Genomic DNA, 57671 nt, shown 5'->3' with positions numbered 1-57671 from the left:
AATGGCAGCCTCGGCATCGAAAAGGACGCCGGCAAGATGCGCTATGCGTTGACCGGCGCGGTGACGCACGACTTCTATGGCGACGCCAAGCTTTCGGACGGCACCTCGCTGTCGCAGAAGGATCGCGACTCCACGCTCTACACAGCGACCTTGCGCACCGGCTACGAAATCTCGCCGGCCATCACCCCTTTCACTGAAATCGAGGTCGGTCGCCGGGCCTATGATCAACGCGTCGACGACGAGGGTTTCGAGCGCTCCTCGACGCGGCTCGGTGCCCGCGCAGGCCTTGAACTCGACATGGGCGAGAAGCTCTCCGGCGAGTTCTCCGCCGGCTGGCTAAGGGAGGCGATCGACGACAGCAGTCTGGAGGCGATTTCAGGCGCCACCGTCAACGCCGATCTCAAATGGTCGCCCGAACGCGGCACCACGATCGGCCTGACCGGCCAGACCACCGTCGAGCCCACGACCACCGCCGATGAAAGCGGCGATATCCTCTACTCAGGCCGCTTGACGGGCGAACGGCAGATTCGCGCCAACCTCACCGGAAATGCTGCTCTGGGCCTCGACTGGCGCGACTACATCGGCGTCGACGGCCACGACATGACTCTAAGCGCCGAGGCTGGCCTGACGTGGTGGCTGAACCGCTATGCCGGCTTGACCACCCGGGTCAGGACCGAGAAACTGACCAGCAATCTGCCGGGCCGCGACTACACAGCCAACAGCATCTTCCTGGGCGTGAAGGTGCAGCGCTGATCCACGCCTATCCTAGAAGGCGGCGCCGCGACGCTCCGACGGCTTCAGTTCGTCGAGAAGCGTGCGGATGACGCCGGCCATGTTCTCGTTCATGTCGCTGCGCCACAGCGCGAAGGCGACATTGGCCTCGACAAAGCCTTCCGGCGATCCGCAATCGAAAGTGCGGCCCTGATAGTGGTAGCCAAAGAAGGGCTGCAGCTTTTCCAGCTTCAGCATCGCGTCGGTGAGCTGGATCTCGTTGCCGGCGCCCTTTTCCTGGCCTTCGAGGATCTTGAAGATCTCAGGCTGCAGGATGTAGCGGCCGTTGATGTAAAGATTGGACGGTGCGGTGCCGGTCTTCGGCTTTTCCACCATCTCGGTGATGCGGAAACCATGATGCGTGTCCTCGCCACGGCCGACGATGCCATACTTGTGGGCTTCAGCCGGGTCGCATTCCTGCACCGCGATGATGTTGTTGCCGGTTTCCTGGTAAAGCTCGACCATCTCCCTCATGCAGCTCTTTTCCGACTGCATGATCATGTCGGGCAACAAAAGGGCGAAGGGTTCGTCGCCGACCAGTTCGCGCGCGCACCAGACGGCATGGCCGAGCCCCATCGGCACCTGCTGGCGGGTGAAACTGGTCTGCCCCGGCGCCGGCTGCAGCCGTTGCAGGCGTGCAAGCTGGTCGTCCTTGCCGCGCTGGGCCAGCGTGTCATAGAGCTCGAACTGGACGTCGAAATGGTCCTCGATGACGGCCTTGTTGCGGCCGGTGACGAAGATGAAATGCTCGATGCCGGCCTCGCGCGCTTCATCCACCACATACTGGATCACTGGCCGGTCGACGACGGTCAGCATTTCCTTGGGGATGGCCTTGGTGGCCGGGAGAAACCGCGTGCCAAGACCGGCGACCGGGAAGACTGCCTTGCGAACTCTCTTCATACTGTCAATTATCCGTTTGATGGCCTGCTCCGCAATCCCCGTTTCAAGACATTTTCACGCCGAAATTGAGGATTACTGGACGACTGAAGGGGGGAACGTTCACCGGTAAAGCTTTGAGGCGTCTTTTCGTTCCCGGCGGCACCTATGGTAAACTAATTCCTAACCTGGTTCGGCGATGAATGGTCTTTCCTGACACAGAGAAGGAGGAAAAGATGTCCGTTCGCAATGCCGCAAAACGTTTTACCAGCGTCATCGCGGCAGCCAGCCTCTCGCTCGCTCTGCTGATGCCTTCCGGCCCGGCGTTCGCAGATGCCGGTTTCCGGCAATGGGTCGCCGGCTTCCGCGCCACCGCCGTGCAGAGCGGCGTTTCCGGAGCGCTCTACGATCAGGCCTTCAGAGATATCAAGGATATTGACCCGGTGGTGCTGGAAAAGGCACGCACGCAGCCTGAATTCACCGCGCCTGCATGGGACTATTTCGACAACCGCGTCCATGACCAGTCTGTCGCCGTCGGCCAGCAAATGGCCAAGAAATGGAAGCCATGGCTGGACAGGATCGAAGCCAGGTTCGGCGTCGACCGCTACATTCTGCTCGCCATCTGGTCGATGGAATCGAACTATGGCGAAATCCTCAAACGCGACGACATAATGCGCAATGTCGTGCGCTCGCTGGCGACCTTGGCCTATGCCGATCCGAAGCGGGCGAAATTCGCCCGCACCCAGCTGATCGCCGCGCTGAAGATCCTGCAGACGGGTGATATCGACGAAAGCCATCTGAGCGGATCCTGGGCCGGCGCCATGGGCCACACCCAGTTCATCCCGACCAGCTATCTGCACTATGCCGTCGACATGGACGGCAACGGCAAGCGCGACATCTGGAATTCGATCCCCGACGCGCTGGGAACGGCCGCCAATTTGCTGAAGAAGAATGGCTGGCAGGCAGGCAAGACCTGGGGCTATGAGGTCACCTTGCCTGCCGGCAAACTTCCCGGCGGCTCCAAGACGCTGTCGCAATGGCAGGCGCTCGGCGTCGTCAGGGCCAACGGCAAGCCGTTCAAGAACGGTGGCGACAAGGCGACGCTGAAGGTGCCGGACGGCCGCAGCGGGCCAGCCTTCCTGATGATCAAGAATTTCTCGGTCATCAAAGCCTACAACAATGCCGACAAATATGCCCTTGCCGTCGGCCTTCTCGCTGACGAAATCGCCGGCTCCAGCGGACTCGTGCAGGACTGGAAGCGGCCTTTCACCAAGCTCACTTTCGAGGAAAGGCAGGAACTGCAGAAACGGCTTTCGCAGCACGGCCTTTACGACGGCAAGTTCGACGGCAAGATCGGCGACGGCTCGAAAACCGCCATCATGGCCTTCCAGGCCCAGGCCGGCTTGACCCAGGACGGCTATCCGAGCATGGAAGTGCTGAAGTGGCTCCGGCAGAAATAGAGCCACCTGCGGTGCCGCGCGGCCTTTCGGACGCGCATCGGACACTGTAGCAATCTGGTTTGGTGCAATGTCCTTTCGAAAAGTCGATGCGACTTTTCGAAAGAAGCGCCAAGGGATGGAGGAAAAGATTGGCTTCGGCTGCGCGCATCGCAGGGCTTGTTCGTCGCATGCCGGTGCTCGTTCTGGCTGTCGTCGTGCTCGCAGTCGGTTTGGCCGGCGCCTTTCATGCCCCCGCCATGGCGCAGGAACAGCAAAACCGCGGCTGGTCGTTGCGCGACCTTTTGTTCCCGCGCCGCAGCGAGCGGATCGAGCCGCCGATGAACATCCAGAAGGCGAAGCCAAAGCCGCGCAAACCCCGCGTCCCGCGTGCGCCGGCCGAACCGCAAACACCGATCGCCGAGAAAGTCCCGGATGCCCGCACCGTCCTGGTGGTCGGCGACTTCATGGCGTCCGGGCTTGCCGAAGGCCTCGACACCGCCTTTGCGGAAAACCCAGGCATCAGGATCGTGGTTCGCAGCAATGGTTCATCCGGCTTCGTGCGCGACGACTTCTACAACTGGCCCGAGCAGATCAAGACGCTGATCGAGACCGAGAAACCCGCCGCCGTGGTCGTCATGTTGGGGTCCAACGACCGTCAGCAGATGAGGGTGGGGGATGTGCGCGAGCAGCCTCGGTCCGAGAACTGGACCAAGGAATATGAGCGCCGCACCGATGCACTCGGCAAGGCCATCGCCGACGCCAAGGTGCCCTTCGTGTGGGTTGGCATGCCGGCGTTCCGGGTACCGAAGATGACCTCCGACATGCTGGCCTTCAACGACATCTACCATCAGACGGCGGAAAGCCATGGCGGCGAATTCGTCGACGTCTGGGATGGCTTCGTCGACGAGAACGGCGCCTTCGTCACCAGCGGCCCCGACATGAACGGCCAGCCGGTTCGGCTGCGTGCCGACGACGGCATCAACGTCTCGAAGGCAGGCAAGCGCAAGCTCGCCTTCTATACCGAAAAGCCGCTGATGAAGATCCTCGGCCTCGCCGCGCCCGGAGGCGTGGTCCCGGCGACCGCACCGGCAGGCGCGCCCGTCGAAGCGCCCGGGCCGGCCGCGGCTCCGATTGTGATCGACCGCACCGTGCCGATGCTGCTCAGCGATCCGGCACTCGATGGCGGCTCCGAACTTCTGGGCGCGGCACCGCCGCCGGCAAAGGCCAACCCGAACCTGCCCGGCGAAAGGCTGGTGGTCGAGGGCAAGGCACCGCAGGCTTCGCCCGGCCGCGCCGACGATTTCTCCTGGCCACCCCGGGCGCAGCCTGCTGCGGCGGCAGCCACGACCGACACGACGACGGCGATCAACCCTTAACGCGGCAGGACGCTCGAGCCCATCAACGCCTCATCGATCGAACGCGCTGCCTGGCGGCCCTCGCGGATCGCCCAGACGACCAGCGACTGGCCGCGGCGCACGTCGCCCGCCGCGTAGAGCCTGTCGACGCTGGTCCTGTAGTCGCGGTCATTGGCCTCGACATTCCTGGAACGGCGGCTGTCGGTGACGATTTTCATCTGGCCGTCCAGTTCAGAGACCAGGCCGGCGGTGGTCGGACCGGCAAAGCCGATGGCGATGAAGGCAAGATCGGCGCGGATGACGAATTCGGTGCCGGCGATCGGCTTGCGCTTGTCGTCGACCTCGCAGCACTTGACGCCGGTCAGCTGGCCTTCCTCGCCGATAAATTCGAGCGTCGCCACCTGGAATTCGCGCTCCGCCCCTTCGGCCTGCGAGGACGAGGTACGCATCTTGGTCGCCCAGTAGGGCCAGACCGAAAGCTTGTCTTCCTTCTCCGGCGGCTGTGGGCGGATGTCGAGCTGGGTGACGCGCACCGCACCCTGGCGGAAAGCAGTGCCGACGCAGTCGGAGGCGGTGTCGCCGCCGCCGACAACGACGACATGCTGGCCGCCCGCGATGATCGGATGCGACGGCCACGCCACCGACTGGATCGGCTCGCCACCGACCCGCCGGTTCTGCTGCACCAGATAGGGCATCGCGTCATGCACGCCGCCGAGATCGTCACCCGGAATACCGGCCGCGCGGGGTGTTTCCGACCCGCCGCAATAGAGCACCGCATCGTACTCGGCCAGCAGCTCGTTCACCGTCTTGTCGACGCCGACATTGACGCCGCAATAAAAAGTCACGCCCTCGCCCTGCATCTGCTCGATGCGCCGGTCGATATAGTGCTTCTCGATCTTGAAGTCGGGAATGCCGTAGCGCATCAGCCCGCCCGGCCGGCTTTCGCGCTCATAGACATGGACGTCGTGGCCGGCGCGGCCAAGCTGCTGGGCAGCCGCCATGCCGGCCGGGCCGGAGCCGATGACGGCGACGCGCTTGCCTGTCTTCTTCTCCGGCGGATAGGGCCTGATATGGCCGGTCTCATAGGCCTTGTCGGCAATCGCCTGCTCGACCGTCTTGATGGCGACAGGAATGTCCTCGAGGTTCAGCGTGCAGGCTTCCTCGCAGGGCGCCGGGCAGATGCGGCCGGTGAACTCCGGGAAGTTGTTGGTCGAATGCAGGTTGCGGATCGCGTTGTCCCAGTCGCCATTGTAGACGAGGTCGTTCCAGTCGGGGATCTGGTTGTGGATCGGGCAGCCCGTCGGTCCATGGCAGAACGGAATGCCGCAATCCATGCAGCGCGCGGCCTGTTTCTCGACCTCCTTGTCCGACATCGGCAGCGTGAATTCGCGGAAATGCCGGATGCGGTCGGAGGCCGGCTGGTACTTGTGCACCTGCCGGTCGATTTCAAGAAAGCCTGTTACCTTGCCCATAGTCCAGTTCCTGCTGTCCAGATGGTGCGGTTTTCGCCGCACCCGTTAACCTCTTGAGGCAGCCATGGCAACCTTGCCCTCGAGGTCAAACTGTCGATGAAAGTGGGCCGGGAAGCCAGCGCCTCCCGGCAACGCATAAGTCTATTCCGCCGCCACGCCCATGCGCATGCGTTCCATCTCGATCAGGGCGCGGCGGTATTCGACCGGCATGATCTTGCGGAATTTCGGCCGGAAAGTCGTCCAGTCGTCGAGGATCTCGCGGCCGCGCACCGAACCGGTGTAGTGCACATGGTTCGAGATCAGCTGGTAAAGCCGCTCCTCGTCATGGCTGGTCATGTCGCCGGACACGTCGACGCGACCCTTGTGGTCAAGGTCGCCGCCATGATGCAACAGCCTTTCCATCAGGTCGTCCTCTTCGGGAACCGGCTCCAGCTCGACCATCGCCATGTTGCAGCGCTCGGCGAAATCACCCGCCTCGTCCAGCACATAGGCGACGCCGCCTGACATGCCGGCGGCGAAGTTGCGGCCAGTCTTGCCGATGACGACGACAATGCCGCCGGTCATGTACTCGCAGCCATGGTCGCCGACGCCTTCGACGACGGCCGCAACACCCGAGTTGCGCACCGCGAAGCGCTCGCCGGCGACGCCGGCGAAGTAAGCCTCGCCCTCGGTCGCGCCATAAAGCACGGTATTGCCGACGATGATGGACTCGGCCGCGACAATCTTGGCCTCTTCAGGCGGCCGGATGACGATGCGGCCGCCCGACAGGCCCTTGCCGACATAGTCGTTGCCTGCGCCGACAAGCTCGAACGAGATGCCGCGCGCCAGGAAGGCGCCGAAGGACTGGCCGGCGGTGCCGGTCAGCTTCACCGAGATCGTGTCCTCGCGCAGGCCCTTGTGCTTGAAGCGCTTGGCCACTTCGCCCGACAGCATGGCGCCCGCCGAGCGGTCGACATTGCGGATGTCGACCTCGATCTTGACCGGCTGCTTGCTCTCGAGCGCCGGCTTGGCCAGTTCGATCAGCTTGCGGTCGAGCACGTCGTCGATCGGGTGCTTCTGCCGCTCGGTCCAGTGCACCGCTTCATGCGGCGCGTCCGGCTTGAAGAACATCTTCGAGAAATCGAGCCCCCGCGCCTTCCAGTGCACGATCAAGTCGCGCTTTTCCAGGAGGTCGGTGTCGCCGATGATCTGGTCGATATGGGTGTAGCCCATCTCGGCGAGCAGCTCGCGCACTTCTTCCGCCACGTAGAAGAAGAAGTTGATGACATGTTCGGGCGTGCCCTTGAAGCGCTTGCGCAGCACCGGATCCTGCGTCGCCACGCCGACCGGGCAGGTGTTGAGATGGCACTTGCGCATCATGATGCAGCCGGCCGCGATCAGCGGCGCGGTCGAGAAGCCGAACTCGTCGGCGCCGAGCAGCGCGCCGATGATGACGTCGCGGCCGGTGCGCAAGCCGCCATCGACCTGCAGCGCCACGCGCGAGCGCAAGCCGTTAAGCACCAGCGTCTGGTGCGTCTCGGCAAGGCCCATTTCCCACGGGCTGCCGGCATGCTTGAGCGATGTCAGCGGCGACGCACCGGTGCCGCCATCATAGCCCGAGATGGTGATGTGGTCGGCACGCGCCTTGGCGACGCCCGCCGCAACCGTGCCGACGCCGACTTCCGACACCAGCTTGACCGACACGTCGGCCGCCGGATTGACGTTCTTCAGATCGTAGATCAGCTGCGCCAGATCCTCGATCGAATAGATGTCGTGATGCGGCGGCGGCGAGATCAGGCCGACGCCCGGCGTCGAATGCCGGACCTTGGCGATGGTCGCGTCGACCTTGTGGCCGGGCAACTGGCCGCCCTCGCCGGGCTTGGCGCCCTGCGCCACCTTGATCTGCATCATGTCGGAGTTGACGAGATATTCGGCCGTCACGCCGAAACGGCCCGAGGCGATCTGCTTGATCGCCGAGCGTTCGGGGTTCTTGCCGCCGCCGGGCAGCGGCAGGTAGCGGTCGGCCTCTTCGCCACCCTCTCCGGTGTTCGACTTGCCACCGATAGCGTTCATCGCACGCGCCAGCGTGGTGTGCGCTTCGCGCGATATCGAGCCGAAGGACATCGCCCCGGTCGAGAACCGCTTGACGATGTCGGCCGCCGACATGACGTCGTCGAGCGCGACCTTCTTGCGGCCGCTCTCCTCGGCCAGCTTGATCCTGAACAGGCCGCGAATGGTCTGGGCGCGAGCCGTCTCGCTGTCGATCTGCGCGGAATAGTCCTTGAACGTCTCCCACGAGCCCTGGCGCACGGCGTGCTGCAAGGTGGCGACCGCGTCGGGCGACCACATATGCGCCTCGCCGCGCATGCGGAACATGTATTCGCCGCCCACTTCGAGGCTGTTGCGCAGCACCGGATCGTTGCCGAATCCGTCATTGTGGCGGCTGAGCGTCTCGCTTGCGATCTCGTCCAGCCCGACGCCTTCAATCAGCGTCGCGGTGCCGGTGAAATACTGCTGCACGAAATCGGTTTTCAATCCGATGGCGTCGAAGATCTGCGCGCCGCAATAGGACTGGTAGGTCGAGATGCCCATCTTGGACATCACCTTGAGGATGCCCTTGCCGATCGACTTGATGTAGCGCGTGACGACTTCGTAGGCGTCGACCTCTTTCGGCAGTTCGCCGCGCTTGTGCATGTCGAGCAGCGTATCGAAGGCAAGGTACGGGTTGATCGCCTCGGCGCCATAGCCGGCAAGGCAGCAGAAATGATGCACTTCGCGCGGCTCGCCGGATTCGACGACAAGGCCGACCGAGGTGCGCAGCCCCTTGCGGATCAGGTGATGATGCACCGCGGCCGTCGCCAGAAGCGCCGGGATGGCGATGCGGTCCGGCCCCACCTGGCGGTCGGACAGGATGATGATGTTGTAGCCGCCGGCGACCGCCGCCTCCGCCCGCTCGCACAAGCGGTCGATGGCGCCCTGCATGCCCGCGGCCCCTTCATTGGAGCCGTAGGTGATGTCGATCGTCTTGGTGTCGAAGCGGTCCTCGGTGTGGCCGATGGAGCGGATCTTTTCCAGATCGCCATTGGTCAGGATCGGCTGGCGCACCTCGAGCCGCTTGCGGCGCGAATTGCCGACCAGGTCGAAGATGTTCGGCCGCGGCCCGATGAAGGACACCAGGCTCATCACCAGCTCCTCGCGGATCGGATCGATCGGCGGGTTGGTGACCTGGGCGAAGTTCTGCTTGAAATAGGTGTAGAGCAGCTTCGACTTGTCCGACATCGCCGAGATCGGCGTGTCGGTGCCCATCGAACCCACCGCTTCCTGGCCAGTCGTCGCCATCGGCGACATCAACAGCTTTGTGTCTTCCTGCGTGTAGCCGAACGCCTGCTGGCGATCGAGCAGGCTGACATCCTTGCGCAGCGCGCGCGGTTCGACCGGCTTCAGGTCTTCGAGGATGAGCTGCGTGTTGGCGAGCCAGGTCTTGTAAGGATGCTTGGTCGCGATCTCCGACTTGAGCTCCTCGTCGGAAACGATGCGCCCTTTCTCCAGGTCGATCAGCAGCATGCGGCCGGGCTGCAGACGCCACTTCTTGACGATCTTCTCTTCCGGCACCGGCAGCACGCCGGCTTCCGAGGCCATGATGACGCGGTCGTCGTCGGTGACGATGTAGCGCGCCGGGCGCAGTCCGTTGCGGTCCAGCGTGGCGCCAATCTGGCGGCCATCGGTGAAGACGACTGCCGCCGGTCCGTCCCACGGCTCCATCAGCGCTGCATGGTACTCGTAGAAAGCCTTGCGGTCGGCATCCATGAGCTTGTTGCCGGCCCAGGCTTCCGGGATCAGCATCATCATCGCATGGCTGAGGCTGTAGCCGCCTTGGAACAGGAACTCGAGCGCATTGTCGAAGCAGGCGGTGTCGGACTGGCCTTCGTAGGAAATCGGCCAAAGCTTCGAGATGTTGTTGCCGAACAGTTCGGAATCGACGGACGCCTGTCGCGCCGCCATCCAGTTGTTGTTGCCGCGCACGGTGTTGATCTCGCCATTGTGGGCGACCATGCGGTACGGATGCGCCAGCTTCCATGACGGGAAAGTGTTGGTCGAGAACCGCTGGTGGACGAGGATCAGCGCGGTTTCGAAGCGCGGGTCGGTCAGGTCCTTGTAGTAGGCACCGACCTGATAGGCCAGGAACATACCCTTGTAGACAATGGTCCGTGCCGACAGCGACACGCAGTAGGAGCCGATGTCCTTGTTGTCGTTCTCGGCGTAGATGCGGCCCGATATGACCTTGCGCAGCAGATAGAGCCTGGCCTCGTACTCCTCGTCGTCGGGGATGTCTGATGTGCGGCCGATGAAGACCTGCCGATGGAACGGCTCGGACGCCACGATGTCAGGCGCCTTCGACAGGGACGAATTGTCGACGGGCACGTCACGGAACCCGATGAGCGGAAGCCCCTCGGACTGCGCCGATTCGGCGATGATGTCCTCGATATGGGCGCGCAAGGCAGCGTCCTGCGGCATGAACCAGTGTCCGACGCCGTACTGACCCGCCGGCGGCAGGTCGATGCCCTGGGCTGCCATCTCCTCGCGGAAGAAACGATCCGGGAGCTGCACCAGCACGCCGGCGCCATCGCCGACCAGCGGATCGGCGCCGACGGCGCCGCGATGCGTCAGGTTTTCGAGCACGGCAAGGCCGTCCTTGACGATCTGATGCGACTTCACGCCCTTCATGTTGACGATGAAGCCGACGCCGCACGCATCATGCTCGTTGCGCGGATCGTAGAGGCCGTGGGCGGAAAAGCCCGTGCTGGTTCGGAACGTATTTTTGACGGTTGCCGCTTTCGTCTGCGCGGCCTGGCCGTTCGTCGCAGAGTGCGTCATGTCCGTCATCTCCTGTCCTCCATTCCCAGCCCTTCGGGCGCCGGTTTGCCTCGGCAAGCGCCTGGCTCACCCTGATCCTTGCGGCACGTCTTGCGAAATCCTTGCCGAACCAGGCGGCGTTCCGCATGGTTCCTATTCGTACAGGCCAAAGTCTGGCTGTCCAACCTGTCGCTCGCAGCAACAGCCGGAGAGGCCCAAATGATACGCCAATCCAGCTCGTTTTGTGCGACAAAATAAGACAGCACTACTGTCCTAAATTTTTATGACAGAAATCCTGAACGCGCACAAGACCGATTCACAAAAAACTTGGGCCGCTGGCGACAGAAAATTACGTGAAGTTGAGGAGAAACGTAAGCTTCGGTCGCCAGCTGCTGCCCTGCCCGGTTGACTGGCTTTAATGGTTTTCCGGCGTCTGGCCCTTGCGGTCAGCACGCGAAACCGGTCAACGTCCGACCGATTTCCCCAAAACACTGATTTCCACAACACACGGGCAGATGCATGTTCTTCGCTTCCGACAATTGGGCAGGCGCCCATCCCAATATCGTGGCCGGCCTGTCGGCCAATGCCGGTGGTTTTTCCCCCGCCTATGGCGACGGTGCGCTTGACCAGGCCGTCTACCGGCACTTCAGCGAGATTTTCGAGCGCGAAGTCGCGGTGTTCTTCGTGGCGACCGGCACAGCCGCCAACTCGCTGTCGCTGACCGCCTATAACAAGCCTGGCGGCATTTCCTTCGCCCACCGCGAATCGCATGTGATCGAAGATGAATGCGGTGCGCCGGAATATTTTTGCGGCTCGCGACTGCATGCGATTGATGGCGCGCTCGGCAAGATAGATCCGCACAATCTGGAGAGGACCATCGGCCGCTTCGCGCCCGAAATCGTCCATTGGGGAAGGCCGATGGCTGTTTCGATCACCCAGTCGACCGAGGTTGGCACCATCTACGGGCTGAACGACATCGCCGCGATCTCGGCCATCGCCAAGAAACATTCCGTGCCGTTGCACATGGACGGCGCCCGCTTTGCCAACGCGCTGGTCGCGCTGGACACGACGCCGGCCGAAATGACCTGGAAACGCGGCGTCGATATCCTCTCTTTCGGCGGCACCAAGAACGGCTGCTGGTGCGCCGAGGCGATCGTCCTGTTCGATCTCGACCGTGCCAGGGAATTGGCCTTCCTGCGCAAGCGCGCTGCCCAGCTGTTTTCGAAATCGCGCTTCGTCGCGGCGCAGTTCGCGGCCTATTTCAAGGATGGATTGTGGCTGGACACCGCCCGCCACGCCAACGCCATGGCCGCGCGTCTCGCGGCGGCGATCGAGGATTCGGCCACGGCGAAGTTGGCCTGGCTGCCGCAGGCCAACGAGGTGTTCGCGGTGATCAAGAAAGCCGAGGCCGAAAAGCTGCAGGCAGCGGGTGCTGCCTTCTACGACTGGCACAAGCCGCATGGCTTTGACGGCCATATAGGCGAGGACGAGTTGCTCTATCGCTTCGTCACCAGCTTTGCGACGACGGCCGATGAAGTCGACCGCTTTGGCCAGCTGATCGCTGGCTAGAGCATGATCCCGAAAAGTGGATACCGGTTTTCGAAAAAGATCATGCCTCGTACAAGCAGATAGAGCCCCATCCCGTTCAATCGGCATGGAACAAACAGGCTCTGGCGGTATCACGGACAACAAAAAAGGCGGCACCTTTCGGCGCCGCCTTGCCTTGGGAGGCTATTGGTTCAGTTGGCGGTCTTGGCCTCGATCTGCTTGGCCTTGGCCGAAGACGCCGTAATGGCAATCTTGCGCGGCTTCAATTCCTCGGGAATGTTGCGCTTGAGGTCGACGAACAGCAGGCCGTTCTTCAGCGAAGCACCGACGACTTCGACGTGATCGGCAAGCTGGAAGCGGCGCTCGAAAGCCCTCGAGGCAATGCCGCGATAAAGCAGTTCGGAACCTTCGCCAGTGCCCTCTTCCTTGCGCTCGCCCTTCACGGTGAGCACATTGCGGTGGGCTTCGATCGAGATCTCCTCGTCCGAGAAACCGGCAACCGCCATCGAGATCCGGTAGGAATCCTCGCCGGTGCGCTCGATGTTGTAGGGCGGATAGGTCTGCGCGCCATCCGGCTGCGCAAGCGAATCGAGCATGGTGAAGAGACGGTCGAAGCCGACCGTCGAGCGATAAAGCGGGGAAAAATCAACGTGACGCATGAGGTGTTCTCCTGTTGAGCAACATGGTTTGCGTATGGCCGTTGCGAAACCCTTGAGCGGCGTTTCGGCTGGACCAGCGGCCCCAGTATTGGCGACCGCATCCGACATTTGGGGAGCGCTCGAATGCATTTCAAGATTTCGCCTGCTGGCAAAAAGCCCGTGCGGCTGGTCGTTGATGAACGGCAGATGAACCAGCGCTTCGGCGCGCGTTCAGACAGCCCGCGTTAGAGTGAGCCTAAGATCAAGGATTGGCGGCGCTGGATTGAGCAATTCCAGGAAAAGTGTGAAGCGGTTTTCCCGGGAAAAGCGCGTAGCGCTTTTCCTCAGGAATTGCGTCAAAACAAAGAGATAGAGCGGGTCTGCGTTTCTGTGAAACGATGAACCGCTCTCAAGGCGCCGCAACGAGGCCGAACCGGGTGTAACGTCCCTTCCTCCCGGATCGACAGAGGCCGGAAGCACGCATTCAAGCGGCTTCCGGCCTTTCCATTTGCAGCTTCTCATCACCGGGAATTCCTTTGCTTTTGGCGCATGGGCGTCTATCACCTTAGCGGAGCCAGCCAGCATGGACGGGCACGCCAGACGCCGAGCACGAAGCGCCGAATGACGGATCTCTTCCCCGACACCCCCCTTTTTCACGAAATCGAGGGCAATCCACGACCGGAAAACGCCACCGGCGGCTTCTTCACCACCCGCGATCGCAAGAAGATCCGCTACGGTCTGTTCGGCGCGGCCGCTCGCCCGCTGAAGGGCACCGTGGTCGTGCTCACCGGCCGCAACGAGTGCATCGAGAAATATTTCGAAACCATCCGCAACCTCGCCGACCGCGGCTTTGGCGTCGCCACCCTCGACTGGCGCGGCCAGGGCGATTCCTCCCGCCTGATCCGCGATCGCCAGCGCGGCTATGTCCGCAGCTTCCGCGACTATACCGCCGACCTGGAACAATTCTTCGAGGAGATCGTGCTGCCCGACTGCCGCGGTCCGTATTACATCCTTGCCCATTCGGCGGGTGCGGTGATCACGCTGCTTGCCACGCCATCGATGGTCAACCGCGTGCGGCGCATGGTGCTGATCGCGCCGTTCCTCACCGTGCCCGATCTGCCGGTCTCGATAAGGACGGTTCGCCGCGTCTGTTCGCTGTTCTGCGCTCTCGGCCTTGGCCGGCTCTATGCCGCCTGGGGTCCGCGGCCGAAGGTGCCGGCGCCTTTCGAGACCAACAAGCTGACGAGTGACCCGGAGCGCTATCGGCGCAACACGCGGATCTATGAAGAGTATCCGCAACTGGCGCTTGGCGGCCCGACGATCCGCTGGCTGCAGGCGGCCGCGAAGGCATCCGAAGCCGTCAGCGACCCCGACTTCATGGCCCGCATTCAGGTGCCTATGCTGATAATTGCCGCCGGCGCCGACCAGGTCGTCTCGACCAAGGCCGTGGAAGCCTATGCCAGGCGGCTGCGGCTTGGTTCGTTGCTGATGATCGACGGCTCCCGTCACGAAATCCTGCAGGAAGCCGACATCTACCGCGAGCAACTCCTAGCCGCCTTCGACGCCTTCATTCCTGGTAGCGACGACCCCACGGCCTGACAGACGCCGATCACCGGCTCATGCCTGGCGGGGCGAACTCCATGACCCAGTTAGTCTCCCAGCTCGTACCGCCGTCCGCAGAGAAGGCCTGCTCCCAGCGTGCCGAATTCTCCATGATCGCTGACCAGAGGAAACGAACCTGGATCGGCCGGCCGTCGAAGACATCGTCGCACAGGAACGTGCCGACACCGTCGGTGAACGCGCCGCGCACCGGCACATCGATGGTCAGCGGGTTGCGGCCATCGCGCCGCGTTCAGGCAGGTTTACGGCCGCACGCCGGCGGAATTCCAGCGCTCGATCAAGCCGCGCTGAAGCAATTCCCGGAAAAGTGTGAAGCGCTTTCCCCTCAGGGATTTGCGTCAAAACAAAGAAAGCATGAAGATATCAGCCGCGCAGCGCGGCCATCGCGGCCGCATGCAGTTCCGGCGTCGCCGCCGCCAGCACATCACCACCCTTTTCCGCCGGCCCGCCGTCGAATGTGGTGACGATGCCACCGGCCTTTTCGATGATCGGGATCAGCGCCACGATGTCGTAAGGCTTCAGCCCGGGATCGGTAACAATGTCGACGCTTCCCGACGCGATCATGGCGAAGGCATAGCAATCGGCGCCATAACGAGCGAGCTGGACCTGCGTCTCTAGCTGGTCGTAACGCTCGCGCGCCGCGCCCTTGAACAGCGCCGGCGTGGTGGTGAACAGGGTCGCCTCGGAGAGCTTCGTCGTTTTGCGGGTTGTCAGCTTGCGCGGCCCGCCCGGCCCCTCATAGTGGGAGCCCGAGGCATTGGCGTAGTAAAGCTCACCGGTGAAGGGTTGCGACATCATGCCCGCGACAGCGTCGCCGTCGACCGTCAGCCCGACAAGCGTCCCCCACACCGGCAGGCCGGAGATGAAGGCGCGCGTGCCGTCGATGGGGTCAATCACCCAGACATGCCGGCTAGAAATGTTTTCGCTGCCATGCTCCTCGCCGAGAATGCCATGGTCGGGATACTCAGCCGATATCAGCGTCCGGATGGCGCGTTCGGCCTCGCGATCGGCTTCGGTGACAGGGTCGAAACTGCCCTTTTCCTTGTTGGCGACCGCGCCCTGGCTGCGAAAGCGCGGCAAGGTTTCCGCCGCCGCCGCCTGCGCGATGCGGCGCATGAAATCGATGCTGATATCCAACTGATTCTCCCGCACTGCAGCATGCCCGAGCCGGGCTCTGCCGCCAATTTCCCACCAAAACAAGAGTGTCCGACGAATTTTCCGCAACGACACCTGTTGCCTGGATGTCACACAAGCATCATCGAAACGCAATTTCCACATCAGAGTGAATTAAAAAAGCCTGAAGGTCGCTTGACATTTGTGCAGCGCACCATACCCTCGACCTCGGACAGGTTTTCCTGTCCATGCCCTCCTTGGGCGTTTCCTCCCTAGACTTCGACCGTATCGTGCAAACGATGCGGTCTTTTTTTACGCCGATTATCCCGGACTAGAGTTTCACTCCGCAGCCAGCGGCAGGTCGATGAAATGATGGTCGGGCATTGCCATCAGATCCGCCGAAAATCGTGTCAAATCGTCGGCCAGCGCGTCGAAGCCGGCGACTTTCTCGAATGTCCGCTCGTTCATGTAGAGCCCGCGATTGACCTCGATCTGCAGCGCGTGCAGGTGGCGCGCCGGTCGGCCATAATGCTCGGTGATGAAGCCGCCGGCATAGGGCTTGTTGTGGGCGACGGTATAGCCCATGGCGGTGAGCAGGCCGATCGCCGTCTCGGTCAAGGCAGCGGTGGCCGAGATGCCGAACCGGTCACCGATGATGAAATCGGGTCGCAGGCCGTTGTCTCCGACACGGATGCTCGCCGGCATCGAATGACAGTCGATCAGCACGGCAAAGCCGAACCGCGCATGGGTTCTGGTCAAAAGCCGTTTCAGCGTTTCGTGATAGGGCTTGTAGACGGCCTCGATGCGGGCGACCGCTTCGGCCAGCGGCAGGCGGCCGGAATAGATGTCGAGCCCCTCGCCGACCAGCTTCGGCACCGTTCCAAGCCCACCGGCCACCCGCGCCGAGCGGATGTTGCAGAAGGACGGCACCGGCTCGGCGAACATGCGCGGATCGAGTTCCCACGGCTCACGATTGACGTCGAGATAGGCGCGCGGGAAATTCGCCGCCAGCATCGGCGCACCGAGCGCGACGGCACCGCCGAACAGCTCGTCGACGTAACAGTCTTCCGACCGGCGGATGGCGTTGCGGTCCAGCCTTGCCATGGCAAGGAAGCGCTCCGGATAGTAGCGGCCGCTATGCGGTGAGTTGAAGAGGAAGGGAACGCGCTGCTCGGCGCCCGACCGGATTTCGAAGGGTGGAAAGACCGAAAAATCCTCGGCTGCCGTCTTCAATTTGAACGAACCCGAAAACACCAGTGCATCATGATGTGAAAGTGCCACCTTGCTGGCCGCGTGTCCAGCATTTCAGCGGCAGCACACGCCGGGCAAATATGGGTCATCCCCGCTCTCGTTCACTTGATGTTTACCCTCACCTCCTCATATACAGGATGGTTAACGGGCTTGCCCAACGGCAATCTCGGGCGGGTGATTCGGACGGGACAAGATGGCACGCATTCTTCTGGCAGAAGACGACGACGATATGCGTCGGTTCCTCGTCAAGGCGCTGGAGCGCGCCGGCTACCAGGTCAGCGATTTCGACAATGGCGCCAGTGCCTATGAACGGCTGCGCGAGGAACCGTTCTCGCTGCTGTTGACCGACATCGTCATGCCGGAGATGGACGGCATCGAGCTTGCGCGCCGCGCCACCGAGATCGATCCCGACCTCAAGGTCATGTTCATCACCGGTTTCGCCGCCGTTGCGCTGAACCCGGATTCCAAGGCGCCAAAAGACGCCAAGGTGTTGTCGAAGCCGTTCCACCTGCGCGACCTCGTCAACGAGGTCGAGAAGATGCTGCACGCGGCCTGAGCCGCTCTCTCAGCAAGGCTTCTGCGCCCTTATCGCCGCTGCGGCGAGACGACGCCTTCTTTCCTTTTTCCTGCTATTGACGCGCTGGATCAAAAATGGTGTATGCGCGGCTTCGGATGGGCGTGTAGCTCAGCGGGAGAGCACTGCATTGACATTGCAGGGGTCACAGGTTCAATCCCTGTCACGCCCACCATCCTTTCAAACACTTAGCTAATACCTCTCCCTCCTGGCACAGAAACGGCACAGAGGCCGGCTCTAAACCTGGGCCGCGTTCCTCTGGAAATCGACGTGGTGGTGACCATAGACCTTGTCGAGCGTTTTGGCGGACATGCCGAGCGCGCCGGCCGCTTCGCAGATATCCACGCCCTTGAACACATCCGCGCGCGTGTGGCGCACAACGTGCGGCGTGATAGCCGATTGCCCGGTGATGGCCGGATCGAGCCATCCTTTGTCGATCGCCATTTCCTATGCCGTCCGGGCAGAAGCGTTCCCAGCGCACCAGGCACGCCGACCCGCCTGCCAAGCCGCACCGGTGGCTGGCGCTTGTTCGTCTCTGTTACGGCCTCCCCTCGCCGATGCCTGACGACGCGCTGGCTGTCGATCCAGCCGCCCGTTGTGTTCGCCATGGCGCGTGCCACGAGGCGGTTGATCAAGTCGAGTGGCCCAACCGTGGGGCTAGCCTAATCGCCCCCCGGCTGGGCTGCCTGAAGGCGATGGGCCCTGGAGAGGGAACATTAGCGGTTTTGAGTTCATGCTTCGGATGCCGCTGCTCTTGGCTCCGTCGCAGGCTGGTGGGTACGTCGGCCGGCCCGCGTCATCGGTCCCTCCGTGGCGCGGGCTTTCAAGGCTAGTTCGTCAACGGCGTTGTGCTTTCAGCCGCGGGACCTGTGCCGGCGGCGCGCTGGACGACGCTCAAAACGGTGGAAGATACCACCAGAAAGCCTTGGCTTCCTCTTCGGGCGTCATCGGACGAACCTCCCATGAGTCCGTTCTCGCGATGTAACGTGTCCAAATGGGCGTGCCTTCTTCGCTGACGCCTTCGTGCCAGTCGGTAAACCCCATCAGCGGCAATAACACTTCTCGGATCGATCGAAGCCGCAATGCTGCCGTGTGCATGGGAATGACCTCCCTTCGCTGGTTGCGGTGAGGAATTCCGACCTATCCGTCAGCGCTCCGCCACCGATTCTTTGCGCAGCCTCACCCGCCACCGCCGTCGTAGCGTTGCCGATCGTTTTTCCAGCGGTCCGGCGGCCATGGCGGGGGGCTCGGGGTTTGACCGCCGGGCCTGACCGGCAAACGGGGTGGTTTTGCCGGCTGGCAAATTATAGGCCGTTTATTCGAATATTCAATTTCTCTAAAATGATCCGTGTGAGCCGCAACCGACCGTGCTGCCGCTCGCGGATCGGGACGGCCGGTGCGGCCTACGGCCGGTTACAAAACCTCGGTTGACCAATGCATTGATCAGCGTCGAAGCGGTCGAGGTCCTACATAAAACCATAGGAAGAAGTCCGCCACAGGAGCGACCTGCGGCGGTTCTTCAAGCGTTAGCTAATGCAGATCTTTCAGCGATAGCTAATATAGATGAGCCAGCGTCATCCAATCGAGGGATGGCGCGACTTAACCCCTGCTCCACCTAATGGCAAGGCAGGGCGGCAACCCGGTTTTGCTGCCCAGGGGGCCTGCTGGCTCTAGGGGGGGGCTAAATATGAGCAAAACGACTCTCATGCTCGCTATCCTCGCGATCAGCATCGGCTGTGCCGATGCCAAGGACCGTAAGGTGAACTTGCCGGTTTGCACCGCGTCAAGCTCACTCGCCGACGTCCTGGGTGGCAAGTGCTACCTCGTCAAAGGTTCGATGATCTACGGCGACATCGCCGATCTTTCCCAGATAGTCAGTTAGGCTGGTGGCGGAGCTGGCGGTCTGTGAAGGATGCCCTTGGGCTATAAGCCGGCAATGACCTACATGGTGAGCGTGTTCGAGAAGCCGCACTGGCGCGCTGAGCTGACCACCAAGGACAAGGAAAAGGCGCTCGCGCTCGCTAAGGAGATCGGCGACAAGGTGCGGATCGAGGAAATCACGCCAAAGCCGAGGAAGCGCCAGAGGTCCGGCAGGCATTTCGACTGTACGATTTTAACCAAGGCGCATAGGGCCGCTTCAATACGTCAAAGTTGAAATGCGTCGCAGTTGCATAACTGCTAATATCACGATGGCAGGGCTGCCTTCGCGGAATGGCCGGCGCCTGTTGTATGGGCTTTGTGATAAAGGCGCCGCCTGACAGGGGGGTGAGAGCTCGCCGCTTCGCAAATGGAGCGACGGGCCGTCGACGAGCACTGCATCGACATTGCAGGGGTCACAGGTTCAATCCTGTCACTCCCACCATCCCATCCAGACAATCAATACATGGCGCCCAGTTTCCGCTGCTCAGCCATCCAAGGGTCGGCTATCCCTGCTTTTCCTTGTAGATCAGCAATTCAGGCCGATATTCGAAATGCATGGTGTCGTAGTGATACCAGCGCCCACCCCAGATAAACCCCTGTCCTTCAAACAGCGTGACGATTGAAAGGGGAATGCGGTTCTTGAACGGGATACGGCCCTTGCCATTGGGCTTGTTCCAGAACCAATAGTCGGAATAACCGACATTGATGTCGAATGCGGCCCCGAAGGAATGGACGCTGAGTTGATCCGTACCGGCGATGACCCGCCAATTGAAACCGCCGCCCGGCTTGAGGCCGAAGCGGCTTGTGTCGACGGGCATGTCTTGCAAGGCATTCGAGATTTTGGAGAGGCGCGCGTCAATGCCGAAGAGCGAGGTTATCCGAACCGGATACTTGCCCAGTTTGGGCAGCCATTTGACGCTTGTTAAATGATGGCCGACCGCTGCGGCACTGGCCCCATAAAGTTTCTTGAAAAAAGCCTCGTTGCCAATACGCCCGGGATCGAAATCCACGTCAGGGATTAGGTCTCCGGCACTGGCCGTCGGATAGACGTAGTGAAACATGTCCTCGATATCGGGGGACTTGATCAGCTCCTCAGGGGTGCGGGTCTTGCCATCATCCCACACCATTGTGGCACCATCCGACCACGTCACTGTGTTGCCCGAGATGGTAAAAAGGCCGGGATAGGCTTCAAGCAGGGCAGCCTTGGCGCCAGCCTGATCGACGCCATCACCGCCTTGCGCAGATGATAGGGGAATCGCCGCCAGCAAAACCACGAAAACGATGGAAATCCTTAGCTTCATTGCCGTATGGCCTCAGCGCACGAGCCCCCATTATTCCGAAATGCCCGCTACGGCGCAAAGACCTTTCATCCTGGCGACCGCCAGATCCGGATCGGCCAGCAATCCTGCCTGGTCGGCAAGGCAGAAGACATCGGCGTAGTGACGGATGCCGCGCGCCGACTGCATGCCGCCGACCATCGCGAAATGATCCTGGTGGCCGTTCAGCCAGGCCATGAAGACGATGCCGGCCTTGTAATATTCGGTCGGCGCTTCGAAGATTTTTCGTGACAGCGGCACGGTCGGCGCCATCAGTGCGTCGTAGCCGGCGCGGTCGCCGTTCGCCAGCTTGGCCAGCGCCGCATTGGCGACCGGCGCGATCGCGTCGAAAATGCCGAGCAGCGCATGCGAGTGTTTCCTGCCGTCACCCGCGATCAGTTCGGGATAGTTGAAGTCGTCGCCGGTGAACATGACGACGCCGTCCGGCAGCCGGTTCCTGAGCGCGACCTCCTTGCTGGCATCGAGCAGCGAGATTTTTATCCCTTCCACCTTGCCGGCGTGACGTTCGATGATGGCGACGACGGTATCGAGCGCTGCCTCGAAATCGCTGCTGCCCCAATAGCCCATCAGTGCCGGATCGAACATGTCACCCAGCCAGTGCAGGATGACCTTGCCGGACGCCTGGCTCAGAATGCGGTCGTACACACGCGCATAGTCGTCCGGGCCCCTGGCGATAGCCGCCAGCGCGCGGCTGGCCATCATGATCGCCTTGCCACCCTGCCCTTCGATGAAAGCGAATTGCTCTTCATAGGCGGCGATGACATCGTCGAGAGTCCTGGCGGCGCTTGCCACCAGATGGTCGGTCCCGGCACCCGAAGCGAGATCGGCGCCTTCGACGGTGCGCGCTTCCGCGATCGAGCGGCGGATCAATTCCTGGGCATTTGTCCAGTCGAAACCCATGCCGCGCTGCGACGTGTCCATCGCCTCGGCGATGCGGAACCCCAGCCGCCACAGATGATGCCGGAAAGCCATGGTCCTGTCCCAGTCGACCACGGGCCGCGACCATGGATCGGTCATATCAAGCGGATCGGCAACGACATGGGCGGCGGCATAGGCGATGCGGGAAAACCGCGCGCCGATCACCGGCTGCACCGGCTGGCCGACCAGCGCGTAGCGGCTGTTGCGGCCACCCTCACCAGGCAAGACAATGTCCATAGTTCTCTCCCCTTTTGCAGCGCCTATAAATGGAACGTTCCAATAAATCAAGAACCTTTAGGAGTCAGGACCCATTCACTGGCAAATGCTGCGCCGCAGCACAAAAAGCCTTGTAAAATGGGCTGTCCGGCCTTTCCTGATCAATTTTTCAAATTCAGAACGAACCCCGATTGACTCCGGGCGGGAGCAGTGATTAGAACGTTCCAATAGATTGACCTAGAAAACCGGGGAGGATGCATCTGGATGGCCAGCCGGGCCAAGGCGACGATATTCGACATCGCCCGCGAAGCAGGCGTGTCCAAATCGACGGTATCGCTCGTGCTCCAGGGCAGCGGGCTGATCCGGCCTGAGACCGCGGTCAAGGTTCGCAAGGCGATCGAGGATGTCGGTTACGTCTACAACCGCGGCGCCGCCAATCTGCGCAAGGCTCACTCCAACGTCATCGGCATGGTCATCAACGATCTCACCAATCCTTTCTTCGCCGAACTGGCGGTCGGCATGGAGCGCGTCTTCCAGTCGGCAGGCATCGTGCCTTTCATCGCCAACACGGCGGAAAATCCGGTGCGCCAGGAAGAAGTGCTGAAATCGCTGATGGAACAAGGTGTCGCCGGCCTCATCGTGTCGCCGGCGCGCGGCACGACGCCGGGCGCCTTCCGGCGGCTGGAGACGGCGGGTGTTCCGGTCGTTTTCGCCATGCGCCGCCTGCCGGAAAGCCGCATCCCGGTGATCGCGCCCGACAATCATCGCGGCGCCTACCTTGCCGCCGCCCATCTCATCGGCAAGGGCCACCGCCGGCTGGCCTTCTTTGGCGGCTCGTCCGACCTCGTGGTCTATCACGAGCGGCTGGGCGGCTTTCGCGAAGCCTGCGAAACGCTTGGCATCGCCGCCCGCGACATGACTGTCGTCGAAGGAGAGACCAGCCGCAGGGGCGGCATTGCTTGCCTGGAAAACGCTCTGTCGCTGCCCGAGCCACCGACCGCGGCCTTGTGCTTCAATGACGCGGTCGCATTTGGCGCCATGCTGGCGCTGCGCAAGCGCGGGCTTGAGCCGGGAGCGGATTTCGCCGTCGTCGGCTTCGACGATGTGGTCGAGGCCGAACACTACACGCCGGCTTTGACCAGCGTTTCGGTGGACACCGCCGGCCTTGGCGAGCGTGCCGCCCATGTCATGCTGAAAATGATCCAGTCGCGCACCACGCGGGCCGAGGATCATATTGGTGCGGTCAATCTGGTGGTCAGGGAAAGCTGCGGTCCAGACCGCCGCACCCGAAACAGGCCCACAGGAATGGGAGACGCGGCATGAGCGTCAGATGGGGCTTGATCGGCGCCAGCACGATCGCCAGACAGTTCATGATCAACGCCATCCGCGCGCAGGGCGATGGCGAGATCGCAGCCGTGATGAGTTCCAACCCCGAGCGCGCCACCGCCTATGCCGGGGAAAACAGCATTCCGCTGGCTGTCTCGACGCTTGATGCTCTGCTCGGTGCCGATATCGACGCCGTCTACATCTCGACCACCAACGAACTGCATCTCGAACAGGCACTCGCTGCCATCAAGGCGGGAAAGCATGTGCTGTGCGAAAAGCCGCTGGCGCTGACCAGCGCCGACGCCCGCACAATGGTTGCCGCGGCAAAAGCCGCCGGCATCGTGCTCGGCACCAATCACCATCTGCGCAACGCCGGCGCGCACCGCGCCATGCGTGACGCGATCGCCGCCGGCCATATCGGCAAGCCGATCGCCGCGCGCGTCTTTCATTCCGTCTATCTGCCGGAAAATCTGCAGGGCTGGCGCATCACCAGGCCGGAGGCCGGCGGCGGCGTGGTGCTCGACATCACCGTGCACGATGCCGACACGCTGCGCTTCGTGCTCGGCGACGATCCGGTCGAGGTCTCGGCCTTCACGCAGTCGGCCGGCATGGCCGGCAGCGGGCTGGAAGACGGCGCCATGTGCATCTGGCGTTTCAGATCCGGCCTCATCGCGCAGTCGCATGAAGGCTTCACCACCAAATTCGCCGGCACCGGCTTCGAGGTGCATGGCTCGGAAGGCTCGCTGATCGCCAGCAACGTGATGACGCAGAAGCCGGTCGGCTCGGTGTTGCTGCGCACAGCCAACGGCGAGGAGGAGCTGGGCTTCGACCGCGAGGACCTCTATTCCCGCTCGTTGCGCCAGTTCCACGCCGCGATCCGCGGCGACGGCCAGCCTTCCGCCACCGGCGAGGACGGCATCTGGTCGCTCACCGCTGCCGAGGCCGCACTGCAATCGGCCAGCTCCGGCACAGCCGTCAAGATCGACCCGAAACTCGGGAGCAAGAATTGAGCAAGGTCGTTTCCGCAGCCCAGGCAGCAGGCCTGATCAGGGATGGCATGGTCGTGTCCGTGTCGTCGTCGAGCGGTCTCGGCTGTCCGGATGCAGTGCTGGCCGCCATCGGCGAGCGCTTCGACAGCGAAGGCCATCCGAAGGACATCACCACGCTGCACCCAATCGCCGCCGGCGACATGTATGGCATCAAGGGCATCGACCATCTGGCCAAGCCCGGCCTGCTGAAGCGCACACTGTGCGGCTCCTATCCGTCAGGCCCCTCCTCGTCCGAGCCGCCGCAGATCTGGAAGATGATCGGCGACAATTCGGTCGCCGCCTACAACGTGCCGTCTGGTATCCTGTTCGACATGCACCGCGAGGCCGCGGCCAAACGGCCGGGCGTGCTGACCAAGGTCGGCCTCGACACCTTCGCTGACCCGCGCCACCAGGGCTGCGCCATGAACGCGGCCGCCAGCGAGCCGATCGTTTCGGTTCAGCAGTTCGACGGCGAGGAATGGCTCTATTTCCGCTCGATCGTGCCGCATGTCTCGATCATCCGCGCCACCACGGCCGACGAGCGCGGCAACCTCACTTACGAGCATGAGGGCGCCTATCTCGGCGGGCTGGAGCAGGCGCTGGCCGCCCGTAACAATGGCGGCGTCGTCATTGCGCAGGTCAAGCGCGTCGTCGAGAACGGCACGTTGAAGCCGCATGACGTGCGCGTGCCCGGCGTGCTGGTCGACCACATCGTCGTCGCGCCCGACCAGTTGCAGACGACGCTGACGCCCTATGATCCGGCAATCTCCGGCGAGATCTTCCGGCCGCTGTCAAGCTTCCGCAACGCCGAAATGAACGTCCAGAAGGTGATCGCGCGCCGCGTCGCCATGGAGCTTCGCGACGGCATGGCCGTCAACATCGGCTTCGGCATCTCCGCCAATGTGCCGCGCATCCTTCTCGAGGAAGGCCAGCACGGCAAGGTCACCTGGGTGATCGAACAGGGTGCTGTCGGCGGCGTGCCGCTGCTCGACTTCAAATTCGGCTGCGCCTCGAACGCCGAGGCGATCATGCCCTCGCCGCACCAGTTCATCTATTTCCAGGCCGGCGGCTTCGACGCTTCGCTGTTGTCCTTCCTGCAGATCGACCGCCACGGCTCTGTCAACGTGTCGAAGCTGTCTGCACGGCCGCATGTCACCGCCGGGGCCGGCGGCTTCGTCGACATCACGGCGCGGGCGAAGAAGATCGTCTTCTCCGGCTTCTTCAATGCTGGGGCAAAACTCTCATTGGCCGATGGCGGCATCCGCATCGACCAGGAGGGCAAGGTCAAGAAAATCGTCAGCGAGGTCGAGCACATCTCCTTCTCGGGCAAGCGCGCGGTCGCGCAGGGGCAGGACATCACCTACGTCACCGAGCGCTGCGTGATGAAGCTGACGCCGGACGGTTTGGTCGTCACCGAACTCGCACCCGGCATCGACCTGCAGCGCGATGTGCTGGCCCAGGCCGAGATTCCGCTCGGTATCGCCAAGGACCTCAAGACGACACCGGGAGCTCTCTACCAGGATCGGTTGATCGGCCTGACGCTGAATGGCGGCGCCTCGCTTGGAGGCGCGCATGACTGATCGCCTCGTCACCTTTGAAACTGAAGGCGCCATCGGCATCGTCACTTTGCGGCGGCCGGAAAAGTTCAACGCGCTTGATATTCCGATGCTGCGGGCGCTGGAGATAGCGCTCGACGAGGCGGAGGCGGCCAACGATGTGCGCGTCGTATTGCTGCGCGGCGAAGGCAAGGGCTTTTGCGCCGGTGGCGATGTCGAGGCGTGGGCGCAGATGAGCGCCGCCGATTTCCAGGTGCAATGGGTACGCTACGGCCACCGCGTCTTCGACCGGCTGGCGCGGCTGCGGCAGCCGACCATCGCCGTGCTGTCCGGCCATGCGCTGGGCGGCGGGCTGGAACTGGCGGTCGCCTGCGACTTCCGCGTTGCGGAGACACACGTCAAGCTCGGATTTCCGGAAACCTCGATCGGCGTCGTCCCGGGCTGGTCCGGCACGCAGCGTGCCGTACGCCGCTTCGGCGCGCAAACAGTGCGGCGCATGGCATTGGGCGGCGAGATTCTGCTTGCTCCCGAAGCGCTGGCCCTTGGCGTGGTCGACCGGGTGGTCGAAACCGGCAGCGGCCTGACCGAAGCCAGGGCCTGGGCCGGAAAGATCGCCGAGCGCGGCCCGCTGGCGACAGAGGCCGCCAAATTGATGATCGCCGTGGCCGAAGGCGAGGAAAGTGCCGCCGCGACCGAAGCGCTGGCCAGCGGCTTCATCGCCCTGACCGGCGATCTCAAGGCCGGCGTCGGTGCTTTCAAGACCAAGCAGAAACCCGCATTTTCAAGATCCTGAGGATTCCGAACTAGATGAACGCCCCCCTCAACATCATCATGCCCGCCGAGGCATCCGCAGCGCCAGGAACCTATCGGCTGCTGATCGACGGCAAGCATGTCGATGCCCGCGACGGCCGCACGCTGGAGCGCAAGAGCCCAGGCCACGGCTTCACCGTCTCGCATTATGCACAGGCCGGCGAAGCCGAAGTCGAAGCCGCGGTGCAGGCCGCGCACAAGGCGTTCGACACCGGTCCGTGGCCGCGCATGAAAGCGTCCGAGCGCGCCGCGATCCTGCTCAAAACGGCCGATCTGATCGAGGCACGGCTGGAAGATATCGCACGGCTCGATGCGCTGGAATCGGGCAAGCCGATCGCCCAGGCGCGCGGCGAGATCGGCGGCGCCGTCGACATCTGGCGCTATGCCGCCTCGCTCGCCCGCACGCTGCACGGCGAATCCTACGCCAATCTCGGCGACACCATGCTGGGTGTCGTGCTGCGCGAGCCGATCGGCGTCGTCTCGATCATCACGCCGTGGAACTTCCCGTTCCTCATCGTCAGCCAGAAACTGCCCTTCGCGCTGGCCGCCGGCTGCACGGCGGTGGTCAAGCCGAGCGAAATGACCTCGGCCTCGACCTTCGTGCTCGGTGATATCCTGATGCAGGCCGGCCTGCCCGCCGGCGTCGTCAACATCCTCGCCGGCGTGGGCGCCGATGTCGGCGCACCGATGGTCAGCCATCCGCTGGTCGAGATGGTCTCGTTCACCGGCTCAACCCGCGTCGGCAAGACGACCATGGCATCGGCCGCGCACTCGCTGAAGAAAGTCTCGATGGAACTCGGCGGCAAGAACGGTCAGATCGTCTTCCCCGATGCGGACCTCGAAGCGGCCGCCGACGCGGCGGTGTTCGGCGGCTTCTTCAATGCCGGCGAATGCTGCAATGCCGGCAGCCGGCTGATCGTGCACGAGGCGATCGCCGACGATTTTCTCAGCACGGTCAAGGCGCTCACCGCCAGGGTGACCGTCGGCGATCCGCTTGATGACAGCACCAAGGTCGGCGCGATGATCTCTTCAGACCATCTGGCCAAGGTGACAGACTACGTCGCGGCAGCGGCAAGCAACGGCAGCAGCGTCTACAGCGGCGGCAAGCAGTTGGCCTCGAATGCCGGCCAGTACCTCGATCCCACCATCATCCGCGGCGTCACCGAGGACATGGCCATAGCGCGCGAGGAAGTGTTCGGGCCAGTGCTCTCGGTGCTGACTTTTGAATCGATTGAAAAGGCGTTGCACATCGCCAACAACACGCCTTATGGTTTATCTGCGGGCGTATGGAGCGCCAGCATCGACACCTGTATGTCGGTGGCGCGGAATGTGCGTTCGGGAACCGTCTGGGTAAACACGTTCATGGAAGGTTATCCCGAGCTGCCATTCGGAGGCTACAAGCAGTCCGGTCTCGGACGCGAACTCGGCAAACGCGCTGTCGAGGATTATACCGAAGAAAAGACAATCCAGTTTCATCGCGGCCAGCGCACCGGATGGTGGGTCGGCTGAGTTGAGAAGAACCCGGCGGGCATCCGCCGGTCGTGTAGATGCAACAAGGGAGGAAGTACATGTTGCGCAAACTTCTTATTGGAACGGCTCTCGCATCGGGCCTTGCTTTCGCGGCCCATGCCGAGGACGTCAAGGAAGTGCAGATGCTGCATTGGTGGACGTCGGGCGGCGAAGCGGCTGCTCTCAACGTCCTCAAGCAGGACCTGGCCAAGGAAGGCTATGCCTGGAAGGACGTGCCGGTGTCCGGCGGTGGCGGCGACCCCGCAATGGTCGCGCTGAAGGCAATGGTGGCAGCCGGCAATCCGCCGACGGCTTCCCAGATGCTCGGCTACACCGTGCTCGACTATGCGGCAGCCGGCAAGATGGGAGACCTCACCGCCATCGCCGTCAAGGAAGGTTGGGACAAGGCTGTTCCCGCGGCGCTGCAAAAGTTTACCATCTATGAAGGCAAATGGGTCGCGGTGCCCGTCAACGTCCATTCGGTCAACTGGCTGTGGATCAACAAGGCGGTGATGGACAAGATCGGCGGCACCGAGCCGAAGACCTTCGACGACCTCATTGCCCTGCTCGACAAGGCCAAGGCGGCGGGCGTCATCCCGCTCGCTCTCGGCGGCCAGAACTGGCAGGAAGCCACCATGTTCGACTCGGTCGTGCTGTCGACCGGAGGACCTGAGTTCTACAAGAAGGCCTTCAACGACCTCGACGACGCTTCGCTCAAGTCCGACACGATGAAGAAGTCGTTCGACAACCTGGCCAAGCTCGTCACCTATGTCGACCCGAACTTCTCGGGCCGCGACTGGAACCTGGCCACCGCCATGGTCATCAAGGGCGATGCCCTGGTGCAGGTCATGGGCGACTGGGCCAAGGGCGAGTTCCATGCCGCCAAGAAGACCCCGGGCACCGACTTCCTGTGCTATCGCTTCCCGGGAACCGACGGCAGTGTCGTTTATAACTCCGACATGTTCGGCATGTTCGATGTTGCGGACGATCGCAAGGCCGCCCAGGCCGCACTTGCGACCGCCACCCTGTCGAAGAGCTTCCAGTCGGCCTTCAACGTCGTCAAGGGTTCGGTTCCGGCCCGTACCGACGTGCCTGACACCGACTTCGACGCTTGCGGCAAGAAAGGCATTGCCGACCTGAAAGCCGCTAACGAGAAGGGCACGCTGTTCGGCTCGCTTGCGCAGGGTTACGGCGCGCCTCCGGCGATCGCCAACGCCTACAAGGATGTCGTGACCAAGTTCGTCCACGGCCAGATCAAGACCTCGGACGAAGCCGTGACCGAACTGGTCAAGGCGATCGACGACGCCAGGTAAGCGTCACACACCCAAAACGCCTTCCCCGCTCCGGCGGGGAAGGCTCCGATCCGCGAACCTGGTTGGCCTCGCGTCGACGGGAGGAGCCCTATGAGCACGGTAGCGACAAGCCAGATCAAGCTGACGCCGGAGCACGCCCGTCCGCGCGCCTCTGTGCGCTCGCGCCTGCAGGACGCGCTACCGAAGATCGTGCTGGCGCCGAGCTTCGCCATCACCATCGTCTTCGTCTACGGCTTCATCCTGTGGACGATCTATCTGTCCTTCACCAATTCAAAGACCTTCCCGTCCTATGTCATCACCGGTCCCCGCGCCTACCGGCGGCTGTGGGGCTGGACCTTCGACACCGACCCGCCATCGAGCTGGTACACGTCGATCACCAACATGGGCATTTTCGGCTTTCTCTACATCTTCATCTGCCTGGCGCTCGGCCTGTTCCTGGCCATCCTGCTCGACCAGAAGATCCGCGGCGAAGGCGTGCTGAGGCCGATCTATCTCTACCCGATGGCGCTGTCCTTCATCGTCACTGGCGTTGCCTGGAAATGGTTCCTCGATCCCGGCCTCGGCCTCGAGCAGACATTGCATCAATGGGGCTGGACGAGTTTCCATTTCGACTGGATCAAGAACAAGGATTTCGTCATCTACACCGTGGTCATCGCCGGCGTCTGGCAGGCCTCCGGCTTCATCATGGCCATGTTCCTGGCCGGACTGCGCGGCATTGACGGCGAGATCATGAAGGCGGCGCAGATCGACGGCGCCACCACCTTCCAGCTCTATCGCCGCATCGTCATTCCGCTGCTGCGGCCGATCTTCCTGTCGGCCTTCATCGTGCTCGCACACCTCGCCATCAAGTCGTATGACCTTGTCGTGGCGCTGACCAGCGGCGGCCCCGGCGGCTCGGCCTGGCTGCCGTCGAACTTCATGTATGAATACACTTTCAAGCGCAACGAGATGGCCGTCGGCTCGGCCAGCGCCGTGATCATGCTGATGACCATCGTCGCCATCATCGTGCCGTACCTCTATTCCGAACTGCGGGAGAAGCCGCGATGAGCGCTGTTACCACTCCCGCCCGCCAGGCCTCCGGCGGCGTCAACGTCAAGCTCATCAACCGCATCATCATTTACGGGCTGCTGGCGCTGTTCGCGCTGTTCTACCTGATGCCGCTGTTCGTCATGCTGGTCACCTCGTTCAAGACCATGGACGAGATCCAAAACGGCAACATGCTGGCGCTGCCGCAAGCGCCGACCTTCGACCCGTGGCTGAAGGCCTGGGGCGAGACCTGCGTCGGCCTCACCTGCGCCGGCATCAAGGGTTATTTCTGGAACTCCATCAAGATGGTGGTTCCGGCGGTGCTAATTTCGACCATGCTCGGCGCGCTCAACGGCTACGTGCTGACCAAATGGCGTTTTCGTGGCGCGACACTGGTGTTCGGGCTGATGCTGTTCGCCTGCTTCATCCCGTTCCAGTCGGTGCTGTTGCCGATGGCGACGATCCTAGGCAGCATCGGCCGTTTCGGCGTGACGCTGCAGAATGCGACCGGAACCAGCTTCGGCCTCGGCAACCCGACGGTCAATCTGGTCTTCGTCCACGTCGTCTACGGCATCGGCTTCACCACGCTGTTCTTCCGCAACTATTACGAGGCGTTCCCGACCGAGCTGGTCAAGGCGGCGCAGGTCGACGGCGCCTCCTTCTTCCAGATCTTCCGCCGCATCATGCTGCCGAACTCGATGCCGATCTTCGTCGTCACCGTGATCTACCAGTTCACCAACATCTGGAACGATTTCCTGTTCGCCTCGGCCTACGCCGGAACCGGCGACGCGATGCCGATGACGGTGGCGCTCAACAACGTCGTCAACACCTCGACAGGCGTCGTCGAATACAACGTCAACATGGCGGCCGCGATGATTGCGGCGTTGCCCACCCTTCTCGTCTATGTGCTCGCCGGCCGCTATTTCGTGCGCGGTCTGATGGCGGGCGCCGTCAAAGGATAATCTGATGGCTTTTCTGGAAATTGATGGCCTGAGAAAGCGCTTCGGCCAGGTCGAGATCCTCAAGGGGATCGACGTCGAACTCGATAAGGGCGGCTTCCTGGTGCTGGTCGGCCCGTCCGGCTGCGGCAAGTCCACTTTGCTCAACACCATCGCCGGCCTCGAAACGATCACTTCGGGCGAAATCCGCGTCGAAGGGCGCGCCATCAACGATCTGCATCCGTCGAAGCGCGACATTGCCATGGTGTTCCAGAGCTATGCGCTCTACCCGAACATGACGGTGGCCGGGAACATCTCCTTCGGCATGGAGATGCGCGGCGTGCCGGCGGCAGAGCGTCAGAAGGCGATCGACAAGGTGGCCAAGGTGCTGCAGATCGGCCACCTGCTGCAGCGCAAGCCGAGCCAGCTTTCCGGCGGCCAGCGCCAGCGCGTCGCCATGGGCCGGGCGCTGGTGCGCGACCCCAAGCTGTTCCTGTTCGACGAACCTTTGTCCAACCTCGACGCCAAGCTGCGCGTCGACATGCGCATCGAGATAAAGCGCCTGCACGCCACCACCGGCACCACCATCGTCTATGTCACCCACGACCAGATCGAGGCGATGACGCTGGCGACCAAGATCGCCGTCATGCGCGACGGCGAGGTGCAGCAGTTCGGCACCCCGGCCGAGATCTACAACAACCCGACCAATCTCTTCGTTGCCGACTTCATGGGTTCGCCGGCGATGAACCTGATCCCCGCGACGATCGGCACCAACGGCAACGCGCTGTCCGTCGTGCTGCAGCGCGAGGCGCGCGACCCGATCTCGCTGCCTATGGCCAACGCACCGGCAGGCCTGTCGGCATTCCAGGGCAAGCCGATCATCTTCGGCGTCCGCCCCGAAGCCCTGACCGATCCGGAAGGCGCGGAGCGCAACGCCTCCAACATCGCCACCGCCGACTGCCATATCGAGGTGGTGGAACCGGCAGGCTCGGACACCTTCGCCGTCACCAATCTTGGCGGCAAGGGCGTGGTGGCGCGGCTGCGCGCCGACGCCAACATTCAGCCCGGCACCAGCACGCCGCTCGCCTTCAACCTGACCAAGGCGGTGTTCTTCGACCCGGCGACCGAGAACCGCATTCGCTGACGGCCATGGCAAATCCGGACATCGTCATCATCGGCTCCGGCATCGGCGGCGCCACGATCGCCTCCGGTCTGGCTGGTTGCGGTGCGTCGATGCTGATGCTGGAGCGTGGCGAGCCGTTGCCAGCAACGCCGCATGCGCGCGACACGCGGTCCATCTTCGTCGACGGCCACTACCGGCCGAAGGAGATGTGGCGCGAAGCCGGCGGCGCGGCCTTCAACCCTGGCAACTACTACTATGTCGGCGGCAATTCGAAATTCTACGGCGCGGTGCTGATCCGCTACCGTAAAGAGGATTTCTCCGCCATGGAGCACTTTGGCGGGGTCTCGCCGGCATGGCCGTTTTCCTATGAGCAATTCGAGCCCTGGTACTCGAAGGCCGAGCAGCTGTTTCGTGTGCGCGGCACGCTGGGCGAAGATCCGACCGAGCCCTTCCATTCGACGCCCTATGCCTTCAAGCCGGTGCCCGACGAGGCGCCGATCGCGCGCGCCCGCGCCGAGCTCAAGGGCCTTGGCCTGCATCCGGCCTCGCTGCCGCTCGGCGTCGACATTGACACCTGGCTGAAAGACGGCAAGACCGGCTGGGACGCTTTCCCCAACACCGGGCAAGGCAAGGTCGACGCGCAAACGGGACCGCTGACGGCGGCGCTGACCGACCCGAACATCAAGCTCGAGACCGGCGCTTATGTCGAATATCTCGAAGCCTCGGCCGACGGCAAAACCATCGCCGCCATTCACTACCGGCAGAACGGCGAATTGAAAAAGCTGACGCCGAAGCTGGTCATCCTCTGTGCCGGCGCGATCAATTCCGCCGTCATCCTGCTGCGCTCGCCCTCACCCGCCAACGGCAAGGGAAGTGGCAAGGGCCTCGCCAACCGCTCCGACCAGGTCGGCCGCAACTTCATGAACCACAATTCCAGTGCCATGCTGGCGATCGATCCGCGCCACAGGAACGACGCCGTCTACCAGAAAACGCTGATGCTGAACGACTACTACCTGTCCGACGGCAAGGGGGGCAAGCCACTCGGCAACGTCCAGCTTCTCGGCAAGATCGACGGCAACATTCTCAGCGCCAATGTAAAGTTCGCGCCGAAATTCGCGCTCGATTTCATCGCCGGTCACGCCGTCGACTGGTACCTGATGTGCGAGGACCTTCCCGACCCCGAAAGCCGCATCATGGTCGACGGCAAGGACATCGTCATGCAGTGGCGGCGCTCCAACATGCAGTCGCTCGACGGGCTGACCAAGGTGATGCGTGAAAACTTCCGCGCCTGCGGCTATCCGATCGTGCTGTCGCGCCCCTTCGACAAGCGCACGCCCTCGCACCAGTGCGGCACGGTGAAGATGGGCGACGATCCGGCGACCTCGCCGCTCGATCCGTTCTGCCAATCCTTCGATCACCGGAACCTGTTCGTCGTCGATGGCGGCTTCCTGCCGAACTCGGCCGCCGTCAACCCGGCATTGTCGATCGCCGCACAAGCGCTGCGCGTCGCCGACCACATCCGCAAGACGGAATTAGCAGCATGACCCGTCCCGCAGCCATCGTCACCGGCGGCGCGCGCGGCATCGGACTTGCCTGCGCCCAGGCGCTGGCGGAGTCCGGCTTCGATATTCTGGTCGCCGACCTTGCCGAAAAACCCGCCGATGGACTTGCCGACGTCATCACCACGCGGGGCGCAAAATTCGCCTATATCAGCTGCGACATTGCCGATCTCGACAGTCACATAGCACTGGTCGACGCAGCGATGCGCGCCTTCGGCCGCATCGATTGTCTGGTCAACAATGCCGGCGTCGGCGCCGTCGTGCGCGGCGACCTCCTGGCCCTCAAGCCGGAGAACTTCGACCGGGCGCTCGGCGTCAATCTGCGCGGCACCGTGTTTCTCAGCCAGGCCGTCGCCAGAGCGATGCTGGCTACACCGGGCGATCACCCGAAATCGATCATCACCATCACCTCGGTCAGCGCCGAAATGGCGTCGCCGGAACGGCCGGACTACTGCATCTCGAAAGCCGGGCTGTCGATGTGGGTGAAGAACCTGGCGCTCAGGCTCGCCGCCGAAAACATCGCTGTGTTCGAGGTGCGACCAGGCATCATCCGCACCGACATGACGTCAGGCGTAACCGCCAAATACGGCGCCTTGATCGACGGTGGGTTGGTGCCGGCAAAGCGCTGGGGCGAAGCGTCGGACATCGGCGCGGTGGTAGCGACCTTGGCCGGCGGCAAGCTCGGCTTTTCGACTGGCTCGATCATCAATGTCGACGGCGCGCTCTCCGTGCCGCGACTGTAAGTGGACAGTGTCATGACCGACTACATCATCGTGGGTGCCGGACCCGCCGGTTGCGTTCTGGCCAACCGGCTGAGCGAGGATCCGGCGAATTCGGTGCTGCTGCTGGAGGCTGGCGGCAAGGATTGGCATCCTTATATCCATATGCCGGCGGGCTTCGCCAAGATGACCAAGGGCATCGCCTCCTGGGGCTGGTCTACCGTGCCTCAGAAGCACATGAAGGACCGCGTGTTTTGGTACACGCAGGCCAAGGTGGTTGGCGGCGGCTCATCCATCAACGCCCAGATCTACACGCGCGGCAATGCCCGCGACTACGACGCCTGGGAGAAGGAAGAGGGTCTCGCCGGCTGGGGCTACCGCGATGTGCTGCCCTATTTCAAACGCGCCGAGAACAACCAGCGCTACGCCAACGACTTTCATGGCGACCAGGGTCCGCTCGGTGTGTCGAACCCGATTTCGCCGCTGCCGATCTGCGAGGCCTATTTCCGCGCCGGCCAGGAGATGGGCATTCCCTTCAATCCGGATTTCAACGGCGCCAGCCAGGAAGGCGTCGGTTATTACCAGCTGACCCAGAAGGATGCACGCCGTTCATCCGCCTCGGTCGCCTACCTCAGACCGATCCGCGCCCGCAAGAACCTCACCGTCAGGACCGACGTGCTGGTGACGCGCATTGTCGTAGAGAAAGGCCGCGCCATCGGTGTCGAGACCGTGGACAGGCCGGGCGGCGAGAAGAAAATCCTCCGCGCCGGGCGCGAGGTGATCGTCTCCTCCGGCGCCATCGGCTCGCCGAAGCTGTTGATGCAGTCGGGCATCGGTCCTGCCGACCACCTGAAGGCGGTTGGCGTCACGCCGGTGCATGATCTGCCCGGCGTCGGCTCCAACATGCAGGACCATCTCGATCTGTTCGTCATCGCCGAATGCACCGGCGACCACACCTATGACAATTACGCCAAGCTGCACCGCACGGCCTGGGCCGGCCTGCAATATCTGCTGCTGAAAAAGGGACCGGTGGCCTCCAGCCTGTTCGAGACCGGCGGCTTCTGGTACGCCGACCCGACCGCCGCCTCGCCCGACATCCAGTTCCATCTCGGCCTCGGCTCCGGCATCGAGGCCGGTGTCGAGAAACTGAACAACCCGGGCGTCACCTTGAATTCGGCCTTCCTGCGGCCGCGCTCGCGCGGCACGGTGCGCCTGAAGAGCGCCGACCCGGCCGACCATCCGCTGATCGATCCGAACTACTGGTCCGATCCCTACGATCGCGCCATGTCGATCAAGGGACTGAGGCTGGCGCGCGAGATCATGCGGCAGAAGGCGCTTCAGCCCTACGTACTGCGCGAAGTGCTGCCCGGCCCGTCGCTCGCCAGCGACGACGAGCTGTTCGACTATGCTTGCCGCAGCTCCAAGACCGACCACCATCCCGTCGGCACCTGCCGTATGGGCCACGACGACATGGCGGTGGTGACGCCCGATCTGCGGCTGCGCGGTATCGAAGGCCTGCGGGTCTGCGACGCCTCGGTGATGCCGCGCGTGCCCTCCTCCAACACCAATGCGCCGACCATCATGGTCGGCGAGAAGGGCGCCGACCTGGTCCTTGGCCGCGAGCCGCTTCCGCCGGCGGTGTTTTCCGGAAACCGTGCAGCTTGAAGGAACCCTGACGATGATCCGGCACTGTGTTTTTGCTAGGTTTCGCAATGAAATTTCCGCCGCCGAGCGTGCGGCGATCCGTGCTGACCTCGAGGCGCTGCGACAAGTGATCGACGGGATGGACACCGTCGAATTCAGCGCCAATGTCAGCCCTGAGCCGTTCGCGCGCAGCTTCACGCACGGCTTCACCATCGATTTCCGCGATGCCGCCGCCCGCGACGCCTATCTGGTGCATGAAGCCCATCAGCGCGCTGGCGCCCGGCTGGTTGCAGCCCTCGAAGGCGGCACCGACGGGTTGATGGTCTTCGATCTCGACCTTACGAAAAAGTGACCGCCGGCTTTTCGAAAGCCGGCTGATGGCTGTTCTCTTTTGCGAACCGGGCGACATATCGTTGCCCGGGGGATGGCAAAGGAGCACGTCTTGAACCTCAACGCCCAACAGAAGAAAACCGTCCTGGCCTCATTCCTGGGGTGGACGCTCGATGCCTTTGATTTCTTCCTTCTGACATTCCTGCTCACGGATATTGCGACAGAATTCCAGACCGATGTCCCGGCAGTCTCGAAGGCGCTGTTCCTGACCTTGGCGACGCGCTTCATCGGCGCATTCTTCTTCGGCATGCTTGCCGACAAATACGGGCGCAAGCCCATCCTCATGCTCAACATCGTCAGCTATTCTGTGATCGGGGCATTGGCCGCCTTCTCGCCCAATCTTGGCATCTTCCTGGCGCTTCGTGCCCTGTTCGGTATCGCCATGGGCGGCGAATGGGGGCTTGGCAGTTCGCTCGCCATGGAATCCATCCCGCCCAGCGCCCGCGGAATGGTTTCGGGCATCCTGCAATGCGGTTACCCGACCGGCTACCTCCTGGCAGCGGTGGTCTATGGCCTGCTCTATCAACAAACGATCGGCGGCTACACGATCGGCTGGCGCGCCATGTTCCTGCTCAGCTTCCTGCCCGCACTGATCGTGCTCTTCATCCGCTCGCATGTGCCGGAATCGCCGGCTTTCGTCGAAGCGCAGAAGACCGCCAGACCGGGTCTTTTGGAGACGTTGCAGAAGCATTGGGGTGTTGCGCTTTATGCCGTCGTGCTGATGATGTTCTTCAATTTCTTCAGCCATGGTACGCAGGACCTCTACCCGACCTTCCTCAAGAAGCAGCATGGTTTCGATCCGCACACGGTGAGCTGGATCACCATCGTTGCCAATATCGGCGCCATCGTCGGTGGCCTGGCGTTCGGTGCGCTGTCGGAGAAGATCGGCCGCGTCAACGCCATCACCCTGGCGTGCCTGATCGCCTTGCCATCGATTCCGCTGTGGGCCTACAGCACCACGCCTTTCATGCTCGCCATCGGCGCCTTCGTCATGCAGGTCGCGGTCCAGGGCGCCTGGGGTGTCATCCCGGTGCACCTCAACGAGCTTTCGCCCGGGTCGGTTCGCGCAACCTTGCCCGGCTTCATCTATCAGGCCGGAAATCTCGCCGCCTCCTACGGCGGCCCTTACCAGGCAGGCATCGCGGAAAGGGTCGGGGGCAGCTATGGCTATGCGCTGGCGCTTTTTGCCGGCGTGGTCGCCGTCTGCATCATCGTCGTCATCCGCTTCAGCCCGGAACGGCGCGGCCAGGTAATGACGGTGCTGGGCTGAAAGATCTGGCTGGTTTTTCACGCATGATCTTTTCCGAAAAGTCTGCAACTTTTCGGGATCATGCTCAGCCCAGCCTGAGCGCAACGACACCGGCAACGATGCTGAGCGCGGCGGCACCGCGCCAGCCCGTCATCTTCTCGCCGAGCGCGAACACCGAGATCATCATGGCGAACAGGATCGAGGTTTCGCGCAGCGACGCCACCGAGGCGATCGGCGCCTTGGTCATCGCCCACATCACGATCCAGTAGGCCGCGCCGCTGAGCACACCGGTGAACAGGCCCACCTTCCAGTCGCGCGCCAGCACCGGCAGCGCCCTGGGCCCGCGTAGGATGAGGCACAGCACCAGCGCGCCAATGGCATCGCAGATGAACAGCCAGGCGGCATAGCTCTGCGCGGTGGCGGCCAGCCGCGCGCCGCTGCCGTCGGACAGCGTATAGCTGGCGATGAAAATCGAGGTGCCCAGCGCAAAGCCGACCGCACGCAGGTTCAGCTTCTCCAGATGCGCGCCGCCGCGAAACGACATCACCAGCGTGCCGGTCGACAGCAGAAAAATGCCGAGAATGGCAAGCGGCGCCGGCACCTCGGCGACCACGAACATGCCTCCAAGGGCCGCCAGCAGGGGTGCTGTGCCGCGCGCCAGCGGATAGGTCTGGGCAAAATCGCCCGCCCGGTAGGCGCCGATCAGGAAGGTCCGGTAGCCCATGTGGAAGAGCACCGAGGCCATGATGTAGGGCCACACTTCGGCTTTCGGCACCTCGACGAAGGGCAGCACCACGAGGGCAGCAGCGCCCATCCCGAGCGTCATCAGTGTGATCGACAGGAAGCGGTCGAGATGGACCTTGACCAGCGCGTTCCAGATCGCGTGCATGGCCGCGGCGGCAAGCACCGCGAAGAAGACGAAGAGCGTCATATCAGGCTCATCCGCCGCGCTCCATCGCGAGCGGCGTCTCGAGATCGATGTCGATCCGCAGCGGAAAATGGTCCGACGCGACCTCACCCATGTCGGCGCTCACCGAGCGCACGCGCCCCGCAAACATGCCGCCGACGAAGCAATGGTCGAGCCGGCGCTTTGCCACCTTGCCGTCGATGGTCTTCACGTGGGTGTGGAAATCCGCTGGCGGCTCGCTGGCAACGGCAGCGGCATCGACAAAGCCATCGAGGTAGGCAGCGCCTCGATGATAGGGCGTGCTGCCGACGATGCGGCTGTATTCGGCGCTGCCCGGCTCCATGTTGAAATCGCCCAGCCAGATCGCCGCCATTGGGTTCTCAGGCTCCGGCTCGCCATTACTCCAGTGGCGGGCAGGCTCGTCATCGGCGCCGCTCCACGGCCCGCCGTCGGAGGGCGCACGGCGATGCTCGGCAAGCAGATAGTCGATCTGCTCCAGCCGCTCTTCGACCGCGATATGGGCGAGATGCAACGACAGCACCCGGACCGGGCCGGCCGGAGTGCGGATCATGCATTCGAGCGCCGCATTGCGGGTGTTGAGCGGCCGCAGCGTGCGGCGCATCGGCAGCGCATGCAGCCGCGACCAGACGATCGGCAGTCTCGACAGCACCATGGTGCCGAACTGACGGCGTCGGTTGACCAGGTGGCCATCACGCCGCTCGCTGGCATCCATATCGAAGGCCGGGGCATAGACCCAGTGATAGTCCGGCAGCAGGCGGGAAAGCAGCTCCGGCTGGTCGTCGTGGTTGCTGCGCTGCCAGTGCCGCTCCACCTCTTGCAGCGCAATCATATCCGCGCCGGCCACGATGCGGGCGGCACGCGAAAGATCATAGCGGCCGTCGCTGCCGAACCCGTACTGGATGTTGTAGCTGACCAGCTTCATTGCTTATCCGGCTCAATTTCGCTGATGGCAGTAACGGTTCGGTGCCACGGTTGCAATGTACCGGGCGGATGGCGGAACTGGGCCAGCAGCTAGGTCGTCAGCGGCTGGAACCGGCCAGCCGGCGAAGCTGCCAGCTCCGTCCAGTCGATCTCCTCCTCCAGTCGGTGATAGGCCTCATCGCCGATCGTGCCATTGCGGCGCAGTTCCTCCAGCGCGTCGCGCTGGCTGTTGATGGCATAGAGGCGCAGCCGGTCATACTCCGTCGCCGCCTGAGCGTTTTCCGGGTTTTCGGCGATCGTGCGCTGGGCCGTATATTGTTCCCGCACGGCGGCAGCCGCATTCGAAGTCTTGCCGCTCAACACGTTGAGCGCCGCCTGCATGACGGCGACACGTGCCTGCGCCACTTCGCGGTCGACTGTCGTGTCCGGGTCGAAGTTGAGCAGGCGCAGCAGCGGCTTCAGCGTCATCCCTTGCAGCACCAGCGTGCCAAGGACGACCGCGAAGGCGGCAAGCACGATCGGATCGCGACCGGGAAAGTTGGCCGGCAAGGCAATGGCGGCCACCAGCGTCACCAGCCCGCGCATCCCGCACCAGCCGACAAGCACACCGCCACGAACCGACGGCGCTTCTCGCCTTTGGTCCTCGCTGCCGAAGCGGGCAAGCGATCGTATGATGACGCCGTAACCCAGCACCCAGACGAGGCGCGACACGATGACGACGGCAAGCACCGTTGCGGCGAAGACGAACGCCTCGCCCTGCCCTTCCCCGGCAAGCCGGCCGACGATCGACCGGGCCTGCAGGCCCATCAGAACAAAGGCCAGCACGTTGAGCACGAAGACCGCCGACTCCCAGACCGAATAGGTGCTGACGCGCCGCCTTGCCGACATACGGCGCGGCGCCCTGCGTGCGATGGTCATGGCATAGACGACGATGGTGATGATGGCCGAAAGGCCCAGCCTGTCGGCCAGGATCCAGACGCCGAAAGTTCCGGCGAATTGCACCACCGTGCTGCTCGCCGCATCCTCGATCCTGGTGAGCGTCAGCAGCGAGAAGCGGCCAAGCAGATAACCCGCGACCAGGCTGCCGATCGTCGACAACAGGATCGTCGGTATGGCGTTGCTCAGCATGATCGTGCCGAGCGTCGCCGAAACCGCCAACCGGTAGATCAGGAGCGCGGTGGCATCGTTGAGCAGGCTCTCACCCTGCAGGATGGCGGTGATGCGGTGCGGCACCTTGAACTGCCCGAGCACGGCCGACGCCGCGACCGCGTCGGGCGGCGCCACGATGGCGCCGAGCGCTATCGCCGCGGCAATCGGCAGTCCGGCCATTTTCCAGCCGACGAAAGCAACGATCGCCGTGGTGAAGGTGACGGCGCCGAGCGCCAGAGCCACGAGCGGCAGCCGATAGCGGTTGAGGTCCCGCAACGATGTGTCGTAGGCGGCATCCAGAAGCACGGGCGCGATGAACAGCGCCAGCGCCAGCTCCGGGTCGATCTCGATCGTCGGCGCGCCCGGTACGAAAGCGAGACCGACGCCGGCCAGAGCCAGCAGTGAAGGATAGGGTATCTCCAGCCGCCGCGACAGCGCCGTCAGCGCGACTGCGGTCAAAAGCAGGACAAGGGTCAGTTCGAAAAGAGCCATGACATCATCTTAGCGGCTGGCAGGTTGATCAGCAGGGACAAGGTGACAGCATGGTGTTGATTGTCCAGCAGGTCCAGCCCGGGTGGCCGTATGCAGGCCGCCGATCGGCCTGTAAGCATCGGTCATGATCCTGATTGGCCAATATGACTCGCCTTTCGTTCGCCGCGTCGGCATTGCGCTGACCCTGTATGGCATGGCTTACGAGCACCGTCCGTGGTCGGCCTTCGGCGATGCCGACAAGATCCGCTCCTACAATCCGCTGACGCGGGTGCCGACCCTGGTGCTGGACAATGGCGAGGTGCTGATCGAAAGCCACCTCATGCTCGACTATCTCGACAGCCTTGTTCCATCAGACCGAAGGATGTTTCCGACAGATGAGCCCGCGCGCCATCAGGCGCTGAAGATATCAGCTCTGGCGACCGGCCTCGGCGACAAGGCGGTCAGCCTGTTCTACGAGACGCGACTGCACGACAAAGTCTCCGACCTCTGGGCCGGGCGTTGCCGCACGCAGATCGGGGCCGTCCTTGCCGTGCTGGAGGCCGATCGTCAGGGCAGGTCGACACCCTATTGGTTCGGCGACCGCATCGGTCACGCCGACATCGCGGTTGCCGCCGTGCTCCGTTTCATCGGCGAGGCGCATCCGGGGCTCGTGTCGCTTGCGACCTTCCCTTCATTGAAAGCTCACTCCGCACGGATGGAAGCGCTGCCAGTCTTTCAAGCAGTCTCACAGCCGTTCATTGCGCCGGCTTGAGAACGCCTGATTTGGCCAGACCCAGGGTGTGTCGAGATTGAGGTAAGGCCGAGTCCGACAATGCCGGGTTCCGGGAACCGGAGCGGAGCGTACTTCTGAGGACGTGAGCACGCAGCCTAGTGCAGCACCAGCATGTCGCTCGACGAAAACGAGATCTCGGCCTTTTCACCAACAGCAGGTGGCGGCGTTGCCGGGCTGTTGAACGTGTCGAGCGAGACCGTGCTGCCGCCGATGCCGACGCGAACCCGGATGACCGAGCCGAGAAAATGCACCTCGGAGATTTCGCCGGACAGGCTGGAGTCGCGGCCCGGCTGGCGGCCGAGCGATATGGCCTCGGGACGCAGCGCCAGCGACAGCGTGTCGCCGGACTTGGAACCGTTGAGCTTGCCCTTGAGCGAAACTTCCTGCGTGTTGACCTGCACCGTGCCGGTCGAGGCATCGGTGACGGTGCCTTCGAGAACGTTCAGCGTGCCGACGAAATTGGCGACGAACTTGGTTGCCGGCCGGTTGTAGATCTCGAACGGCGTGCCGACCTGCTCGGCCTTGCCGCCATACATCACGGCGATGCGGTCCGAGATCGACAGCGCCTCTTCCTGGTCATGCGTGACGAAAATGGTGGTGATGCCGAGCTTCTTCTGGATCGAACGGATTTCCTCGCGCAGCGAAACGCGCACCTTGGCGTCGAGCGCCGAAAGCGGTTCGTCGAGCAGCAGCAGCTTCGGCTTCGGCGCGATGGCGCGGGCCAGTGCTATGCGCTGCTGCTGGCCGCCCGAGAGCTGGTAGGGATAGCGGTCCGCCATCTGCGGCAGCTTGATGATGCCGAGCATCTCGGCGACACGCGCATCGATGTCCGCCCTGGGCATGCCGGCGACCTTCAGGCCGAAGCCTATGTTCTGCGCCACCGTCAGGTTCGGGAACAGCGCGTAGGCCTGGAACACCATGCCGACATTGCGCTGGTTGGGCTTCAGCCTCGTGATGTCCTTGCCACCGACGACGATCTTGCCGGCGGTCGGCTCCTCGAAGCCCGCCACCATGCGCAGCACGGTGGTCTTGCCGCAGCCGGACGGACCAAGGAACGAGACGAATTCGCCACGCTCGACATCGAGATTGAAATCCTCCACCACCGTGGTGGCACCGAAGGATTTTCGCACGTGCTGGATAGAGAGAAACGGGTCGGCCATGGTGTTGTTCTTTCGATCAGTACTTTTCGATCAATTGGGGCGGTTCGCCGATCGCGGCGCGAAGCGGGACAGGATCTGGATCAGCGACATGCAGCCCCAGGTGATGGCAAAGGCGATGATGGCAAGGGCTGCCGGCTCATAGGCGCGGTTGGCGCCGATGTTCTGTAGATACGGACCGAAAGCGGGCCGGTTGAGCAGGCTGGCCATGGTGAACTCGCCGATGACGATGGCGAAGGTCAGGAACGCACCCGACAACACCGCGATCAGCACATTGGGCAGGATAACTCGCGTGATGATCGTCGACCAGCCGGCGCCAAGGATCTGCGCCGCCTCCGTCAGCGTGCGCACATCGATGGTTCTAAGTCCAGTGTCGACCGCACGGTACATATACGGCAGCGACAGCGTGGCATAGCCGATGACCAGCAGGGCGTTCGTACCGGTGTCGCTGGCCAGGAACGGCAGCGGCGAGTTCGAACCGTACATTCTGATATAGCCGAAGACGATGACGATGGCCGGAATGACCAGCGGCAACAATGTGATGAACTCGACGACGGGACGCAGCTGCGGCAGGCGCAGCCGGATCCAGTAGGCGGCGGGCACCACGATCAGCACGCCGAGAATGATGGTGAAAACGGCGGCCAGCACCGAATAGCCGAAGGTCGCCTGGAAGCGGGCGTCGCCCAGCACGACCTTGTAGGCGTCGAAGGAATAGACGCCCCGCCGCATGCGCATGGAGAACTCCACGGTCGCGATCAGCGGGATGAAGAAATAGGCCGCGCCCAGCGCGAAGACGACCCAGGCCCAGAACCTTCCCGACTTCATTTCAGCCACCTCTCGGAACGGGTCCGGAACCAGATGTAGAAGACATTGGCAAGGCCGGTGATGAAGATCATGCCGAAGGCGATCGCGTAGCCGAGATGGGCATTGTGCAGCACGTCGCCGCGGATCTGCGCATAGAGCAGGATCGGTACGATGTTGAGCGACGAGCCGGTCAGCGCATAGGCGGTGGCGATGGCGCCGAAGGCGTTGGCGAACAAAAGGATGACCGTGCCGAGGAAACTCGGCCAGATCACCGGGATGACCACCATGCGCCAGTATTGCGCCATGGTTGCACCGAGCGTCGCGGCCGCCTCGCCCCATTCCTTCTTCAAGCCGTCGATTGCCGGCACGATGATCACCACCATCAGCGGGATCTGGAAGTAGACATAGGTCAGCGTCAGCCCCCAGAACGACAGGATGTTGAAGCCGTGAGCGTAGATATTGAGGCCGAACACGGTGTTGAGGATCACCGTGGCAAGGCCAAGCCGGCCGAGCGTGGCGATAAAGGCGAAAGCCAGCGGCACGCCGGCGAAATTGGAAGCGACACCGGAGAAGGTCAGCGTCGCCGAGCGTATCCACTCCGGCAGGCCGCCGCGCACGATGGCTATGGCGATGGCGAGACCGGCGAAGGCACCAATCAACGATGAGGCAAGGCTGACCTTGATCGAGATCCAGTAGGCGGCAACGATCGACGGCTGCGCCAGTGCTGCGATATTTTCGAAGGTGAACTCACCCGCATCATTCTGGAATGCGCCCAGCATCAGATAGAGCGTGGGCAGGATCAGGAACATGATGGCGAAGATGAAGAATGGGGCGACGCCGAGCCACTGCGTCGGCAGCCTCATGCTGCGTGCCTCGGCGGGAGGCGCGGTCTTCCCGGTAACAGCGTGGTCGGACATTGAGATATCGGTCATGCGCCGGCTACCGTCTTCGAGAAAAGGACCGGGCGGCCCGAGGCCGCCCGGCATGGTGTGGATTACTTGACGTTGGCGCCGACGACGGCATCCCAGTTCTTGGTGATGGCTTCCTTGGACTTGGCCTGCTCCTCGAGCGTCGGGAACACGGCCGCGGCATAGGATTCGGCCGGCGGCAGCTTGGCCAGCACGTCCGCCGGAATCTTGCCGTTCTTGGCAAGATCGTTGAAGCGGATCGGGTGGCAATAGCCCTTCAGCCAGCCGATCTGGCCTTCGTCGGAGTAGAGGTATTCCAGCCAGAGCTTGGCAGCGTTCGGATGCGGCGCGTAGGCGCTGATCGCCTGCACGTAGACACCAGCGACGACACCGGTCTTCGGCACGACGACGTCGACGGGCGGGTTGCCCTTCAGCGTGTCGCGGCCGGCGAGCGCGTTGTAGTCCCAGGTGATCAGGATCGGGGTCTGGCCCTGGGCGAGCGTCGCCGCCTTGCCGATGACCGGAACGAAATTGCCGGCGGCGTTGAGCTTCTTGAAGAAGTCGAGGCCGGCGGTACCGGCGGCTTCACCAGCGGCGGCGCCCGACGACAGGCCAGCGGCATAAACGCCCTGGATAGCCTGGTTCGAAGCACGCGGATCACCGGCGAGCGCGACGGCGTTGGCGAATTCCGGCTTCAGCAGGTCGGCCCAGTCAGCCGGAGCTTCCTTGACGATGTCCTTGTTCACCTGGAAGGACAGCACGCCGTAATAGTCGCCGGTCCAGAAGCCGTCAGCATCCTTGGCGCTGTCGGGGATCGAGTCCCAGGTCGACACCTTGTAAGGCTGGATCAGACCATCCTTCTTGGCGGACGGGCCGAAGGACAGGCCGACGTCGATGACGTCAGGCGCCTGCGGACCCTTGTTGTCCTTGTTCGCCTTGATCGCCTCGACCTCGTCGCCGGAGCCGGCATCGGGGTTGAGTTCGTTGACAGTGATTTCCGGATATTTCGCCTTGAAGCCGGCGATGACGTCGCCGTAGCCGCACCAGTCATGCGGCAAGGCTATGGTGGTGAGCTGGCCTTCGGCCTTGGCCGCCTTGACGAGATCGTCCAGCGAAGCCGCGGACGAAATCACCGACGACACCATAAGGGTCGCGGCCGAAAGGGAAAGCAGTTTCCCCGTGAATTTGAACATGTGTTCTCTCCGTTGAACTGACGCCGTTGGACGCCTGCGATCCGGTATCGTTTTCATGTGACAGCCAGATGAAAGCTTTGTGAAACCGGCGGCTCGCAGTGTGAAAAAGTAAACTCTTTTTAACCGGTTGTAGCAATCGCCTCGCGATTCTTTTTCCGGCTAACTAGTTTCTGCCTTGCCCGTTATCCTCCCCCTTGTTTTTGTAGCCCCTTTTCAGATCAATTTCCTGCGCGGAAAACGCCTCAGACCGTGCCGGCGATGGCGTTTTCGAGCAAGGTCAGCGCGGCCTTCTTGGTCAGCTTGACCGGGTTGCCGCCGGCGGTCGGATCGACCACCGCCATGTCGGCGATCAGGGCCTTGCGCTTCTTGTCCATGTCGAGCCCCTTGATCAGGCCAGGCAGCGCATGCGGCACCTTCAACTCCTTGCGCAGCTTGATGATCGCCTTGGCGAAGCCGTCGAAGCCGCCCTTGATGCCACAATAGGCGGCGAGGCGGCCGATGCGCTCCTCGATGGAGTCCCGGTTGAAGGCCAGCACATAAGGCATGAAGACCGCATTGGTCATGCCGTGATGGGTATCGTAGAGCGCGCCGACCGGATGCGACAGCGAGTGGATGGCGCCAAGCCCCTTCTGGAAGGCGGTGGCGCCCATGGCGGCAGCGCTCATCATATGGGCGCGCGCGACGAGATCCTTGCCGTTGGCATAGGCCTTCGGCAGGTTCTCGAAGACCAGCCTGACACCTTCGACGGCGATGCCGTCAGCCATCGGGTGATAGCCCGGCGCGCAATAGGCCTCGAGGCAGTGGGCCAGCGCGTCCATGCCGGTGCCTGCGGTGATGAAGCCGGGCATGCCGACCGACAGTTCCGGATCGGCAATGACGATGGCCGGCAACAATTTGGGATGGAAGATGACCTTCTTGGTGTGCGTCGCCTCGTTGGTGATGACGCCGGCGCGGCCGACCTCCGATCCGGTGCCGGCGGTGGTCGGCACGGCGATGATGGGCGCGATCGCATCGGAATTGGCGCGCGTCCACCAGTCGTCCACATCCTCGAAATCCCACACCGGCCGCGTCTGGCCGGCCTGGAAGGCGATCAGCTTGCCGAGATCGAGCGCCGAGCCGCCGCCGAAGGCGATGACACCGTCATGCTTGCCCTTCTTGAACACCGCGATGCCGGCGGTCAGGTTGGACTCGACCGGGTTCGGCCTCACCTCGGAAAAGACGCCATAGGGGACCTTGGCGTCATCGAGGATCTGCAGGGTCGAAGCGACGACCGGCAATTTCGCCAGGCCGGGATCGGTGACGAACAGCGGCCGCTTGATGCCGGTGGCCGCCAGAACCTCCGGCAATTCCTTGATGCGCCCGGCGCCGAAGCGGACGGTGGTGGGGTAGTTCCATTTGGAGATCAGCTTGGACATTTTTATCTTTCGAAAAATCAGATGGCTTCGCGCAGGTGGAAGGACTTCGGCCTGGTCAGATTGTCGTAGCCGATGGCGGACAGACCGGCGCCCTTGCCGGTGTCTTTGACGCCGGTCCAGACGAGGGCCGGATCGAGGTAATCGCAGCGGTTCATGAACACCGTGCCGGTCTCGACGCGGTTGCCGATCGCCACCGCATGCTCTGTGTCGCGCGTCCAGATCGAAGCCGTCAGCCCGTAGGGGCTATCGTTCATCAGCGCGATCGCCTCTTCGTCGTTGCGCACCTTCATGATGCCGACGATCGGGCCGAAGCTTTCCTCGCGCATGACGCTCATCTGGTGGTCGACATCAGTTAGCACTTCCGGTGCCAGATAGGGCGAGCCGGCCTTGTCGTTAGCCACCTTCATGTTGATGTGCGCCACCGCACCCTTGCGCAGCGCCTCGGCTTTCTGCTCGCGGATCAGGTCGGCGAAACGCGCCTGCGCCATCGGCCCCAATGTCGTCGCCTGGTCGAGCGGATTGCCGACGACATAGTTCTTGGTCTCGGCGATGAAGCCCTCGACGAACTCGTCATATACCTTTTCATGCACATAGACGCGTTCGATGCCGCAGCAGCACTGGCCGGAATTGTAGAAGGCGCCGTCGACCAGATTGGCGACCGCATGGTCCATCTTGGCGTCGGGCAGCACATAGGCCGGATCCTTGCCGCCAAGCTCGAGACCGAGCGTCATGAAGGTGCCGGCCGCTGCCTTCTCGATGGCGCGGCCGCCGCCGACAGAACCGGTGAAGTTGACATGGTCGATCTTGCCCGATCCGAGCAGTTTCTCGGTCTGGGCGTGATTGAGCACGACATTCTGGAACACACCCTTGGGCAGGCCGACCTTGTCGAAAGCCTGCTGAAAACGCTCGCCGACCAGCAGCGTCTGCGCCGCATGTTTCAGGATGACGGCGTTGCCGGCCATCAGCGCCGGCACGATGGTGTTGACGGCGGTGAGATAGGGATAGTTCCACGGCGCGATCACCATGACCACGCCGAGCGGGTCTTTCTTCACATAGCGGCGGAAGCCATCCTTCGGGTTGGAAGCCGGCACGGCCTTGAGCGCCGCCTCGGCGATCTCGACCATGTAGTTGGTGCGTTCCTTGACGCCGCCGAACTCGCCGCCATAGCGCACGGGCCGCCCCATCTGCCAGGCGATCTCCGGCACGATCTCGTCGGTCATCGCGACCAGGGCTTCGAGCATCGCCAGCATGTACTTGCCGCGCTCGACGATCGGCGTCTCAGCCCATTTCTCTTGCGCCGCCTTGGCGCGCTCGACCGCGGCGTTGATCGCCTGGTCCGTTGCCACGGACCGCTCGGCATAGATCGAGCCATCGACGGGGGATATGAGTTTGACCGTTTCGGTCATCTTGTAAGTCCTCGCATTCTACAAAAAATCTTTTGGCTTGGCGCTGCCCTCATCCGCCTGCCGGCACCTTCTGCCCGCATGGTGACGGTGAGGGAACCACTCTGGCACTGACATCCCCCTCTCCCCCGTTCTTCGCGGGAGAGGGTAAGGGCGAGGGGCGGCGCCAAGGTTCGCAGGTTGGTTTAATACCGCTCGAACCCCCTGTGCAGTTCCCAATCCGTAATGCGGCGGTCGTATTCGAACTGCTCCCACTTTGCGGTGTGGACATAGTGTTCGAGCACATCCTCGCCGAGTGCGTGCTTGAGCATCTTCGATTTCGCCAGCGTCTCGGTTGCGTCGCGCAGCGTCTTTGGAATCTCCGGTAGGCGCGACGCCTGATAGGCATCGCCGACGAAGGGTTTCTGCAGTTCGAGCTTCTCATCGATGCCGGCAAGGCCGGCGGCGATCAGTGCCGCAAAGGCGAGATAGGGGTTAAGGTCGGCGCCACCGATGCGGCATTCCATGCGGATGCCCTTGGTGCCCTCGCCGCACAGGCGGAAGCCGGCGGTGCGGTTGTCCTCGCTCCACATGATCTTGGTCGGCGCGAAGGTGCCGGCCTGGAAGCGCTTGTAGGAGTTGATGTAGGGCGCCAGGAACCAGGTAAATTCCTTGGCGTACTTCAGCTGTCCGGCCGCCCATTGCTGGCCAAGCGTCGACAGTGTCCAGTCGGCCTTTTTGTCGAAGAACAGCGGCGTCTTGCCGTCGGCGCTCCACAGCGAATTGTGGATGTGGCTGGAATTGCCGGCGAGCCCGTAATTGTACTTGGACATGAAGGAGATCGCCTTGCCTTCCGACTCGGCAATCTCCTTGGCGCCGTTCTTGAGGATGACGTGGCGGTCGGCCATGTCGAGCGCCTCGGCGTAGCGCACATTGATCTCTTCCTGACCCGGACCCCACTCGCCCTTGGAGTTCTCGATCGGGATGCCGGCCGCGTCCATCTCGTTGCGAAGCCGGCGCATGACGCCTTCTTCCTTGGTGGTGATGCCGATCTGGTAGTCGCCGATATAGGGCGACGCGGTGTCGAGGCCCTGCCAGTGTTTCTTGCGGGCGGAATCGTAGGTCTCGTTGAACAGGTAGAATTCGAGCTCGGAGGCGAAATAGCCGATATAGCCGCGCTCGCTCAGCCGTTTGACCTGCTTCCTGAGGATCGCGCGCGGCGAATGCGGCAGGTCGTCATGGGTGTGGTGGTCGAGCACGTCGCAAATCACCAGCGCCGTTTTTTCCAGCCATGGAATGCGCCGCAGCGTCGCCAGATCAGGCTTCATGACGAAGTCGCCATAGCCTTTCGACCAGCTTGCCGCCTTGTAGCCGGGCACCGGCTCCATATCGATGTCGGCGGCCAGCAGATAGTTGCAGCCATGCGTCTCGTCGTGGGCAGAGTCGACGAAATACTGGGCCAGGAACCGCTTTCCCGCGAGCCGGCCCTGTAGATCGACGATGCAGGCCAGCACCGTGTCGATCTCGCCGCTGGAGACCGCTTTCTTCAACTGATCGAACGACAAATTTCCGGCCATTCTTTTGGCACTCCAGCGCTTGGTCTTTGAACGGGGTAAACGAAACCATGGCCGGCAAACAGCCGGCCATGGTGATGGTAGGGAGCCTCAGTGGCCGGTCTCGCCTATGGCCACCTCGGCGGCCGCGATTGCGGCCTGGCGCTTGGCAATCTGGTCGCCGATCGGCGGGCCCTGGAAGCGGCGGTTCTCGAAACCGAACCAAAGCACGGCAGTCAGCACAATGAAGCCTATGGTGATGTAAAGCACCTTGTCGTTCGGCGGCTGGATGGCGATGTAGAAGATGATCACCATGCCGATAATCGACAGCGCGCAGAACAGCTTGAACAGTCCGGCGCCCAGGTTCCAGGGGCCAGGATTGGGCCACTTGGCCGTGCCGAATGTGATCATGCCGAGCGCGATCGGGATGGTGAACGACAGGAACAGGAACACCAGCGTCGAGTTGACGACGATGGTGTAGATGTTGGTGCCGCCGATCGAAATAAACTGGGCGAGGAACACATACAGGATCTCAAGGATCGCGGCCGTCCAGATCGCGTTGACCGGCGTACGCCAGGCTTGGCTGACCTTGGCGAGAGCCGCCGAGCCAACGGGCATGCCGCCGTCGCGAGAGAAGGCAAACAGCATGCGCGAAGCCGAGGTCACGGTGGCGAGACCGCAGAGGAACTGCGAGATCAGGATTGCAAAATAGAGCAGTTCCTTCAGCCACACCGGCAGGATCGCGTCCATGGTCGAGAAGAACACGCTCCAGCCCTGCTTGGCGCCGGCCGCCAGGTCCGGAATGGCCAGAACGATTGCGCACAGCATGACCCAACCGATCAGCGACGACCAAAGCACCGACGAAACGATCGCCCGCGGAACCGAGTGCGCGGCCTTCACCGTTTCTTCCGATGTGTGCGCCGACGCGTCATAGCCAGTGATGGTGTAGACGGGCAGGAGCAGGCAGAGCAGGAACAGGTAGCTCATGGAATCGGTCTGCGGGAAAACGCCACCGCCCGCATCACCCGAATAGTTGGTGAAGGTCCAAAGCCGCGTGATGTCGATTGCTGGCGCAAACACCAGGCAAGCCACGATCAGCACCGCTGTCGCGCCCAGGATAAGGAATCCCGAAGCATCCGTGAGCATTGCGGTCAGTTTGATGCCGAAATGGTTGAACAGCGCCTGCAGCACGGTGATGAAGGCGACGAAACCGACGATTTCCCCCGGCGTTCCGGTAATGCCAAACCAGCTTCCGAACGTTCCAACAAAGAAGAAAGCGGTACCGATGTTGATGGCGCCGAGCACGGTGATCAAGCCAAACAGGTTGAGCCAGGCCGTCAGCCACCCGGTGAAGCGGTTGCCGAGGATCGAAGACCAGTGATAGAGGCCACCGGCTGTCGGGAATGCCGAGGCGATCTGCGCCATGGCAAGAGCGAAAAACCCTGAAACGCAACAGCCGACGATCCAGCCGATACCCGCGCCCGCGCCACCGATCGACGATGTCGCCTGCGCGAAGGAGTTGATGCCGCCTGAAAGGATGCAGATGATCGAGAACGAGATCGCGAAATTCGAGAAGCGGCTCATGCTTCGCGACAGTTCCTGGGCATAGCCCATACCGTGGAGAACCTTCAGGTCCTCCTTTTTGTCTACTTCAGTATAACCCGGTGCTGCCATTGGAAGTCCCCTGTTGGTTCTTAGCTAGCCGATTGAACTGACTTTCCGACTGGATGCGATCTGGTTTGTCCGGCCTCCTCTGGCTCCAGATCCGAAAAAATGCCCGTGAGCAGATCCGCCCATTTCCGCTGCCCGGTCTCGCCGGCTATTTCGTCGTTGCGGATTTCGATCATCGCGCAGGGCAGGCCGCGCGAACGTGCGTGGCGTTCCAGCGTGAAATAGACGCGGTCGGCCGGCGAATAGGGCTCGTTGACGCCGACGGTGACGCCGGCAAGCCGCTTCAGCGCGCCAATCAGCGGTGACGCCAGCCGGCGGTCCTCGTCATGGATGATGCCGATATGCCAGGGCCGGTTGCGGCCCTTGTATACCGGCGTGAAGGAATGCACGGAAACCAGGCGGGTCGCCTGCCCGCGCGCCAGCCTGTCGTCGACGATCTGCTCGATGGCGGCATGAAACGGCTGCCACGACAGGGCGACACGCGCCGCCCGCTGCTTGTCCGACAGGCCGGTATTGCCGGGTATCGCCGTGGTCTCGCTGACCGGCGGCACCAGATCGGGCGCGTCGAGGGGACGGTTGCAGTCGATGACGAGGCGGGAAATGCGGGTTTCCACCAGCGTCGCGTCGAGCGCCTCGGCCATGCGCCGGGCAACCGGCAGCGCGCCGGGATCCCAGGCGATGTGGCGGGAAAGGTCCTCGGCGGCAAGGCCGAGCGTGCCGAATTCGGCCGGCAGGAAATTCGAGGCGTGATCGCAGGTCAGCACGAAAGGGCTCGATCCGCCGGGGTTGGTCACCCCCACGGTATCAGACGATGCAAGGCTGGCGGGCCGTGCTTTCTCCATAGTCTGCCGTCCCCGGGGAGCGCTGTATCGTATGTTACGTATTTTGCCTCATTGCGTCCCTGTGGATGATTTCATACAGTTTGTCCGGCTTTGTCAAATGCGATTTCGGAAAAGACCGTGGGACAGGCAAAGGATGGGGACAAGATGATTTCCAGCATTGCCGAACTGATCGCCGACCGCATCGGCACGATGCCGGCCAGCGAACGCCGCGCGGCCCAGACTCTGATCGCCAGCTATCCGATGATCGGCCTCAAGACGGTCGCCGAATTCTCGGCCGCGGCCGGCGTCTCCTCGCCGACGATCCTGCGCTTCGTTGCCCGGCTTGGCTTCCAGAATTATCCCGAATTCCAGTCGAGCCTGCAGGACGAGTTGGCGGCGCAATTGCAATCGCCCGCCACAAGGACGCTTAACCCGCCCTCGCCCGGCGGCGGCACCGTGTCACCGATGCTGGAAGCGACGCTCGACAACATGCGCGAGACGTTCAGGCACCTGTCCGACAAACAGCTAGACGACATCGCGACCCGCCTCGCCGACCGGCGCGGCAAGACCTTCCTGATCGGCGGCCGCTTCACCGATCCGCTGGCGCGCTACATGGCCGCCCACCTCGCCGTCATCCAGCCTGATGTCTTTCACCTCGCCGGCCAGGAAAGCATGTGGCGCGACCGGCTGATCGACATGGGAAAACGCGACGTGCTGGTGATCTTCGACATCAGGCGCTACCAGGACAGCCTCCTCCGCTTCGCCGAGAAGGCACATCAGCGCGGCGTGCAGATCGTGCTGTTCACCGACCAGTGGCTGTCGCCGATCGCCCGCTTCGCCCGCCATGTCATTGCCGGACGCACGGCGGTGCCGTCGGCATGGGACTCTTCGGCTGCGCTTTTCGTCGTTGCCGAAACGCTGATCGGTGCCGTGACAAGGCAGCTTGAGGCGGACGGCGCCCGGCGTATCCGCGAGATGGAAGGTCTGCGTTAGCCGTCAACGTTACGTATATTTAATGTGCGCAGTGACTGGAGAGTTGTCATAAAGACGCGATATCGGGGCGAGCTGTTGCCTTACAATAGCCTCGCTGCGTCTGCTTCATTTCGGGGAACCGGTGGACGGAAGGATCGTTTTGCCAACCGGAGTGCCGATGGCCGCCTGGAAACAGATACTTTTCGCGCTCGTGGTGCTGGTGGTGGCGGCAGCCGCATGGCTGCGCTTTTTTCCGGGCGCACCGGACATGCTGGCACGCTGGGGGATAGACTGGGTTTATGCGGCAACGCCCCCGGCTGAAACAGGTGCCGCCAACGCGAAGCAGGCGAACGGCGGCAATGGCGGCAACCGGCGTGTGAACGTGGTCGCCCTGGCCGCCACTTCGGCCACCATCAACGACCGCTTGCAGGCGATCGGCACCGGTCGTGCCAATGCCTCGGTGACCGTCAATCCCTACAGCTCCGGCCGCCTTGCCGAACTGCTGGTCGAATCCGGCACCCGGGTCGAAAAGGGACAGATCATTGCCACCCTCGATTCCGAGACCGAGGTGATCGCGCAGGATCGTGCCAAGCTCGTTTTACAGGACTCGCAGAACAAGCTCGACCGGGTGAAATCGCTGCGAGCGTCCAACGCCGCGACACCGGTCGCCGTCGCCGATGCCGAAGTGGTGCTGGCGGTCGCCAAACTGGTCCTTCGCGATGCCGAACTTGCCCTGCAGCGCCGCTCCATCATCGCGCCAATCGCCGGCACCGTCGGCATCCTGCCGATCGCCGCCGGCAACTATGTGACCAACCAGTCGGCGATCGCCACACTCGACGACCGTTCCAGCATCCTGGTTGATTTCCTCGTGCCCGAGCGCTTCGCCGCCGCCGTCAAGGTCGGCGCACAATTGACGGCGACGCCGATCGCCAATCCCAGCAATGCCTACACCGGCACGGTTTCGGCCATCGACAATCACATCGATGAAAAGAGCCGCACCTTGCTGGTCAAGGCCAAGATCGCCAACCCGGCCGATTCGCTGCGTGCCGGTATGTCGTTCGGCATCACCATGAAGTTTCCGGGGCAAACCTACCCGGCCGTCAGCCCGCTGGCGATCCTCTGGGGCTCGGACGGTGCCTATGTCTGGCAGATCGAGGACGGCAAGGCCAGGCGGGTCCCGGTGCGCATCATTCAGCGCAACACCGAAACCGTGCTGATCGACGCGGAGATCGACAGTGGCGACATGGTGGTGACCGAAGGTACCCAGAGCGTCAGCGAGGGCGGTGCGGTGCGCATCGCCGGCGAAGAGCAGCGCGCCGCGGACGCCGCCGAAGGCTCATGACCAGTCCCGTCAACGATGCCAGCGACACCGGCTTTACCGCCCTGTTCATCCGCAGGCCGGTAATGGCCTTCGTGCTGAACACGCTGATCGCAGTCGCCGGCCTCGCCGCCTTCTATGGCGTCGAAATCCGCGAACTGCCTGACGTCGACCGCGCGGTCGTCACGGTCACGACCGCCTTCGAAGGCGCTGCGGCCGAAACCGTCGACCGTGAACTGACCGACACCATCGAGGGCGCTGTCGCCCGCGTCTCCGGCGTCAAGTCGATCTCGTCTTCCTCCTCCTTCGGTTCGAGCCGAGTCACCATCGAGTTCAACGACGGCGTCGACCTCAACGTCGCCGCCTCGGACGTGCGCGATGCCGTCGGCCGCGTCGCCAACCAGATGCCGGACACGGCCGATCCGCCCCGCATCGTCAAGGCCGACGCCAATTCCGACCCGGTGATGCGACTGGCGGTGACTTCGGACAACATGTCGATCCAGGACATGACGGTGGTGGTCCAGGACCAGATCGAGGACGAACTGGCCGCCGTGCCCGGCGTTGCCGACGTCCAGGTCTACGGCGGTCGCGACAAGATCTTCCGCATCGACGTCGACCAGAACAAGCTCGCCAGCCTCGGCTTCACGGTTGCCGACCTCAGGGCGGCGCTTGCCTCCGTCGCCTTCGATTCACCCGCCGGTTCGATCACCACGACAAACCAGGACCTGATCGTGCGCACGACGGCGGACGTGACCACGCCCGAGGAATTCGAAAACATCATCGTCGGCGGCACGACACGCATTCGCGATGTCGCCACCGTCACGCTCGGCCCCGATGTCGGCCAGACCACGCTGCGTTCGGATGGCAAGACCGGCATCGGCATCGGCATCATCCGCCAGGCGGAATCGAACACGCTGGACATCTCGACCGGTGTCCAGGCCGCCGTCGCCAAGTTGCAGGAGAACCTGCCCAAGGGCATGTCGATCAAGATCACCAGCGACGACGCGGTCTTCGTCAACGGCGCGGTGCACGAGGTCGAGATCGCGCTTGGCCTGTCCGTGACCATGGTGCTGATCGTCATCTATGTCTTTCTGCTCGACTGGCGCGCAACGCTAATCCCGGGACTGTCGATGCCGGTCGCCATGATCGGCACCATCGCCGCCATCTATCTGGCCGGCTTCTCGGTCAACATCCTGACCTTGCTCGCCCTGGTGCTGGCGACGGGACTGGTCGTCGACGACGCCATCGTCGTGCTCGAAAACATCGTGCGACGACGCAACGAAGGCATGGGACCGCGCGCCGCCGCAGTCCTCGGCGCCCAGGAAGTGTTCTTCGCCGTCATTGCCACCACGCTGACCCTGGTCGCCGTCTTCGTGCCGATCTCGTTCCTGCCCGGCCAGACCGGTGGCCTGTTTCGCGAATTCGGCTTCGTGCTCGCCATGTCGGTGCTTTTGTCCTGCGTGGTGGCGCTGACGCTATGCCCGATGCTTGCCTCTCGCATGCTGTCGAGCGCCCCACTGCACCATGAAGGCGGCCACGGCATCGGCGCTCGCATCGGCGGCGCGCTGAATGCAGCCTACCGGCGCGCCCTGCACGCCTGCCTCGACGCGCCGTGGATCGTGCTTCTGGTTGCGGTGCTTTTTGCCGGCACCGCCTTCGCGCTGTTCGGCACCATCCGCCAGGAACTGACGCCGACCGAGGACCGCGCGGCCGTGCTGTTGCGCATCAGTGCCCCGCAGGGCGTCAGCCTCGACTACACGACCCAGCAGATGCAGAAGATCGAAAAACTGATCCAGCCGATGCGCGATTCCGGCGAAATCCGGGCCACGTTCGAGAATGCCGGCCAGAACGGCTCCTACAACTCAGGCTTCATGGTCATGACGCTGGCGCCGTGGAACGAGCGCAGCCGCAGCCAGCAGGAGATCATGGCCGAGATCAGCCAGTTGACCAGGCAGGTGCCGAGTGTGCGCATCTTCCCGGTGCAGCCCAACAGCCTTGGCATTCGCGGTGCCGGCAACGGCCTTCAGTTCGCACTGGTCGGCAATGACCGCAAGGCACTCGGCGACGCGGCCGTAAAGATCATCGCCGAGATGCAGAAGGACCCGCGCTACCAGACACCGCGCCTGTCCATCGACCCGACGCAG

At 63.0% G+C, this 57671-nt stretch carries 49 protein-coding genes and 2 tRNA genes (2 of these 51 running past the window's edge); 28 read left to right on the top strand and 23 right to left on the bottom strand.

The genetic code is table 11. The features are described 5' to 3' along the window. Nucleotides 1–753, top strand: the 3' end of a protein-coding gene (locus tag AC1RZR_RS11180; RefSeq protein WP_477277653.1) for an outer membrane beta-barrel protein. It extends 1044 nt beyond the left edge of the window; only the last 753 of its 1797 coding nucleotides appear in the window; its start codon lies beyond the left edge, outside the window; its stop codon occupies nt 751–753. Between the two features lie 12 nt (nt 754–765). Here AC1RZR_RS11180 and galU read toward each other — a convergent pair whose 3' ends face one another. Beyond that, nucleotides 766–1671: a UTP--glucose-1-phosphate uridylyltransferase GalU gene (gene galU, locus AC1RZR_RS11175; RefSeq protein WP_379102687.1), complete on the bottom strand. Its 906-nt coding sequence runs from the start codon at nt 1669–1671 to the stop codon at nt 766–768. A 212-nt stretch (nt 1672–1883) separates the two neighbouring features. Between galU and AC1RZR_RS11170 the strand changes: the two genes are divergently transcribed. Beyond that, nucleotides 1884–3107, top strand: a complete 1224-nt coding sequence (locus tag AC1RZR_RS11170) for a lytic murein transglycosylase (protein ID WP_477277656.1) — start codon at nt 1884–1886, stop codon at nt 3105–3107. 128 nt (nt 3108–3235) lie between these two features. Then, a complete protein-coding gene (locus AC1RZR_RS11165; protein WP_481828528.1) occupies nt 3236–4462 on the top strand; it encodes an SGNH/GDSL hydrolase family protein in 1227 nt (408 codons plus the stop codon). Here AC1RZR_RS11165 and AC1RZR_RS11160 read toward each other — a convergent pair. Beyond that, nucleotides 4459–5913: a glutamate synthase subunit beta gene (locus AC1RZR_RS11160; protein ID WP_477277660.1), complete on the bottom strand. Its 1455-nt coding sequence runs from the start codon at nt 5911–5913 to the stop codon at nt 4459–4461. The genes AC1RZR_RS11165 and AC1RZR_RS11160 overlap by 4 nt on opposite strands. Nucleotides 5914–6054: 141 nt before the next feature. Beyond that, nucleotides 6055–10776: a glutamate synthase large subunit gene (gene gltB, locus AC1RZR_RS11155; protein WP_477277662.1), complete on the bottom strand. Its 4722-nt coding sequence runs from the start codon at nt 10774–10776 to the stop codon at nt 6055–6057. A 489-nt stretch (nt 10777–11265) separates the two neighbouring features. Between gltB and AC1RZR_RS11150 the strand changes: the two genes are divergently transcribed. Beyond that, on the top strand, nt 11266–12315 hold the full coding sequence (locus AC1RZR_RS11150) for a threonine aldolase family protein (protein ID WP_477277664.1): 1050 nt from the start codon (nt 11266–11268) through the stop codon (nt 12313–12315). A gap of 170 nt (nt 12316–12485) precedes the next feature. Here AC1RZR_RS11150 and AC1RZR_RS11145 read toward each other — a convergent pair whose 3' ends face one another. After that, nucleotides 12486–12953, bottom strand: coding sequence for an Hsp20 family protein (locus AC1RZR_RS11145; RefSeq protein WP_477277666.1), 468 nt, complete (start codon nt 12951–12953; stop codon nt 12486–12488). Nucleotides 12954–13553: 600 nt separating this feature from the next. Between AC1RZR_RS11145 and AC1RZR_RS11140 the strand changes: the two genes are divergently transcribed. Beyond that, nucleotides 13554–14531, top strand: coding sequence for an alpha/beta fold hydrolase (locus tag AC1RZR_RS11140; protein WP_477277668.1), 978 nt, complete (start codon nt 13554–13556; stop codon nt 14529–14531). Between the two features lie 10 nt (nt 14532–14541). On the opposite strand, the gene AC1RZR_RS11135 is transcribed toward AC1RZR_RS11140, so the two are convergent. The 3 genes from AC1RZR_RS11135 to AC1RZR_RS11125 form a co-directional block, all read right to left on the bottom strand. Further along, entirely contained in the window at nt 14542–14742 is a 201-nt protein-coding gene (locus AC1RZR_RS11135) for a hypothetical protein (protein WP_477277670.1), read from the bottom strand. A 173-nt stretch (nt 14743–14915) separates the two neighbouring features. Then, the gene (hisN, locus tag AC1RZR_RS11130; RefSeq protein ID WP_477277672.1) at nt 14916–15689 is read right to left on the bottom strand and encodes a histidinol-phosphatase; all 774 of its coding nucleotides are present in this window, start codon (nt 15687–15689) and stop codon (nt 14916–14918) included. Nucleotides 15690–16004: 315 nt separating this feature from the next. Continuing rightward, nucleotides 16005–16946: an N-formylglutamate amidohydrolase gene (locus AC1RZR_RS11125; protein ID WP_477277674.1), complete on the bottom strand. Its 942-nt coding sequence runs from the start codon at nt 16944–16946 to the stop codon at nt 16005–16007. Between the two features lie 163 nt (nt 16947–17109). Here AC1RZR_RS11125 and cpdR point away from each other — a divergent pair, with 163 nt between their 5' ends. Beyond that, entirely contained in the window at nt 17110–17472 is a 363-nt protein-coding gene (gene cpdR / locus AC1RZR_RS11120) for a cell cycle two-component system response regulator CpdR (protein WP_010911372.1), read from the top strand. 118 nt (nt 17473–17590) lie between these two features. Then, nucleotides 17591–17665 (top strand) — tRNA-Val (locus tag AC1RZR_RS11115). Nucleotides 17666–17727: 62 nt separating this feature from the next. Here the strand turns inward: AC1RZR_RS11115 and AC1RZR_RS11110 are convergent. Further along, entirely contained in the window at nt 17728–17934 is a 207-nt protein-coding gene (locus AC1RZR_RS11110; protein WP_477277677.1) for a site-specific integrase, read from the bottom strand. A gap of 450 nt (nt 17935–18384) precedes the next feature. Beyond that, on the bottom strand, nt 18385–18588 hold the full coding sequence (locus AC1RZR_RS11105; protein WP_477277678.1) for a hypothetical protein: 204 nt from the start codon (nt 18586–18588) through the stop codon (nt 18385–18387). Between the two features lie 589 nt (nt 18589–19177). Here AC1RZR_RS11105 and AC1RZR_RS11100 point away from each other — a divergent pair. The 3 genes from AC1RZR_RS11100 to AC1RZR_RS11090 all read left to right on the top strand — a co-directional run bounded on the left by AC1RZR_RS11100 (nt 19178) and on the right by AC1RZR_RS11090 (nt 19852). Continuing rightward, a complete protein-coding gene (locus tag AC1RZR_RS11100) occupies nt 19178–19372 on the top strand; it encodes a hypothetical protein (protein ID WP_477277680.1) in 195 nt (64 codons plus the stop codon). 54 nt (nt 19373–19426) lie between these two features. Next, nucleotides 19427–19645, top strand: a complete 219-nt coding sequence (locus AC1RZR_RS11095) for a hypothetical protein (RefSeq protein ID WP_481828527.1) — start codon at nt 19427–19429, stop codon at nt 19643–19645. 106 nt (nt 19646–19751) lie between these two features. Then, nucleotides 19752–19852, top strand: a tRNA-Val gene (locus AC1RZR_RS11090). A gap of 61 nt (nt 19853–19913) precedes the next feature. Here the strand turns inward: AC1RZR_RS11090 and AC1RZR_RS11085 are convergent. Together AC1RZR_RS11085 and AC1RZR_RS11080 are read right to left on the bottom strand one after the other, a co-directional pair. Further along, a complete protein-coding gene (locus tag AC1RZR_RS11085) occupies nt 19914–20711 on the bottom strand; it encodes a M15 family metallopeptidase (RefSeq protein WP_477277684.1) in 798 nt (265 codons plus the stop codon). Between the two features lie 30 nt (nt 20712–20741). Continuing rightward, nucleotides 20742–21902 (bottom strand): dihydrodipicolinate synthase family protein, encoded by a 1161-nt coding sequence (locus tag AC1RZR_RS11080; RefSeq protein ID WP_477277686.1) that lies wholly within the window; start codon nt 21900–21902, stop codon nt 20742–20744. A gap of 243 nt (nt 21903–22145) precedes the next feature. Here AC1RZR_RS11080 and AC1RZR_RS11075 point away from each other — a divergent pair, with 243 nt between their 5' ends. From AC1RZR_RS11075 to AC1RZR_RS11010, 14 genes are all read left to right on the top strand, one after another. Further along, nucleotides 22146–23204 carry a LacI family DNA-binding transcriptional regulator gene (locus AC1RZR_RS11075; RefSeq protein WP_477277688.1) on the top strand — a complete coding sequence of 353 codons (1059 nt, stop codon included), beginning with the start codon at nt 22146–22148 and terminating at the stop codon, nt 23202–23204. Further along, nucleotides 23201–24217, top strand: a complete 1017-nt coding sequence (locus AC1RZR_RS11070; protein ID WP_477277690.1) for a Gfo/Idh/MocA family protein — start codon at nt 23201–23203, stop codon at nt 24215–24217. Before AC1RZR_RS11075 ends, AC1RZR_RS11070 begins: the two co-directional genes overlap by 4 nt. After that, nucleotides 24214–25815 (top strand): acyl CoA:acetate/3-ketoacid CoA transferase, encoded by a 1602-nt coding sequence (locus AC1RZR_RS11065; protein ID WP_481828526.1) that lies wholly within the window; start codon nt 24214–24216, stop codon nt 25813–25815. The genes AC1RZR_RS11070 and AC1RZR_RS11065 overlap by 4 nt, the downstream gene beginning before the upstream one ends. Continuing rightward, nucleotides 25808–26584 carry an enoyl-CoA hydratase/isomerase family protein gene (locus AC1RZR_RS11060; RefSeq protein ID WP_477277694.1) on the top strand — a complete coding sequence of 259 codons (777 nt, stop codon included), beginning with the start codon at nt 25808–25810 and terminating at the stop codon, nt 26582–26584. Before AC1RZR_RS11065 ends, AC1RZR_RS11060 begins: the two co-directional genes overlap by 8 nt. A gap of 14 nt (nt 26585–26598) precedes the next feature. Then, nucleotides 26599–28110 (top strand): aldehyde dehydrogenase family protein, encoded by a 1512-nt coding sequence (locus tag AC1RZR_RS11055; RefSeq protein ID WP_477277696.1) that lies wholly within the window; start codon nt 26599–26601, stop codon nt 28108–28110. 59 nt (nt 28111–28169) lie between these two features. Next, nucleotides 28170–29423 carry an ABC transporter substrate-binding protein gene (locus AC1RZR_RS11050; RefSeq protein WP_477277698.1) on the top strand — a complete coding sequence of 418 codons (1254 nt, stop codon included), beginning with the start codon at nt 28170–28172 and terminating at the stop codon, nt 29421–29423. Between the two features lie 90 nt (nt 29424–29513). Next, a complete protein-coding gene (locus AC1RZR_RS11045; protein ID WP_477277700.1) occupies nt 29514–30470 on the top strand; it encodes a carbohydrate ABC transporter permease in 957 nt (318 codons plus the stop codon). Next, nucleotides 30467–31411 (top strand): carbohydrate ABC transporter permease, encoded by a 945-nt coding sequence (locus AC1RZR_RS11040; RefSeq protein WP_481828525.1) that lies wholly within the window; start codon nt 30467–30469, stop codon nt 31409–31411. The genes AC1RZR_RS11045 and AC1RZR_RS11040 overlap by 4 nt, the downstream gene beginning before the upstream one ends. Before the next feature lie 4 nt (nt 31412–31415). Next, nucleotides 31416–32531 carry an ABC transporter ATP-binding protein gene (locus AC1RZR_RS11035; RefSeq protein WP_477277704.1) on the top strand — a complete coding sequence of 372 codons (1116 nt, stop codon included), beginning with the start codon at nt 31416–31418 and terminating at the stop codon, nt 32529–32531. A 5-nt stretch (nt 32532–32536) separates the two neighbouring features. Continuing rightward, on the top strand, nt 32537–34054 hold the full coding sequence (locus tag AC1RZR_RS11030) for a GMC oxidoreductase (RefSeq protein ID WP_481828524.1): 1518 nt from the start codon (nt 32537–32539) through the stop codon (nt 34052–34054). After that, the gene (locus tag AC1RZR_RS11025) at nt 34051–34812 is read left to right on the top strand and encodes a 3-ketoacyl-ACP reductase (protein WP_481828523.1); all 762 of its coding nucleotides are present in this window, start codon (nt 34051–34053) and stop codon (nt 34810–34812) included. The genes AC1RZR_RS11030 and AC1RZR_RS11025 overlap by 4 nt, the downstream gene beginning before the upstream one ends. Before the next feature lie 12 nt (nt 34813–34824). Continuing rightward, nucleotides 34825–36453 carry a GMC family oxidoreductase gene (locus tag AC1RZR_RS11020; RefSeq protein WP_481828522.1) on the top strand — a complete coding sequence of 543 codons (1629 nt, stop codon included), beginning with the start codon at nt 34825–34827 and terminating at the stop codon, nt 36451–36453. Further along, nucleotides 36443–36784 carry a Dabb family protein gene (locus AC1RZR_RS11015; protein WP_481828521.1) on the top strand — a complete coding sequence of 114 codons (342 nt, stop codon included), beginning with the start codon at nt 36443–36445 and terminating at the stop codon, nt 36782–36784. Before AC1RZR_RS11020 ends, AC1RZR_RS11015 begins: the two co-directional genes overlap by 11 nt. A gap of 90 nt (nt 36785–36874) precedes the next feature. Then, complete coding sequence (locus AC1RZR_RS11010) at nt 36875–38092, top strand: MFS transporter (RefSeq protein WP_481828520.1); 1218 nt, start codon at nt 36875–36877, stop codon at nt 38090–38092. Nucleotides 38093–38156: 64 nt separating this feature from the next. Here AC1RZR_RS11010 and AC1RZR_RS11005 read toward each other — a convergent pair whose 3' ends face one another. From AC1RZR_RS11005 to AC1RZR_RS10995, 3 genes are all read right to left on the bottom strand, one after another. Further along, a complete protein-coding gene (locus AC1RZR_RS11005) occupies nt 38157–39002 on the bottom strand; it encodes an EamA family transporter (protein WP_477277716.1) in 846 nt (281 codons plus the stop codon). A gap of 7 nt (nt 39003–39009) precedes the next feature. Then, a complete protein-coding gene (locus AC1RZR_RS11000) occupies nt 39010–39921 on the bottom strand; it encodes an endonuclease/exonuclease/phosphatase family protein (protein ID WP_481828519.1) in 912 nt (303 codons plus the stop codon). Between the two features lie 89 nt (nt 39922–40010). Further along, the gene (locus tag AC1RZR_RS10995; RefSeq protein WP_477277720.1) at nt 40011–41561 is read right to left on the bottom strand and encodes a cation:proton antiporter; all 1551 of its coding nucleotides are present in this window, start codon (nt 41559–41561) and stop codon (nt 40011–40013) included. Nucleotides 41562–41685: 124 nt separating this feature from the next. Between AC1RZR_RS10995 and AC1RZR_RS10990 the strand changes: the two genes are divergently transcribed. Continuing rightward, nucleotides 41686–42312: a glutathione S-transferase family protein gene (locus AC1RZR_RS10990; RefSeq protein ID WP_481828518.1), complete on the top strand. Its 627-nt coding sequence runs from the start codon at nt 41686–41688 to the stop codon at nt 42310–42312. A gap of 116 nt (nt 42313–42428) precedes the next feature. On the opposite strand, the gene AC1RZR_RS10985 is transcribed toward AC1RZR_RS10990, so the two are convergent. From AC1RZR_RS10985 to AC1RZR_RS10945, 9 genes are all read right to left on the bottom strand, one after another. Continuing rightward, on the bottom strand, nt 42429–43493 hold the full coding sequence (locus AC1RZR_RS10985; protein WP_481828517.1) for an ABC transporter ATP-binding protein: 1065 nt from the start codon (nt 43491–43493) through the stop codon (nt 42429–42431). Between the two features lie 30 nt (nt 43494–43523). Continuing rightward, nucleotides 43524–44315 (bottom strand): ABC transporter permease, encoded by a 792-nt coding sequence (locus AC1RZR_RS10980; RefSeq protein ID WP_481828516.1) that lies wholly within the window; start codon nt 44313–44315, stop codon nt 43524–43526. Then, nucleotides 44312–45226, bottom strand: a complete 915-nt coding sequence (locus AC1RZR_RS10975; RefSeq protein ID WP_477277727.1) for an ABC transporter permease — start codon at nt 45224–45226, stop codon at nt 44312–44314. The genes AC1RZR_RS10980 and AC1RZR_RS10975 overlap by 4 nt, the downstream gene beginning before the upstream one ends. A 62-nt stretch (nt 45227–45288) precedes the next feature. Then, a complete protein-coding gene (locus AC1RZR_RS10970) occupies nt 45289–46395 on the bottom strand; it encodes an ABC transporter substrate-binding protein (protein WP_477277729.1) in 1107 nt (368 codons plus the stop codon). A 242-nt stretch (nt 46396–46637) separates the two neighbouring features. After that, complete coding sequence (locus AC1RZR_RS10965; protein WP_379102767.1) at nt 46638–47810, bottom strand: iron-containing alcohol dehydrogenase; 1173 nt, start codon at nt 47808–47810, stop codon at nt 46638–46640. 17 nt (nt 47811–47827) lie between these two features. Next, nucleotides 47828–49216 (bottom strand): aldehyde dehydrogenase family protein, encoded by a 1389-nt coding sequence (locus AC1RZR_RS10960; RefSeq protein ID WP_481828515.1) that lies wholly within the window; start codon nt 49214–49216, stop codon nt 47828–47830. 182 nt (nt 49217–49398) lie between these two features. After that, entirely contained in the window at nt 49399–50769 is a 1371-nt protein-coding gene (locus tag AC1RZR_RS10955) for a glutamine synthetase family protein (protein ID WP_477277733.1), read from the bottom strand. Between the two features lie 87 nt (nt 50770–50856). Continuing rightward, nucleotides 50857–52419, bottom strand: a complete 1563-nt coding sequence (locus tag AC1RZR_RS10950) for an amino acid permease (RefSeq protein ID WP_477277735.1) — start codon at nt 52417–52419, stop codon at nt 50857–50859. A gap of 20 nt (nt 52420–52439) precedes the next feature. Beyond that, nucleotides 52440–53258: an N-formylglutamate amidohydrolase gene (locus AC1RZR_RS10945; RefSeq protein WP_481828514.1), complete on the bottom strand. Its 819-nt coding sequence runs from the start codon at nt 53256–53258 to the stop codon at nt 52440–52442. Nucleotides 53259–53402: 144 nt separating this feature from the next. Between AC1RZR_RS10945 and AC1RZR_RS10940 the strand changes: the two genes are divergently transcribed. The 3 genes from AC1RZR_RS10940 to AC1RZR_RS10930 form a co-directional block, all read left to right on the top strand. After that, nucleotides 53403–54230 (top strand): MurR/RpiR family transcriptional regulator, encoded by an 828-nt coding sequence (locus AC1RZR_RS10940; RefSeq protein ID WP_477278145.1) that lies wholly within the window; start codon nt 53403–53405, stop codon nt 54228–54230. Between the two features lie 157 nt (nt 54231–54387). Next, the gene (locus tag AC1RZR_RS10935; RefSeq protein ID WP_481828513.1) at nt 54388–55551 is read left to right on the top strand and encodes an efflux RND transporter periplasmic adaptor subunit; all 1164 of its coding nucleotides are present in this window, start codon (nt 54388–54390) and stop codon (nt 55549–55551) included. Then, nucleotides 55548–57671 carry the 5' portion of an efflux RND transporter permease subunit gene (locus AC1RZR_RS10930; protein WP_481828512.1) on the top strand. The gene runs 1008 nt beyond the window's last position, so 2124 of the gene's 3132 nt are visible here — the first part of the coding sequence; the start codon lies at nt 55548–55550; the stop codon falls past the right edge of the window. The genes AC1RZR_RS10935 and AC1RZR_RS10930 overlap by 4 nt, the downstream gene beginning before the upstream one ends.

This window comes from Mesorhizobium bavaricum, from assembly GCF_056781655.1.
The sequence above is the reverse complement of the archived record's forward strand: the minus strand, read 5'-3'. Positions and strand labels throughout refer to the sequence as shown.

Excerpts from the sequence above, each read along its gene's own strand:
- AC1RZR_RS10980 (WP_481828516.1), bottom strand. The coding sequence starts at position 44,315 with ATGAAGTCGGGAAGGTTCTGGGCCTGGGTCGTCTTCGCGCTGGGCGCG.
- AC1RZR_RS10945 (WP_481828514.1), bottom strand. The coding sequence starts at position 53,258 with ATGGAGAAAGCACGGCCCGCCAGCCTTGCATCGTCTGATACCGTGGGG.
- AC1RZR_RS11050 (WP_477277698.1), top strand. The coding sequence starts at position 28,170 with ATGTTGCGCAAACTTCTTATTGGAACGGCTCTCGCATCGGGCCTTGCT.
- AC1RZR_RS11170 (WP_477277656.1), top strand. The coding sequence starts at position 1,884 with ATGTCCGTTCGCAATGCCGCAAAACGTTTTACCAGCGTCATCGCGGCA.
- AC1RZR_RS11045 (WP_477277700.1), top strand. The coding sequence starts at position 29,514 with ATGAGCACGGTAGCGACAAGCCAGATCAAGCTGACGCCGGAGCACGCC.
- AC1RZR_RS11145 (WP_477277666.1), bottom strand. The coding sequence starts at position 12,953 with ATGCGTCACGTTGATTTTTCCCCGCTTTATCGCTCGACGGTCGGCTTC.
- AC1RZR_RS10960 (WP_481828515.1), bottom strand. The coding sequence starts at position 49,216 with ATGACCGAAACGGTCAAACTCATATCCCCCGTCGATGGCTCGATCTAT.
- AC1RZR_RS10995 (WP_477277720.1), bottom strand. The coding sequence starts at position 41,561 with ATGGCTCTTTTCGAACTGACCCTTGTCCTGCTTTTGACCGCAGTCGCG.
- AC1RZR_RS11035 (WP_477277704.1), top strand. The coding sequence starts at position 31,416 with ATGGCTTTTCTGGAAATTGATGGCCTGAGAAAGCGCTTCGGCCAGGTC.
- AC1RZR_RS11080 (WP_477277686.1), bottom strand. The coding sequence starts at position 21,902 with ATGGACATTGTCTTGCCTGGTGAGGGTGGCCGCAACAGCCGCTACGCG.
- AC1RZR_RS11040 (WP_481828525.1), top strand. The coding sequence starts at position 30,467 with ATGAGCGCTGTTACCACTCCCGCCCGCCAGGCCTCCGGCGGCGTCAAC.
- AC1RZR_RS10965 (WP_379102767.1), bottom strand. The coding sequence starts at position 47,810 with ATGTCCAAGCTGATCTCCAAATGGAACTACCCCACCACCGTCCGCTTC.
- AC1RZR_RS10935 (WP_481828513.1), top strand. The coding sequence starts at position 54,388 with ATGGCCGCCTGGAAACAGATACTTTTCGCGCTCGTGGTGCTGGTGGTG.
- AC1RZR_RS11055 (WP_477277696.1), top strand. The coding sequence starts at position 26,599 with ATGAACGCCCCCCTCAACATCATCATGCCCGCCGAGGCATCCGCAGCG.
- AC1RZR_RS10970 (WP_477277729.1), bottom strand. The coding sequence starts at position 46,395 with ATGTTCAAATTCACGGGGAAACTGCTTTCCCTTTCGGCCGCGACCCTT.
- AC1RZR_RS11005 (WP_477277716.1), bottom strand. The coding sequence starts at position 39,002 with ATGACGCTCTTCGTCTTCTTCGCGGTGCTTGCCGCCGCGGCCATGCAC.
- AC1RZR_RS11000 (WP_481828519.1), bottom strand. The coding sequence starts at position 39,921 with ATGAAGCTGGTCAGCTACAACATCCAGTACGGGTTCGGCAGCGACGGC.
- AC1RZR_RS11105 (WP_477277678.1), bottom strand. The coding sequence starts at position 18,588 with ATGCACACGGCAGCATTGCGGCTTCGATCGATCCGAGAAGTGTTATTG.
- AC1RZR_RS11030 (WP_481828524.1), top strand. The coding sequence starts at position 32,537 with ATGGCAAATCCGGACATCGTCATCATCGGCTCCGGCATCGGCGGCGCC.
- AC1RZR_RS10950 (WP_477277735.1), bottom strand. The coding sequence starts at position 52,419 with ATGGCAGCACCGGGTTATACTGAAGTAGACAAAAAGGAGGACCTGAAG.
- AC1RZR_RS11025 (WP_481828523.1), top strand. The coding sequence starts at position 34,051 with ATGACCCGTCCCGCAGCCATCGTCACCGGCGGCGCGCGCGGCATCGGA.
- gltB (WP_477277662.1), bottom strand. The coding sequence starts at position 10,776 with ATGACGGACATGACGCACTCTGCGACGAACGGCCAGGCCGCGCAGACG.
- AC1RZR_RS11020 (WP_481828522.1), top strand. The coding sequence starts at position 34,825 with ATGACCGACTACATCATCGTGGGTGCCGGACCCGCCGGTTGCGTTCTG.
- galU (WP_379102687.1), bottom strand. The coding sequence starts at position 1,671 with ATGAAGAGAGTTCGCAAGGCAGTCTTCCCGGTCGCCGGTCTTGGCACG.
- AC1RZR_RS11095 (WP_481828527.1), top strand. The coding sequence starts at position 19,427 with ATGACCTACATGGTGAGCGTGTTCGAGAAGCCGCACTGGCGCGCTGAG.
- AC1RZR_RS11085 (WP_477277684.1), bottom strand. The coding sequence starts at position 20,711 with ATGAAGCTAAGGATTTCCATCGTTTTCGTGGTTTTGCTGGCGGCGATT.
- AC1RZR_RS11160 (WP_477277660.1), bottom strand. The coding sequence starts at position 5,913 with ATGGGCAAGGTAACAGGCTTTCTTGAAATCGACCGGCAGGTGCACAAG.
- AC1RZR_RS10955 (WP_477277733.1), bottom strand. The coding sequence starts at position 50,769 with ATGGCCGGAAATTTGTCGTTCGATCAGTTGAAGAAAGCGGTCTCCAGC.
- AC1RZR_RS11070 (WP_477277690.1), top strand. The coding sequence starts at position 23,201 with ATGAGCGTCAGATGGGGCTTGATCGGCGCCAGCACGATCGCCAGACAG.
- AC1RZR_RS10975 (WP_477277727.1), bottom strand. The coding sequence starts at position 45,226 with ATGACCGATATCTCAATGTCCGACCACGCTGTTACCGGGAAGACCGCG.
- AC1RZR_RS11060 (WP_477277694.1), top strand. The coding sequence starts at position 25,808 with ATGACTGATCGCCTCGTCACCTTTGAAACTGAAGGCGCCATCGGCATC.
- cpdR (WP_010911372.1), top strand. The coding sequence starts at position 17,110 with ATGGCACGCATTCTTCTGGCAGAAGACGACGACGATATGCGTCGGTTC.
- AC1RZR_RS11110 (WP_477277677.1), bottom strand. The coding sequence starts at position 17,934 with ATGGCGATCGACAAAGGATGGCTCGATCCGGCCATCACCGGGCAATCG.
- AC1RZR_RS10985 (WP_481828517.1), bottom strand. The coding sequence starts at position 43,493 with ATGGCCGACCCGTTTCTCTCTATCCAGCACGTGCGAAAATCCTTCGGT.
- AC1RZR_RS11140 (WP_477277668.1), top strand. The coding sequence starts at position 13,554 with ATGACGGATCTCTTCCCCGACACCCCCCTTTTTCACGAAATCGAGGGC.
- AC1RZR_RS10940 (WP_477278145.1), top strand. The coding sequence starts at position 53,403 with ATGATTTCCAGCATTGCCGAACTGATCGCCGACCGCATCGGCACGATG.
- AC1RZR_RS11100 (WP_477277680.1), top strand. The coding sequence starts at position 19,178 with ATGAGCAAAACGACTCTCATGCTCGCTATCCTCGCGATCAGCATCGGC.
- AC1RZR_RS11075 (WP_477277688.1), top strand. The coding sequence starts at position 22,146 with ATGGCCAGCCGGGCCAAGGCGACGATATTCGACATCGCCCGCGAAGCA.
- AC1RZR_RS11150 (WP_477277664.1), top strand. The coding sequence starts at position 11,266 with ATGTTCTTCGCTTCCGACAATTGGGCAGGCGCCCATCCCAATATCGTG.
- AC1RZR_RS10990 (WP_481828518.1), top strand. The coding sequence starts at position 41,686 with ATGATCCTGATTGGCCAATATGACTCGCCTTTCGTTCGCCGCGTCGGC.